64 protein-coding genes, 1 other RNA gene and 2 other annotated features (1 of these 67 cut by a window edge) are annotated in these 55,090 nt (G+C 48.6%); of the genes, 54 read left to right on the top strand and 11 right to left on the bottom strand.

Annotation, left to right across the window (positions count from 1 at the left end; genetic code table 11):
• A protein-coding gene (gene gyrA / locus FYJ51_RS07200; protein WP_205946234.1) for a DNA gyrase subunit A crosses the window boundary here: on the top strand, positions 1–88 show its 3' end. Its footprint begins 2,444 nt before the window's first position; the window shows 88 of its 2,532 coding nt (coding positions 2,445–2,532); its start codon lies beyond the left edge, outside the window; it ends in the stop codon at positions 86–88.
• A gap of 37 nt (positions 89–125) precedes the next feature.
• Here gyrA and FYJ51_RS07195 read toward each other — a convergent pair whose 3' ends face one another.
• From FYJ51_RS07195 to FYJ51_RS07185, 3 genes are all read right to left on the bottom strand, one after another.
• Positions 126–1,067, bottom strand: a complete 942-nt coding sequence (locus FYJ51_RS07195; protein WP_154504526.1) for a DUF1848 domain-containing protein — start codon at positions 1,065–1,067, stop codon at positions 126–128.
• An 11-nt stretch (positions 1,068–1,078) separates the two neighbouring features.
• Complete coding sequence (locus FYJ51_RS07190; RefSeq protein WP_154504524.1) at positions 1,079–1,315, bottom strand: hypothetical protein; 237 nt, start codon at positions 1,313–1,315, stop codon at positions 1,079–1,081.
• Between the two features lie 150 nt (positions 1,316–1,465).
• The gene (locus FYJ51_RS07185; RefSeq protein ID WP_154504522.1) at positions 1,466–2,410 is read right to left on the bottom strand and encodes a hypothetical protein; all 945 of its coding nucleotides are present in this window, start codon (positions 2,408–2,410) and stop codon (positions 1,466–1,468) included.
• Positions 2,411–2,489: 79 nt separating this feature from the next.
• Positions 2,490–2,706 (top strand) — a binding site (T-box leader).
• Positions 2,707–2,738: 32 nt separating this feature from the next.
• Between FYJ51_RS07185 and serS the strand changes: the two genes are divergently transcribed.
• The 41 genes from serS to FYJ51_RS06980 all read left to right on the top strand — a co-directional run bounded on the left by serS (position 2,739) and on the right by FYJ51_RS06980 (position 38,057).
• Positions 2,739–4,043 carry a serine--tRNA ligase gene (serS, locus tag FYJ51_RS07180; RefSeq protein WP_105302433.1) on the top strand — a complete coding sequence of 435 codons (1,305 nt, stop codon included), beginning with the start codon at positions 2,739–2,741 and terminating at the stop codon, positions 4,041–4,043.
• A 304-nt stretch (positions 4,044–4,347) separates the two neighbouring features.
• Positions 4,348–4,914: a YdcF family protein gene (locus FYJ51_RS13810; protein ID WP_205946233.1), complete on the top strand. Its 567-nt coding sequence runs from the start codon at positions 4,348–4,350 to the stop codon at positions 4,912–4,914.
• 248 nt (positions 4,915–5,162) lie between these two features.
• Positions 5,163–5,248: signal recognition particle sRNA small type (gene ffs, locus FYJ51_RS07170), an RNA gene on the top strand.
• Positions 5,249–5,254: 6 nt separating this feature from the next.
• Positions 5,255–5,755, top strand: coding sequence for a nucleoside deaminase (locus tag FYJ51_RS07165; protein WP_105302435.1), 501 nt, complete (start codon positions 5,255–5,257; stop codon positions 5,753–5,755).
• A gap of 67 nt (positions 5,756–5,822) precedes the next feature.
• Positions 5,823–7,556: a DNA polymerase III subunit gamma/tau gene (gene dnaX, locus FYJ51_RS07160; protein ID WP_154504518.1), complete on the top strand. Its 1,734-nt coding sequence runs from the start codon at positions 5,823–5,825 to the stop codon at positions 7,554–7,556.
• 2 nt (positions 7,557–7,558) lie between these two features.
• Entirely contained in the window at positions 7,559–7,858 is a 300-nt protein-coding gene (locus FYJ51_RS07155) for a YbaB/EbfC family nucleoid-associated protein (RefSeq protein WP_105302437.1), read from the top strand.
• A 3-nt stretch (positions 7,859–7,861) separates the two neighbouring features.
• Positions 7,862–8,455, top strand: coding sequence for a recombination mediator RecR (gene recR, locus FYJ51_RS07150; RefSeq protein ID WP_105302438.1), 594 nt, complete (start codon positions 7,862–7,864; stop codon positions 8,453–8,455).
• Between the two features lie 22 nt (positions 8,456–8,477).
• Positions 8,478–10,145 carry a formate--tetrahydrofolate ligase gene (locus FYJ51_RS07145; protein WP_154504516.1) on the top strand — a complete coding sequence of 556 codons (1,668 nt, stop codon included), beginning with the start codon at positions 8,478–8,480 and terminating at the stop codon, positions 10,143–10,145.
• Between the two features lie 16 nt (positions 10,146–10,161).
• Positions 10,162–11,073, top strand: coding sequence for a hypothetical protein (locus FYJ51_RS07140; protein WP_154504514.1), 912 nt, complete (start codon positions 10,162–10,164; stop codon positions 11,071–11,073).
• Entirely contained in the window at positions 11,063–12,943 is a 1,881-nt protein-coding gene (gene mnmG, locus FYJ51_RS07135) for a tRNA uridine-5-carboxymethylaminomethyl(34) synthesis enzyme MnmG (protein ID WP_154504512.1), read from the top strand. The genes FYJ51_RS07140 and mnmG overlap by 11 nt, the downstream gene beginning before the upstream one ends.
• The gene (locus FYJ51_RS07130; protein WP_154504510.1) at positions 12,940–13,557 is read left to right on the top strand and encodes a hypothetical protein; all 618 of its coding nucleotides are present in this window, start codon (positions 12,940–12,942) and stop codon (positions 13,555–13,557) included. The genes mnmG and FYJ51_RS07130 overlap by 4 nt, the downstream gene beginning before the upstream one ends.
• Positions 13,547–14,812, top strand: a complete 1,266-nt coding sequence (locus FYJ51_RS07125) for a glycoside hydrolase family 10 protein (protein WP_154504508.1) — start codon at positions 13,547–13,549, stop codon at positions 14,810–14,812. Before FYJ51_RS07130 ends, FYJ51_RS07125 begins: the two co-directional genes overlap by 11 nt.
• Before the next feature lie 55 nt (positions 14,813–14,867).
• Positions 14,868–15,566, top strand: coding sequence for a 16S rRNA (guanine(527)-N(7))-methyltransferase RsmG (gene rsmG, locus FYJ51_RS07120; RefSeq protein ID WP_154504506.1), 699 nt, complete (start codon positions 14,868–14,870; stop codon positions 15,564–15,566).
• Positions 15,567–15,578: 12 nt separating this feature from the next.
• The gene (locus FYJ51_RS07115; RefSeq protein WP_154504504.1) at positions 15,579–16,385 is read left to right on the top strand and encodes a nucleoid occlusion protein; all 807 of its coding nucleotides are present in this window, start codon (positions 15,579–15,581) and stop codon (positions 16,383–16,385) included.
• Positions 16,386–16,404: 19 nt separating this feature from the next.
• Complete coding sequence (locus tag FYJ51_RS07110; protein WP_154504502.1) at positions 16,405–17,196, top strand: ParA family protein; 792 nt, start codon at positions 16,405–16,407, stop codon at positions 17,194–17,196.
• On the top strand, positions 17,196–18,101 hold the full coding sequence (locus tag FYJ51_RS07105) for a ParB/RepB/Spo0J family partition protein (RefSeq protein ID WP_105302446.1): 906 nt from the start codon (positions 17,196–17,198) through the stop codon (positions 18,099–18,101). The genes FYJ51_RS07110 and FYJ51_RS07105 overlap by 1 nt, the downstream gene beginning before the upstream one ends.
• An 81-nt stretch (positions 18,102–18,182) precedes the next feature.
• Positions 18,183–19,073 carry a fructose bisphosphate aldolase gene (locus tag FYJ51_RS07100; RefSeq protein WP_154504500.1) on the top strand — a complete coding sequence of 297 codons (891 nt, stop codon included), beginning with the start codon at positions 18,183–18,185 and terminating at the stop codon, positions 19,071–19,073.
• An 85-nt stretch (positions 19,074–19,158) separates the two neighbouring features.
• Entirely contained in the window at positions 19,159–19,551 is a 393-nt protein-coding gene (locus tag FYJ51_RS07095) for a holo-ACP synthase (RefSeq protein ID WP_154504498.1), read from the top strand.
• Positions 19,552–19,725: 174 nt separating this feature from the next.
• Entirely contained in the window at positions 19,726–20,073 is a 348-nt protein-coding gene (locus tag FYJ51_RS07090; RefSeq protein WP_105302449.1) for a hypothetical protein, read from the top strand.
• 4 nt (positions 20,074–20,077) lie between these two features.
• Entirely contained in the window at positions 20,078–20,797 is a 720-nt protein-coding gene (locus FYJ51_RS07085) for a F0F1 ATP synthase subunit A (protein ID WP_235897246.1), read from the top strand.
• 20 nt (positions 20,798–20,817) lie between these two features.
• Entirely contained in the window at positions 20,818–21,057 is a 240-nt protein-coding gene (locus FYJ51_RS07080) for a F0F1 ATP synthase subunit C (RefSeq protein ID WP_105302450.1), read from the top strand.
• Positions 21,058–21,073: 16 nt separating this feature from the next.
• Positions 21,074–21,589 carry a F0F1 ATP synthase subunit B gene (gene atpF / locus FYJ51_RS07075; RefSeq protein WP_105302451.1) on the top strand — a complete coding sequence of 172 codons (516 nt, stop codon included), beginning with the start codon at positions 21,074–21,076 and terminating at the stop codon, positions 21,587–21,589.
• Positions 21,579–22,124: a F0F1 ATP synthase subunit delta gene (locus FYJ51_RS07070; protein WP_105302452.1), complete on the top strand. Its 546-nt coding sequence runs from the start codon at positions 21,579–21,581 to the stop codon at positions 22,122–22,124. The genes atpF and FYJ51_RS07070 overlap by 11 nt, the downstream gene beginning before the upstream one ends.
• Complete coding sequence (gene atpA, locus FYJ51_RS07065) at positions 22,121–23,647, top strand: F0F1 ATP synthase subunit alpha (RefSeq protein WP_105302453.1); 1,527 nt, start codon at positions 22,121–22,123, stop codon at positions 23,645–23,647. The genes FYJ51_RS07070 and atpA overlap by 4 nt, the downstream gene beginning before the upstream one ends.
• Before the next feature lies 1 nt (position 23,648).
• On the top strand, positions 23,649–24,503 hold the full coding sequence (atpG, locus tag FYJ51_RS07060; RefSeq protein WP_154504496.1) for an ATP synthase F1 subunit gamma: 855 nt from the start codon (positions 23,649–23,651) through the stop codon (positions 24,501–24,503).
• 12 nt (positions 24,504–24,515) lie between these two features.
• A complete protein-coding gene (gene atpD / locus FYJ51_RS07055) occupies positions 24,516–25,907 on the top strand; it encodes a F0F1 ATP synthase subunit beta (RefSeq protein ID WP_154504494.1) in 1,392 nt (463 codons plus the stop codon).
• Positions 25,904–26,305 carry an ATP synthase F1 subunit epsilon gene (atpC, locus tag FYJ51_RS07050; RefSeq protein ID WP_154504492.1) on the top strand — a complete coding sequence of 134 codons (402 nt, stop codon included), beginning with the start codon at positions 25,904–25,906 and terminating at the stop codon, positions 26,303–26,305. The genes atpD and atpC overlap by 4 nt, the downstream gene beginning before the upstream one ends.
• 390 nt (positions 26,306–26,695) lie before the next feature.
• Complete coding sequence (locus FYJ51_RS07045; RefSeq protein WP_105302457.1) at positions 26,696–27,097, top strand: Hsp20/alpha crystallin family protein; 402 nt, start codon at positions 26,696–26,698, stop codon at positions 27,095–27,097.
• A 46-nt stretch (positions 27,098–27,143) separates the two neighbouring features.
• Positions 27,144–27,566, top strand: a complete 423-nt coding sequence (locus FYJ51_RS07040; RefSeq protein ID WP_235897245.1) for an Hsp20/alpha crystallin family protein — start codon at positions 27,144–27,146, stop codon at positions 27,564–27,566.
• 195 nt (positions 27,567–27,761) lie between these two features.
• Entirely contained in the window at positions 27,762–28,307 is a 546-nt protein-coding gene (locus FYJ51_RS07035; RefSeq protein WP_154504490.1) for a hypothetical protein, read from the top strand.
• 10 nt (positions 28,308–28,317) lie between these two features.
• Positions 28,318–29,640, top strand: a complete 1,323-nt coding sequence (gene mnmE, locus FYJ51_RS07030; RefSeq protein WP_105302950.1) for a tRNA uridine-5-carboxymethylaminomethyl(34) synthesis GTPase MnmE — start codon at positions 28,318–28,320, stop codon at positions 29,638–29,640.
• Between the two features lie 2 nt (positions 29,641–29,642).
• Positions 29,643–30,425 (top strand): TatD family hydrolase, encoded by a 783-nt coding sequence (locus FYJ51_RS07025; protein WP_154504488.1) that lies wholly within the window; start codon positions 29,643–29,645, stop codon positions 30,423–30,425.
• Positions 30,412–30,945, top strand: coding sequence for a ribonuclease M5 (gene rnmV, locus FYJ51_RS07020; RefSeq protein ID WP_154504486.1), 534 nt, complete (start codon positions 30,412–30,414; stop codon positions 30,943–30,945). The genes FYJ51_RS07025 and rnmV overlap by 14 nt, the downstream gene beginning before the upstream one ends.
• On the top strand, positions 30,938–31,783 hold the full coding sequence (gene rsmA / locus FYJ51_RS07015; protein ID WP_154504484.1) for a 16S rRNA (adenine(1518)-N(6)/adenine(1519)-N(6))-dimethyltransferase RsmA: 846 nt from the start codon (positions 30,938–30,940) through the stop codon (positions 31,781–31,783). The genes rnmV and rsmA overlap by 8 nt, the downstream gene beginning before the upstream one ends.
• Complete coding sequence (locus FYJ51_RS07010; RefSeq protein ID WP_105302462.1) at positions 31,780–32,634, top strand: 4-(cytidine 5'-diphospho)-2-C-methyl-D-erythritol kinase; 855 nt, start codon at positions 31,780–31,782, stop codon at positions 32,632–32,634. The genes rsmA and FYJ51_RS07010 overlap by 4 nt, the downstream gene beginning before the upstream one ends.
• Before the next feature lie 18 nt (positions 32,635–32,652).
• On the top strand, positions 32,653–33,594 hold the full coding sequence (locus tag FYJ51_RS07005) for a bifunctional UDP-N-acetylglucosamine diphosphorylase/glucosamine-1-phosphate N-acetyltransferase GlmU (protein WP_154504482.1): 942 nt from the start codon (positions 32,653–32,655) through the stop codon (positions 33,592–33,594).
• A 79-nt stretch (positions 33,595–33,673) separates the two neighbouring features.
• Positions 33,674–34,642, top strand: a complete 969-nt coding sequence (locus FYJ51_RS07000) for a ribose-phosphate diphosphokinase (protein ID WP_154504481.1) — start codon at positions 33,674–33,676, stop codon at positions 34,640–34,642.
• Between the two features lie 251 nt (positions 34,643–34,893).
• Positions 34,894–35,046, top strand: a complete 153-nt coding sequence (locus FYJ51_RS06995; protein WP_154504479.1) for a hypothetical protein — start codon at positions 34,894–34,896, stop codon at positions 35,044–35,046.
• Entirely contained in the window at positions 35,046–35,945 is a 900-nt protein-coding gene (locus FYJ51_RS06990; protein WP_154504477.1) for a toxic anion resistance protein, read from the top strand. The genes FYJ51_RS06995 and FYJ51_RS06990 overlap by 1 nt, the downstream gene beginning before the upstream one ends.
• 62 nt (positions 35,946–36,007) lie before the next feature.
• On the top strand, positions 36,008–37,216 hold the full coding sequence (locus FYJ51_RS06985) for a MalY/PatB family protein (RefSeq protein ID WP_154504475.1): 1,209 nt from the start codon (positions 36,008–36,010) through the stop codon (positions 37,214–37,216).
• Between the two features lie 127 nt (positions 37,217–37,343).
• Positions 37,344–38,057 (top strand): CHAP domain-containing protein, encoded by a 714-nt coding sequence (locus FYJ51_RS06980; RefSeq protein WP_154504473.1) that lies wholly within the window; start codon positions 37,344–37,346, stop codon positions 38,055–38,057.
• 58 nt (positions 38,058–38,115) lie between these two features.
• Here the strand turns inward: FYJ51_RS06980 and FYJ51_RS06975 are convergent, their stop codons facing one another.
• Positions 38,116–38,511 (bottom strand): hypothetical protein, encoded by a 396-nt coding sequence (locus tag FYJ51_RS06975; RefSeq protein ID WP_154504471.1) that lies wholly within the window; start codon positions 38,509–38,511, stop codon positions 38,116–38,118.
• 72 nt (positions 38,512–38,583) lie between these two features.
• Between FYJ51_RS06975 and FYJ51_RS06970 the strand changes: the two genes are divergently transcribed.
• From FYJ51_RS06970 to FYJ51_RS06960, 3 genes are all read left to right on the top strand, one after another.
• Entirely contained in the window at positions 38,584–39,498 is a 915-nt protein-coding gene (locus FYJ51_RS06970) for an ROK family protein (protein WP_154504469.1), read from the top strand.
• 7 nt (positions 39,499–39,505) lie between these two features.
• Positions 39,506–40,510 carry a hypothetical protein gene (locus FYJ51_RS06965; protein WP_154504467.1) on the top strand — a complete coding sequence of 335 codons (1,005 nt, stop codon included), beginning with the start codon at positions 39,506–39,508 and terminating at the stop codon, positions 40,508–40,510.
• A gap of 96 nt (positions 40,511–40,606) precedes the next feature.
• Complete coding sequence (locus tag FYJ51_RS06960) at positions 40,607–41,848, top strand: coiled-coil domain-containing protein (RefSeq protein WP_205946231.1); 1,242 nt, start codon at positions 40,607–40,609, stop codon at positions 41,846–41,848.
• Between the two features lie 65 nt (positions 41,849–41,913).
• Here FYJ51_RS06960 and FYJ51_RS06955 read toward each other — a convergent pair whose 3' ends face one another.
• The gene (locus FYJ51_RS06955) at positions 41,914–42,114 is read right to left on the bottom strand and encodes a cold-shock protein (protein WP_105302475.1); all 201 of its coding nucleotides are present in this window, start codon (positions 42,112–42,114) and stop codon (positions 41,914–41,916) included.
• Positions 42,115–42,356: 242 nt separating this feature from the next.
• Positions 42,357–42,564 (top strand) — a binding site (T-box leader).
• Positions 42,565–42,605: 41 nt separating this feature from the next.
• Between FYJ51_RS06955 and metG the strand changes: the two genes are divergently transcribed.
• The 5 genes from metG (at position 42,606) to FYJ51_RS06930 (ending at position 47,728) form a co-directional block, all read left to right on the top strand.
• Entirely contained in the window at positions 42,606–44,555 is a 1,950-nt protein-coding gene (gene metG, locus FYJ51_RS06950; RefSeq protein WP_154504463.1) for a methionine--tRNA ligase, read from the top strand.
• Between the two features lie 190 nt (positions 44,556–44,745).
• Positions 44,746–45,111: a GntR family transcriptional regulator gene (locus FYJ51_RS06945; RefSeq protein ID WP_105302478.1), complete on the top strand. Its 366-nt coding sequence runs from the start codon at positions 44,746–44,748 to the stop codon at positions 45,109–45,111.
• Positions 45,098–45,982: an ABC transporter ATP-binding protein gene (locus FYJ51_RS06940; protein ID WP_167836405.1), complete on the top strand. Its 885-nt coding sequence runs from the start codon at positions 45,098–45,100 to the stop codon at positions 45,980–45,982. Before FYJ51_RS06945 ends, FYJ51_RS06940 begins: the two co-directional genes overlap by 14 nt.
• A complete protein-coding gene (locus FYJ51_RS06935; protein WP_154504461.1) occupies positions 45,975–47,441 on the top strand; it encodes a hypothetical protein in 1,467 nt (488 codons plus the stop codon). Before FYJ51_RS06940 ends, FYJ51_RS06935 begins: the two co-directional genes overlap by 8 nt.
• A 2-nt stretch (positions 47,442–47,443) precedes the next feature.
• On the top strand, positions 47,444–47,728 hold the full coding sequence (locus FYJ51_RS06930; protein ID WP_154504459.1) for a winged helix-turn-helix domain-containing protein: 285 nt from the start codon (positions 47,444–47,446) through the stop codon (positions 47,726–47,728).
• Between the two features lie 109 nt (positions 47,729–47,837).
• Here the strand turns inward: FYJ51_RS06930 and FYJ51_RS06925 are convergent, their stop codons facing one another.
• The 5 genes from FYJ51_RS06925 to FYJ51_RS13930 all read right to left on the bottom strand — a co-directional run bounded on the left by FYJ51_RS06925 (position 47,838) and on the right by FYJ51_RS13930 (position 51,098).
• Entirely contained in the window at positions 47,838–48,542 is a 705-nt protein-coding gene (locus FYJ51_RS06925; protein WP_154504457.1) for a hypothetical protein, read from the bottom strand.
• Positions 48,530–49,165, bottom strand: a complete 636-nt coding sequence (locus FYJ51_RS06920) for an ATP-binding cassette domain-containing protein (RefSeq protein WP_205946230.1) — start codon at positions 49,163–49,165, stop codon at positions 48,530–48,532. Before FYJ51_RS06920 ends, FYJ51_RS06925 begins: the two co-directional genes overlap by 13 nt.
• A gap of 24 nt (positions 49,166–49,189) precedes the next feature.
• Positions 49,190–49,756 carry a hypothetical protein gene (locus FYJ51_RS06915; protein WP_154504453.1) on the bottom strand — a complete coding sequence of 189 codons (567 nt, stop codon included), beginning with the start codon at positions 49,754–49,756 and terminating at the stop codon, positions 49,190–49,192.
• Positions 49,753–50,544 (bottom strand): hypothetical protein, encoded by a 792-nt coding sequence (locus tag FYJ51_RS06910; RefSeq protein WP_154504451.1) that lies wholly within the window; start codon positions 50,542–50,544, stop codon positions 49,753–49,755. Before FYJ51_RS06910 ends, FYJ51_RS06915 begins: the two co-directional genes overlap by 4 nt.
• Before the next feature lie 380 nt (positions 50,545–50,924).
• Positions 50,925–51,098: a cyclic lactone autoinducer peptide gene (locus tag FYJ51_RS13930; RefSeq protein WP_154504449.1), complete on the bottom strand. Its 174-nt coding sequence runs from the start codon at positions 51,096–51,098 to the stop codon at positions 50,925–50,927.
• A 100-nt stretch (positions 51,099–51,198) separates the two neighbouring features.
• Between FYJ51_RS13930 and FYJ51_RS06900 the strand changes: the two genes are divergently transcribed.
• The 4 genes from FYJ51_RS06900 to FYJ51_RS06885 all read left to right on the top strand — a co-directional run bounded on the left by FYJ51_RS06900 (position 51,199) and on the right by FYJ51_RS06885 (position 54,444).
• A complete protein-coding gene (locus FYJ51_RS06900) occupies positions 51,199–51,771 on the top strand; it encodes an accessory gene regulator B family protein (RefSeq protein WP_154504447.1) in 573 nt (190 codons plus the stop codon).
• Positions 51,759–52,451 carry a LytR/AlgR family response regulator transcription factor gene (locus tag FYJ51_RS06895; protein ID WP_154504445.1) on the top strand — a complete coding sequence of 231 codons (693 nt, stop codon included), beginning with the start codon at positions 51,759–51,761 and terminating at the stop codon, positions 52,449–52,451. The genes FYJ51_RS06900 and FYJ51_RS06895 overlap by 13 nt, the downstream gene beginning before the upstream one ends.
• A gap of 401 nt (positions 52,452–52,852) precedes the next feature.
• Positions 52,853–53,692, top strand: coding sequence for a GHKL domain-containing protein (locus tag FYJ51_RS06890; protein WP_205946228.1), 840 nt, complete (start codon positions 52,853–52,855; stop codon positions 53,690–53,692).
• 356 nt (positions 53,693–54,048) lie between these two features.
• Positions 54,049–54,444 carry a hypothetical protein gene (locus FYJ51_RS06885; protein ID WP_135358122.1) on the top strand — a complete coding sequence of 132 codons (396 nt, stop codon included), beginning with the start codon at positions 54,049–54,051 and terminating at the stop codon, positions 54,442–54,444.
• Positions 54,445–54,577: 133 nt separating this feature from the next.
• Here the strand turns inward: FYJ51_RS06885 and FYJ51_RS06880 are convergent, their stop codons facing one another.
• Entirely contained in the window at positions 54,578–54,898 is a 321-nt protein-coding gene (locus tag FYJ51_RS06880; protein WP_105305122.1) for a transposase domain-containing protein, read from the bottom strand.
• Between the last annotated feature and the right edge of the window lie 192 nt (positions 54,899–55,090).

Genomic DNA, 55,090 nt, shown 5'->3' with positions numbered 1-55,090 from the left:
ACCGGAAACAGAAGAACCCGAAACAGAGGAATCTGGTCCGGAAGCTTCCGGGAAACCTGAACCTGAGAATTCTGAAAAGACTGAATAGTCAGATGAAAAGCAGAACACTAAGTGCTCTGCTTTTTTCAGAAGAGGCGTTCCTGATATGCTCTCTTGCGATAGCTAACCTGCTTTCCTTCGACCAGCTCATCGTCTTTCTGCAGGTGTCCGATCAGCATGGATGAATAAGGATCATGCATGGAGCGGTTGCGCAGGATCGTGCTGCGTGAATGATTGGCATAGCAGTACCTGCATCCATTCGGACATGTATCATAAGCTCCGATTGCCCGCTGATCAATGCACCTACATCCGGTTCCTGGTCTTGCATTATGGCAGGGAATCTGTTTCAGAGGCATGTCTTCTGCTTCGCTCAGAATCTCTGTGCTGAGGCATCCGCTTCTTCTGATTCCGTATCCCGTATAATCATCCGGATCTCCGCAGGTAGAAATCGTCATGCCATAGGATGCTGCAATTTTCCCGAATCCTTCTGCCAGGATGAGACGATCTTTCCTCGAAACAGGCTTCAGATCCGGAAACGTGACCTTCAGCTTCCCATACATATAGACAAAAGAGAAGATGCATCTGGAAGTATAAGGAGACAAGGCAGAAGCCATTGCTTCAAACTGCTTCAGGTGAGATTCAGCGCTATAAGGACCATAGATCAGCACCGGATCATAACGCCAGGCTGTCCGTTTCTTACCGACGATGTCTGACAGTTTCCGAAAGGTATCGACCGAAGCCTGTACCGAAGGAACATTCGGTTCAATATCTCTTCCATATGCAGTAATGGTATATAAACAATAAATAGGGTACTGACCCATGATCTCAGGCAGATAAGGAAGGATCGGTTCATAGTTCTTGGAACAGAATATGATCGCGTCTACGATCTCCGGACTGATCCGATATCGGTTCACCCTTTTTGGATAAAAAGGGTTTCGTACATCTACGAAACCCTCGTGAAGCCGATTCATGAACCATGGAGTGTAGTATTGGACAATATCTGTTCTCTCTCCGGCAGTCAGAATCATATAAACTGTGATTACTTTGCTGCTTTTCTGACAGCTGCCTTTTTAGCTTTCTTGGCCTTGGCACTTTCCATGTCTGCCAGAATCAGGTCAGTGATGTAGGCCTTTACTCCCGGCTGTTTCTCAAGCCAGCTGATGATCTTCTTCTCCGAGTCCTTGCTGTAGCGGATGGAGAAAGAACGGTAGTTTTCGCGATTGTACGCATTGTTGTACTCCAGTTTCTTTTCGTAAGTGTTCTTTTTTCTTGGCATAATTGTTCTCCATCGACGCTTCCCTTAGGGCGTCTTTTTGTGCTGACATTATAGCATGCATTTCTTTTCATTCATGCATACGGGTAGAAATAAAACCATTTTTTATTATTCTATGCATTCAAAAAATGTTATTTTTAAGTCTGTTTCTGGTCAGTATACTTCCGGAAGGCGGAATCCGTCATCTATGCGTGCAAGCTGTACACGGTGGATGATTGGCTGCACTTCGCCATTCACATCTGCAAGCATGTCAAGCTTCACGGTGCCATCTGTTTCCTTCGCTGCAATGATGTAGTTCGGGTTGATGGAATAGGAAGACTTCTGTTCCGTCAGAATCGTTTCTGCACAGTACAGTTTTCCATCCTGTTCCAGAAAGGTAGAACTTTCTCGCTCGAATGCCGCTGGGTAGTAATTCTCTTTCAGGTAATCCTGCGTAAATACCTTCTCTGCCATTGCTTTGACGTCATTGATCGTCTTCGGATCATAGTCTCCCATTGCCTGAACCTCATGATATCCTTTGACAGGCCCTTCTTCTTCGGAGACTTTGACATTGATACCCATCAGCCAGCAGAGGACCTCATTTTCCTGTGCAAGCAGATCAGTCAGTGCTGAACGGTATTCCGAGTACTGCGGATCATCGGCTGTGACCAGAGAAGGATCTATTTCGAACTGAATGCCGCCATTCATCCAGAAGCTTCCGCCGGTAGGGTTATAAATCATGAAGTATACCTGGTATTTGTCATTGACCAGGTACATGCCGGTGTAATAGATATTGCTGGTAGAAGAATCTACTTCGACCTGGGTCAGATCATCCAGGGAGCTGATCTCTGGAAGGGAGATCAGTTCAAGAGGAAGACTGGGAAAATGGATTCCCTGGTTTTCCAGTCTTTTTTCTGCATCTGAAATCGTATCCGTCTGGTAATCTGCAATGCAGTTCTGGATCATTTCCAGTTCTTTTTCTTCGTCTGTTCTGGTATCTTCACTCACAACCGGGCCATAATATTCATCCTGTGTGGTGGTCTGTGAGGTACTGTTCTGTTTGGAACATGCACTCAGAAAGAGTATTCCTGTGAGCATGAATATGAGGTGTTTTTTCAAGGAATTTACCTGCTTTCTGGTACATGATAGCATCTTTCTGCAGACCTTGACAAACCTGCCTGCCGATGCTTAAATGAAGCCATAAACAGTGATGGGAACAAGTAGTTTCCTGGTATTCTTTCAGAAAGTCAGCGGATGATGCGAGCTGACAGATGCCGGAATGAAATCCTTCCCGGAGTGAAACCAATCCTTTCCGGTGGCAGCCGTTATCTGCCAGTCTTGAGTGGTCTGAATTGTTTCACGTGAAACAATTTGGGCAAATAGGGTGGCACCGCGATCAACACATCGTCCCTTATCGGATGGTGTTTTTTATTTTCAGGAGGACTATATGATTGATATCAAGCTTATTCGCGAAAATCCGGAACTCGTGAAAGAGAATATTCGCAAGAAATTCCAGGATGAAAAACTTCCGTTAGTTGATGAAGTTGCTGAATTCGACAAGCAGTTCCGTGATGCAAAGACAAAAGGCGATGCACTTCGCGGCGACCGCAATAGGATCTCCAAGGAAATCGGACTTCTGATGAGAGAAGGCAAGAAGGACGAGGCTGAAGCAGCCAAGCAGAAGGTAAAGGATCTTGAGAAGGAACTCCAGGATCTGGAAGAGAGCGAGGAAAAGCTTCAGGATGAAATCAAGAAGAGAATGATGGTGATTCCGAACATCATTGACCCTTCTGTTCCGATTGGAAAAGATGATTCTGAGAATGTTGAAATTGAGCGCTTCGGTGAACCTGTAGTGCCTGACTTCGAAATTCCATATCATACGGATATTCTGGAATCCCTGGATGGCCTGGATCTGGATAGTGCAAGAGAGACATCAGGAAATGGATTCTATTATCTGATGGGAGATGTTGCTCGTCTGCATTCTTCCATTCTGAGCTACGCACGTGACTTCATGATTGGCAGGGGATACACGTACTTCATTCCGCCGTTCATGATCCACGGAAATGTCGTCAATGGCGTCATGTCCTTCTCTGAAATGCAGAACATGATGTATAAGATTGAAGGCGAAGATCTATATCTGATCGGTACTTCCGAGCATTCCATGATCGGCCGCTTCATGAATCGTACGCTGAAGAAGGATCGTCTTCCTTATAAGCTGACCTCCTACAGCCCGTGCTTCCGGAAGGAAGTCGGTGCGCATGGCATTGAAGAGAGAGGTTTGTATCGTGTTCATCAGTTTGAAAAGCAAGAAATGGTGATTGTCTGCGAGCCGGAAGACTCCAAGAAGTACTATGATGAGCTCTGGCATAACAGTGTAGACTTCTTCCGTTCTCTGGATATTCCGGTCCGCACGCTGGAATGCTGCTCTGGAGATCTTGCAGACCTGAAAGTTAAGAGCTGCGACGTTGAAGCTTGGTCTCCGCGTCAGAAGAAATACTTCGAAGTAGGCAGCTGCTCCAACCTCGGTGATGCCCAGGCAAGAAGACTAGGCATTCGCATCAAGGGAGAGAAGGGCAACTACTTCGCTCATACTTTGAATAACACGGTTGTTGCTCCGCCGAGAATGCTGATTGCCTTCTTTGAAAACAACCTTCAGGCTGATGGGACTGTAAGAATCCCTGAACCGCTTCGTCCTTATATGGGCGGCCAGGAAATTCTTGTCCCGAAGAAAGAAAAGAAGAACACTCTGTAATCTTCAGAGTTCTTCCCTCGTAAGACAGGAGAGTCAGACTCCTGTCTTTTTTATGAAGAAAGGGAAGATATAATAAGAGAGAACAACTAAAAATGTTTCACGTGAAACAATTGCCAAGACTATGAAGATACTGGAGATAGCAGGTCTGTTCGGAACCATATGGTTTCTATGCACAGAAGGATTAGGATACTGGAATATCGGAACAAATACGGGTCTGATTGTCTCAGTACTGATATTTCTGGCGGCAAAATATCACTGCCAAATCAGAGAATGGTGCAGCAGACATAAGAGCAGATTTTATAAAGTGATTTGCTCCATCTTATATCTAGTCATTGCTGCTGTCATTTCCCTGGCAGTGATTACAACCGGTCTGATCCTGTCCGTTCATAGCAATGGTCAGAAGGAGAACAGCACGGTAATCATTCTGGGAAGCGGCGTCAATGATGATGGCAGACCATCAGATGTAATGCGTGAGAGACTGGATAAGGCACTTGAATATCTGAATGATAACCCTCATTCAGCAATTATCGTTTCAGGAGGGCTGGACGATCAGGGAGGATACACAGAAGCAGAATCCATGAAAGATTACCTGATCGAACATGGAATCAAATCCGACCGAATCTATCTGGAAAACCAATCTCATTCCACCAGAGAAAATATCGAATATTCTGAAACAGTCCTGCAGAATAATCATCTCAGTGCCTCCGTCCTGATTGTCACTTCTGACTTCCATCTGTATCGAGCAGGATACCTTGCCCGGCATTACCATCTGGACTACGAATTGCTTGGTTCCCCGACTCCGTGGTATGTTCTGCCTTCTTACTGGATTCGTGAAATGTATGGAATTCTCCATGAATGGATTGCAGACTAATTCCCTAACGTCAAGATGTGGCATCTCCGAGGGCAGAACAGGGAAAATCTGATCAGAAAAATTGTGATGCTGAAATGAACGATGAACGAAAATGAGATTGGTAATGATGTGTAAAATAAAAATTCGATTCAGGAAAACGGACGTTTCAGCATTGCATGCCAGAAAATGGCTTATTTATGCAGGTTTCAGAAGGTCCTGAAAACGCTGATTCCGGAAGTTGATGAAAGCTTCTGTTTCCGGTATAATCACATTGGTACAGCAGACATGGTATACAACCTGGTCAGGTCCGGAAGGAAGCAGCCATACCTACTTATGTCTGCGTGTACCACTTTTTATTTCTATGAAAGAGAAGACTGCAGAAGATTTCATGAGACTTGCACTCCGTGAAGCGGAAAAGGCGAGAGTGATTGATGAAGTTCCGGTCGGGGCAGTGATCGTCCGTGATGGGAAAGTCATTTCGCGTGCACATAATCTCAGAGAGAAAAATCAGAAGGCAGATGCGCATGCAGAAATGCTTGCAATCCGGAAAGCTTCGTCAAAACTCGGGACATGGTGCCTGGATGACTGCGATCTTTATGTGACCCTGGAACCATGCATGATGTGCACCGGGGTAATAGGTCTTTCAAGGATCCATGCATTATATTATGGAACTAGTGATCCGAAAGGAGGAACGGTAGATTCTCTGATCCAGATCAAGACGATCCGCCATATCGGAACATATCCGAAGGAGATCCATTCCGGTATTCTGCAGCCAGAGTGCTCTGCGATTCTCTCTGACTTCTTCCGGGAAAAGAGAAAGAAGAAAAAAAGAGACAGAAATGAGTTCAGAAAGGCTCAATAACTGTATATCCCGTGCCGTTTATGTGTACGGGATTTTGTTATAATTGAAGTAGTTTGTGAGGAATTCCATGAGTCGTTTGGCACTGTATCAGAAATATCGTTCTCAGACATTTGATGAAGTCGTCGGCCAGGAATATGTCGTTCGCTCCATCAAAAATGCACTGAAGGAAAATAAAGTAGGTCATGCATATCTGTTCTGCGGTCCTCGCGGAACCGGAAAGACCACGATGGCTCGTCTGCTTGCCAGGGCAGTGAATTGCGAGAATCCGGCAGAAGCTCCCTGCGGCCATTGTGCAAACTGCAGAGCGGCAATTGAGGGAACGCACCCTGATATTATTGAAATCAATGCGGCAAATGAAACGCATGTCGAAGATATCAGAGATCTGATTGAACGGTCCCGTCTTGCACCGATGATGGGTAAGCATAAAGTCTATATCATCGACGAGGTTCATCAGCTGAGTACGAGTGCTGCATCCGCACTGCTGAAAACTCTGGAAGAACCACCGGAACATGTGATCTTCATTCTGGCAACAACAGATCCTCAGAAGCTGATCAATACGATTATTTCAAGATGCCAGAGATTTGATTTCTCGAAGGTGGATACGACGCTGATCAAAGATCATCTGCTTTTGATTGCATCAAAGGAGAATTTCCATCTTGATCAGAATGCGGCAGAGAAGATTGCAGAACTGTCGGATGGCGGCATGCGCGATGCCTTGAGTATCCTCGAGCAGGCAGCTTCTTATTCCGCTGATAATATCACGGAAGAATCTATCGATGAGATTTACGGACTTGCATCTGCTGAAGAGAAGATCGGTCTTCTTGATGATATCTTTGCAAAGAATCTGGCTGGAGTCCTGGATCGGATCACCAACTCAGAACAGCATGGAATTGATCTGAAACGTCTGACCGCAGATCTGATCAGTGCCTTGAAAGATGGGGTGATCTGGAATTACACCTCGGATGCTTCGCTGCTTCATGTGCTGACGGAACAGCAGGCTTGTCATGTATCAGAAGGACACTCTTCAAGAGAGCTGCTGGATATGATACGCACGCTGATGGATGCGCAGAACCAGTATCGCAATGCGCAGAGCACCGCTCAGGTATTCGAGATTGCATGCATGGAGCTTATTACGCCTTCTGAAGCGGTGATACGAACTTCTGAACCTGCAGAAGAAAAACCTTATGTACCTGAAAAGAAGAAAGAACCGGAACCGGTGAGCTTCCATGCAAGCATGAAAACGGAACCGGCTGATACGATTCCTTCGATAACTCCTGCGGAAGAGAAACCAGAACCCGTTTTGAAGACGGATTCCGGAAAGAAAATTGAATTGCTGGATCTCGATCACCTGACGGCATTCCTTGTCTCCTGCACAAAGGCAGACAAGAAAGCAGATGATGAGATTCTGAAAAAGCTGACAGGCGGAATTCAGATGAATCGCTATATCGGAGTGCTTCGGCAGTGTGATCTTGGTGCTTCCGGTGCGGATCGCATTCTGTTCATCTGCAGAACTCAGGCGGTGGTCAATCAGATTTCTGAGGCGGATTTCAACCGCGGGTTCTATGAATATCTGAAATCAAATGGAATTGATAAGATGCCGTTTGCAGCATCAGCGGATCTGTATGCAGAAGTGAGAAGTCATTATGCTTCGCTGATGAAGGGCAAAGCCCTTCCGGAAGCGATGGTGGTTCATCGCTATGAAGAACCCGAGAAGAAAGTAGAAAAAGAACTGACTCCGGAAGAGAAGACTCTGAAATTATTCGGAGCAGAGAATGTGGAAATCATAGAAGGAGATAAATGAGTATGGATATGCAGAGACTGATGCAGCAGGCGCAGCAGATGCAGCGAAAGCTTGCAAAGATTGAAGAAGAGCTGGACGCAACAATCTATGAAGGAAAGAACAATGGAGTGGAAGTCAAAGTAAATGGCAAGAATGAAGTGACTGAAGTCTCCATTGATGAAGATCTTCTGGATAAGGAGAACAAGGATATGCTGCAGGATATGGTCATGCTTGCAGTCAATGATGCGCAGGCAAAAGCAAAAGCTGATCGGGAAGCGAAGATGGGCTCTGTGACACAGGGCGTCCGCATGCCGGGGATGTAAAGAATGTATCCGGCTAGTCTGGAAAAACTGATTGAATGTTTCCGGAAACTTCCAGGAGTCGGTGCTAAGACTGCGGAGCGTTATGCACTTCTGATCAGTGAGATGGAAGAGTCACAGGTCAGGGAATTTGCAGAAGCACTGATTGATGTGAAGGAAAAGCTGCATCATTGCAGCATCTGCGGAAATCTTTCTGAAGGAGAAGAGTGTTCGATCTGCAGTGATCCGGATCGGAATCATAAGCAGATCTTCGTGGTTCAGTCTCCGAAGGATGTGATTGCCATGGAGAATACGGGAGAATATCACGGAGTCTATCATGTGCTGAATGGACTGATTTCTTCCACCAAGGGAATCATGCCGGAGGATCTGAATCTTGATTTGCTTGTGGAGCGCGCCATGCATGCAGAGGAAGTGATCATCGCTACCAATGCAACAATGGACGGAGAAACAACGGCAATGTATCTGGATCGTCTGCTGAAGCAGAAGTGTCCGGGTTTATTGGTAACCAGAATTGCCCATGGCTTGCCGGCTGGGGGAATGCTTGATTACGCAGATGAGATGACGCTGAGCCATGCGCTGTCTGATCGCAGAAAAATGTAAGGAAGGAAAGGGAGCTGGAATTATGAACAATGATCTGACAATTGCACAGGCAGCAAAACTGGAAGACATCTTCACGATTGCAGATCGTGCAGGGATCGACCGGAAGTATCTGGAACCTTATGGAAATGATAAAGCGAAGGTCTCTCTGAAGATTCATGATGAAATCGGCTCCCGTCCTGATGGAAAGCTGGTCCTCGTCACAGCGATCACGCCGACGAAAGCCGGAGAAGGAAAGTCAACCACGACGATCGGTCTGGCAGATGGTCTTTCAAAGATCGGAAAGAAAGCAATGGCATGTCTGCGTGAACCGTCTCTTGGTCCGGTATTCGGTCTCAAGGGCGGTGCTGCCGGAGGCGGCTATGCGCAGGTTGTTCCGATGGAAGAGATCAACCTTCACTTCACCGGAGACATGCATGCAATCACGACGTGCAATAACCTGATTGCTGCCGTTCTCGATAACAGCATTTATCAGGGAAATGAACTGAATAGCGATCCGGAGCAGGTTGTCTGGAAGAGATGCATGGATATGAACGACCGCACGCTCCGCGATATCACGATTGCGCAGAACAAGAAGACCAACGGAGTCGAGCGCAAGGATCATTTCGTGATCACAGTTGCGTCAGAAGTCATGGCAGTTCTATGCCTGTCTGAGAATCTGAAGGATTTCCAGAACCGGATTGGTGAGTGTATCGTAGCATATACGTATGATCATAAGCCGGTGACGGTAAAAGATCTGAAGGTTGATGGTGCAGCAGCAGTGGTCATGAAAGAAGCAATCAAGCCGAATCTGGTACAGACGCTGGAACATACACCGGTTCTGATCCATGGCGGTCCGTTTGCCAATATCGCACATGGCTGCAATTCCATCATCGCAACCAAGACAGCTCTGAAGCTTGCAGACTATGTCGTGACAGAGGCAGGCTTCGGTGCGGATCTCGGAGCTGAGAAGTTCTTCGATATCAAGTGCCGCACTGCCGGTCTCAAGCCGGATGCGGTTGTGATCGTTGCGACGGTAAGAGCTCTGAAGATGCATGGCGGAGTTGCGCAGGAAGATCTGGAAAAGGAAAATGTGGAAGCCATGCTTGCAGGTGCTTCGAATCTCGAAAAGCATATCGACAGCATCAGCCAGTATCATGTTCCGTATATTGTCGCGATCAACAAATTCGCAAAAGATACTCCGGCAGAAGTGGAAGCACTTCTGAACTGGTGCAGAGAAAAGGGATACCCTGTTGAAGAGTCTGATGGCTGGGCAAAGGGCGGCGAAGGAACGAAAGAGCTTGCTTCGCATGTCGTGAAGCTCTGCGAAGAACCGAATGCATTTGCGCCGCTGTATGATGTGAATGATTCCATCGAAAACAAGATCTCTCTGATTGCACAGAAGATCTACGGTGCAGATGGAGCTGAGTTCTCTCCGGAGGCAGAAGAGAAGATTGCATTCTACAAGGAACAGGGATGGGATCGTCTTCCAATCTGCATGGCCAAGACGCAGTCTTCGCTGAGTGATAATCCGGATCTCAAGGGCAGANCGACAGGTTTTGTCATCCATGTCCGAGATCTTTCTATTTCAAAAGGTGCTGGGTTCATCGTTGCGTATACGGGCTCTATTCTGACGATGCCGGGACTGCCGAAAGATCCGGCAGCGCTGCATATGGGAATTGACGAGAACGGAAACAGCTACGGAATCTTCTGAGAATCAGGGGTAGGAAATGAGTTCCATTGCGTATGCGACTGATCAGAAAATGATTGAATATCACCGTCTTTGCGGAAGCCGCAATATCAATTTCTGGCGGCTTTCTGCACGGACCGGGTTTTCAGATTTTCATAAGGGAGATCTGCTGTTTTTCTATGCCCGCGGATTGCGGGGAAAGAAGAAGGGTCTGGTCGGGTATGCGCATTTCGACAGCATGCATACGCTGAATCTGAAGCAGATGTGGAACCGCTACGGAACGCTGAACGGATATGACAATCTGCAGGATATGCAGAGGACAATCGAGAAGGCGTCGAGAGATCATAAAGTTCCGGAGAAGATGACGGGCCTGTATCTGACGGATGTCGTGTTCTTTCTGGAACCGGTATATCCGAAGGATATCGGGATCACGATCAATGACAAGCTGGAAAGCTTCACCTATCTGGATCAGGATGATCCATCGGTTACCGTCCGGATTCTGCAGGAAGCTGAGAAGATCGGAATTGATGTATGGTCCAGTTCGCAGAGCCGGGAGCGGGAGACGATTTTCCGCAAGGATGAACTGCGTCAGCAGATGGCATTCATCCATTCCGAGATTCTGGATCCTTCGCTGACCAGATCAGAAGAATCAAAAGCCAGGAGTCTTGCAAAGAGATGTCTGGAAGAGCAGAAAGACTTTGAGCTGATCCGGGGAAGCCATACGGATCTGATCCGCATTGATGAGAAGAAGATGATCATTGCGCTGCCGTTTGTTTCGCAGGCAAAAGATCATTCTGAGCGGCTGCTCGAATTCCTGGGAAGAGTGACGTATTATAGACTGCGGATCTCAGCAGAGAAGCTGAGGATACCGAAGACGGAATTCCGGATCCTGGAAGAAGAGGCACATCCGGAACTGGAGTCTTTCCTGGAAGAGCTGAACCATGAAGAATGATTATCAGGTAATTGTGATCGGCGGGGGCCATGCGGGAATTGAAGCAGCTCTTGCCTGTGCGCGTCTGGGGCATCGGACCCTGATGCTGACACTGAGTATTGAGAATATCGGCAAGATGCCATGCAACCCTTCGGTAGGAGGTCCTGCCAAGGGCATTGTCGTGCGCGAGATTGATGCGCTGGGCGGACAGATGCCGATTACGGCAGACCGTACTGCCTTGCAGTTCAAGATGCTGAACAGTGCGAAGGGCCCTGGGGTCCGGGCATTGCGGGTGCAGTCAGACAAGCTTGCTTATAAAGCGATGATGCAGGAGGTATGCCTGCATCAGCAGAATCTGACCGTCATGGCAGGAATGGCCGTGCGGCTGAATGTGCAGGACAGCAAGGTCACGGGAGTTACGCTGAAAGACGGAAGTATCATCACTTCTGATATCGTGATTCTGACAACCGGCACCTATATGGCTGGTCTGAACATGATCAGTGCTGAAGTGACGCCGGGCGGACCGGATCGTGAAGAGACGACGAATGAGCTTTCGCAGTCTCTGCGGGACGCAGGGCTGCGCACGTTCCGTCTGAAGACCGGAACTCCGCCGAGAGTGCTGACTGCTTCGATTGATTTTTCAAAGACGAAACTGGAGCCGGGAACAGATGCGTTCCTGGCGTTCAGCGAGACGACGGAGCACATCCGCCCGTTCAGTGAGCAGGTGCCTTGCTACATGACCTGGACGACTCCGGAAACTCATGAGATCATCCTTTCAAATCTGAACCAGTCTTCGATGTATTCCGGTGTCGTGAAAGGTGTAGGCCCGAGATACTGTCCGTCCATTGAAGACAAGCTGGTGCGCTTCAAGGATAAGCCGAGGCATCTCTTGTTCCTGGAGCCGGAGAGTCTTTCTCTGGATACGACGTATGTGCAGGGATTTTCCACTTCTCTGCCGAGAGATGTACAGGAGCGCATGACGCATACGCTGCCTGGCTTTGAGCATTGCATCATCAAGAAATATGCATATGCAATTGAATATGATGCGGTGGATCCCATTCAGATGAAGCCGTCGTTTGAGAATAAGTACATTGAGAATCTGTTTACAGCCGGTCAGGTGAATGGAACTTCTGGTTATGAAGAAGCAGCCGGTCAGGGTATTCTTGCCGGCATCAATGCGGCGAGAAAGCTGGAAGGAAAAGAGCCGCTGATTCTCGGCAGACAGGAAGCTTATATTGGTGTCCTGGCAGATGATCTGACGACCAAGGGAACGCTGGAGCCTTATCGTCTGCTGACCTCCAGAGCAGAGTTCCGGCTTCTGTTACGGCATGACAATGCAGAGCAGCGTCTGATTGAGAAGGGCTATGAAACCGGTCTGATCAGTGAGGAACGGCATGATAAGTATCTGGAAAAGCAGGCAAAGCTGAAGGAACTGAAAGATCATCTCTCGAATCTGACAGTAGAACTGGATGATCCGAAGGTCATGGCATATCTGAAAGAAAAAGGATATGAACCGGAAGGCCATATCGGCGAAAATGCTGAGAAGCTCGTGAAGCGGCCTGGCGTGACCAGCAGGGAGCTGCTGGAATGCCTTGGCGAAAATCCGGATCCGCGGACTGCTGAGAAAGCAGATATCGAGATCAAGTATGAGGGCTATATTGCCAAAGCAGAGCGGGAAGCGAAGAAGCTTGCAGCGATGGATTCGCAGAAGCTCGGCGTGAATTTCCGCTATGAAGAAGTTGATAATCTTTCCATCGAGGGAAGACAGAAACTGATGAAGTACAAGCCGGAGACGATGGGCCAGGCATCCCGGATCAGCGGGGTGAATCCGGCTGACCTTGCAGTACTGGCAATTGCGATCCGGCAGGGGAAAGGAGTTGCGAAATCATGAGATATCAGGATGTTGTTTCTTCTGTGTGCATCTATGGTCTGGAAGAGTCTGTGAAGGGATTTGAAGGAGAATCCGATCTTCCGGAGAAGTGTGATGAGGTTGCTGAACGGAATCTCCGTCTGGCGGATGTGAAGGCAGGCAGAGACAGTTTTCTGAATGGCGTGATTGTTCAGTTTGATCTGACCTTGACGAATAAGGCATGGAAAGATGCGGAGCGGTACCATTTTCTGACGTTTGTCAGCAGCCAGTCTTCGCTGCATCGGATCACGAAATTCGATCTGGATTCTGCTTATATCGAATATGTGGATCCGCGCATCATCGAGATCATGAAGGAAAAGACGAAGGCCTACAATGATCTGCAGGCTGATATTCAGAAGCTGAGTAAAGAAGGCAAGGATGTTTCCACACTCAAGGATCTTGCCAATCAGCAGTATCTGGAGATCATGTATTCCAATCCGGATGGATTCAAGATGACAGCTCGCATGACGACCAGCTACCGGCAGCTGAGGACGATCTATGCACAGCGCCGCAATCATCGTCTGCCGGAATGGCGGGCATTCTGCGACTGGATCGAGACATTGCCGAGTGCGGAGCTGATTACTGATGAAGCATAAGGGAACTCTGGGAAAGCTGCTGCTGAGCAGCTTTCTTCTGCTCTCCGGGTGCGGATCAGCGGCCGTGGAAGAAACGGCGACGGCTTCGCCTTCTGCTTCTGCAGAAAGCAGGCCGACGCCTGTGCCTGCGGTCAGTGCATCCTATGAACCGGTAAATCATTCACCGGAATATGGGGTGTGGTGGTCTTATATCGAATACCGCTCGCTCTGTTCTGAGGAAGATGAAACGGCATTCCGGGCTACGGTCGAAGAAGCGGTCCGGAACATGCAGGATCTTGGCATCAATACGATATATATCCATGCGGTTGCGTTTACAGATGCGCTGTATGATTCAGAGATTTATCCGCGCAGCCGCTATATGCCGGATACGTCATATGATCCGCTGGCGATCTTCCTGGAGTATGTTCATGCGGCCGGGATGCATGCGGAGGCATGGATCAATCCGATGCGTTCCGTGGCAGTCGGAGAAGAAGATCTGCTGACGGGAAATAATCCCATCAGGGGATGGATTGATGAGAATAATGAACGGGTCCGGCCGGTATCCGGCAGATGGTATCTGAATCCTGCTTATCCGGAAGTCAGGCAGCTGATTGTCTCCGTGGTGCAGGAACTGCTGTCGAAGTATGAGCTGGATGGCATTCACATGGATGATTATTTCTATCCATCCGGAACCGAGAAGAAGTTCGATGCCTATGTATATTCGACGGCACAGAAAGAAAATCCGGATCTGACCCTGGAAGCATTCCGAGTGGCAAATGTGGATCAGCTGGTCAAGGAGATTCATGATGCGGTGAAGGCAGTGAATCCTTCGATTCGCTTCGGAATTTCTCCGGCAGGAAATAATGATAATAATCATTCTCTTTACTATGCTTATCCGGAAGACTGGGTAGCCCAGGGAACTGTGGATTATCTGATTCCTCAGATCTACTGGGGATTCCTGCATCCGGTAAAGCCTTATGAGTCCACACTTCAGGAATGGCTGAAGATCACCGAAGGCAGCGATGTGCTCCTGATGCCGGGGCTTGCGGCTTACAGCATCGGCGAGACGTATGATCTCGGCAGTAAGAAGGCAAACCGGGAGTGGGTCACGAATGATGACATGCTGGAACGTCAGACGGCAATGGCACTCGATACCTATGGCTGCAGCGGCGTGGTGTATTACAGCTATTCTTCGCTGTGGGCGCCGACGGAAGATACCAAGAAAATTGTGGAAAACGAAATTGTCCACATAAAAAATTACATTTCGTCCCGCTGATGTCTTTCACCCGGGAAATAATCGTTGTAGAATGTCTGTACTGTGAGGTGAATTCATGACTCTGGAAGAATTGCGTCAGAAGGCGGGAGAGCTCGGGATCTCTCTTACGGATGAGATGCTCAGTCAGCTCAGTCAGGATGCAGTTCTTCTGAGGGAATGGAATGAAAAAATGAATCTGACTGCCATCACGGAGCCGGAAGAGGTATATCAGAAGCATTTTCTGGACAGCCTGATTCCGTTAGGCGAGGCAGAGATTCATGGCACGGTATGCGATGTGGGGAGCGGGGCCGGATTTCCCGGGATCATCTGGGCGATTGCGCGTCCGGACCTGAAGCTGGTTCTGCTGGAACCAACCGGGAAGCGGGTAGCGTTTCTGAATGAAGTCATTTCCCAGCTGAAGCTGCAGAATGTCATTGCGGTCAATGAGCGGGCTGAAGATTATGCAAAACAGCATCGGGAGTCCTTCGATGCGGTTACGGCAAGAGCGGTTGCGCCGCTGCCTGTATTAGCGGAATTATGCATTCCGCTTCTGAAGAAGAATGGTCTCTTCATTGCGATGAAGGGAAGCCGGGGCAGAGAAGAAGCAGCAGAAGCGAGACATGCGGTTTCCGTGCTTGGTGCAGAGAATGAGAAGATGGTCGATACTTCTCTGGAATCGGGAGATCTTCGCACGAATCTGATTTACCGGAAAGTGAAGAGCACCCCGGCAGAGTATCCGCGGCCTTATGCGCGGATTCATAAGAAACCGCTTTGATGGAGAGCAGTTATGGCAAGAAAGAATCTGTTTGACTTTTTTGATAAGAGCCGGACTGGTCAGGTTGTCAGTCTGCCAGTCAGTGAGATTCATCCTTCCCGCTATCAGCCGAGAGTCCGCTTTGATGAAGGAGCAATTAAAGAGCTCAGTGCTTCGATTCAGCAGAATGGTCTGATCACGCCGATCACGGTGAGACAGACCGAAGATGGCTATGAAATCATTGCGGGAGAACGGAGATGGCGGGCATGTCAGCTTGCTGGCATGAACGAGATTCCGTGCTATATCCTGTCGCCGGATGAAAACCAGGCCGCCGAGATGGCATTGGTGGAGAATATCCAGAGAGAAGATCTGACCGCAGTGGAAGAAGCTAAGGCTTATGTGCAGATTATGCGGCAGGCAGGTTTTACACAGGAGCAGGTTGCCGAGCGGGTCGGGAAATCCCAGTCTGCTGTGGCCAACAAGATCCGTCTTCTGAATCTTCCGCAGGAAGTGCAGGATGCGGTGGCTGACCGCAAGCTTTCAGAGCGTCATGCCAGGGCATTGCTTGCTCTGCCGGCAGAGAAGCAGACGAATGCATATCACTATATAGAAGAACATGGTCTCAATGTCAGGCAGACAGAGGCTTATGTGGAAAAGGTGGCAGGTCCTTCCAGAACGCACAGGCGTCAGAAGACCAGAGGATTTACGAGAAATATTCAGATCGGGGTCAACTCGGTGAACAAGTGCGTGAGCATGATTAAGAAAATGGGAATCGATGTCGTTACGGAGACGGAAGAAACCAGTACGGACGTCCGCATCATCGTGCGGTTCCCCAGGTAATGAATAAGGGGAAAGTGTTATGGGAAAGATTATTGCGGTTGCCAACCAGAAAGGCGGTGTTGGCAAGACCACTACCAGCATCAACGTCAGTGCCGGGATGTCCTATGTGAATAAGAAAGTTCTTCTGGTGGATTTTGACCCGCAGGGCAATGCGAGCAATGGCATCGGTGCAGCCAGAGTCGGGTTTGATCGGAACCATTCCGTGTATCAGGTTCTGATGGGCGATGATTTGGTAAGCAGCGCAGTCGTTCATCTGGATATGCCGCCGCTCGATCTGCTGCCGGCGACGATTGATCTGTCCGGGGCAGATGTGGAAATGGCGAGTTCCGAGTATACGGTAGGCAGAGAGAATCTTCTGAAGAAGAAGCTGGATCAGGTGAAGGATCAGTATGATTACATCATCATCGACTGCCCGCCGAGTCTGGGCCTTCTGAATACGAATGCTCTGACGGCAGCCGATTCGGTCATGATTCCGGTGCAGTGCGAATACTTTGCTCTGGAAGGACTGACGCAGCTATTGAGCACGATCCGGCTGGTGCAGAAGCTCTGGAATCCGCATCTCTCGATTGAGGGAGTGCTGCTGACGATGTTTGATGTCCGCACGAAGCTGAGCGTGGAAGTGCAGCAGGAAGTGCGGAAGTATTTCAAGGAAAAAGTATACCGGACGTATATTCCGCGCAATGTCAGACTGAGCGAAGCTCCTTCCAGAGGCCAGAGTATCTTTGAGTATGATACGCGCTCAGAGGGTGCGAAGGCATATATCAGCCTGGTTCAGGAAGTGATTACGCAGAATGAGAAGGGAGGACACTGATGGCGAAAGACAGGAAGAAGGAGCCTGCTCTCGGAAGAGGTCTGGACTCCATATTCGGTCATGATGTGGAAAAGTTCCTGGATGATATCCAGAACAATGCGACAGAAGCTCCAGGCAGAAAAGAAGTAGAAATTCCAGTCGGAGAGATTCGTCCGAATCCGTATCAGCCTCGGAAGGAATTTGATGAGAAAGCGCTGAATGAACTGGCAGATTCCATCAGGCTCCATGGGATCTTCTCACCGTTGCTGGTGCGCAAGAGCGTGCAGGGCTATGAACTCATTGCCGGAGAACGAAGACTTCGAGCAGCGAAGATTGCGGGCTTGGAAACAGTGCCTGCGATCTCGGTAGACTTCACGGAAGATCAGATGATGGAAATTTCCCTGCTGGAGAATATCCAGAGAGAAAATCTGAATCCGATGGAAGAAGCAGCGGCATTTGATTCTCTGATCCGCAGGCTTGGCTATACACAGGAAAAGCTTGCCGAGCGGGTCGGCAAGTCGAGAGAATACTGTGCCAATATGCTGAGACTTCTGAAATTGCCGCAGCCAGTGCAGGAGATGGTGACTGCCCGCAAGCTGACGATGGGGCATGTCAGACCGTTATTGAGTCTTGGCTCGGAAGATCAGATGTATGAGGCTGCTCAGGTCATTCTGAACAAGAAGATGAGTGTCCGGGAAGCAGAAGCTTATGTCAAGCAGCTGCAGGGCGATCAGGCTAAGATACATAAGAAGAAGGAACCGGAAAAGGATCCGATGATCCTGGATCTGGAAAGCCGCATGAGCAGCAGGCTTGGCACAAAGGTTACAGTCAGCGGGAAGAATCTGAGCATCCATTTCACGGATACCGATGATCTGAACCGGATCCTGGAACAGCTTGGAATGCTGGAAGAATCGAGGCAGGAGTAGTTCCTGTCTTTTCTTATGACTTCTGCTGAATACGTTCCGGGAAAAGTGCTATAACGGCATTGACAGGAGGTAGAAGTTCATATGAATGAAAAACAGCTGAATCGTATGCACAGCGGGCTTGGATTTGTTGCCGCACTGGATCAGTCCGGAGGTTCTACGCCGAAGGCACTGAAGGCCTATGGCCTGAAGGGAGACGAATGGCATAATGACGAGGAGATGTTTGATCTGGTTCATCAGATGAGAACCAGAATCATCACCAGTCCTGCGTTTACCAGCGAGCATATCCTTGCTGCAATCCTGTTTGAGAACACCATGGATCGCAAGGTGGAAGGCAGGTATACTGGCGACTATCTCTGGGAAGAAAAGGGAATTGTCCCGATTCTGAAGATCGATAAGGGACTTGCCGAAGAAGCAGATCATGTGAAGATGATGAAGCCGATTCCGGGACTGGACGAGACGCTTGAGCGTGCCCACAGAGAACGTCATATTTTCGGCACGAAAGAGCGTTCCGTGATCTATGACTATGATGAAGCAGGAATCCGGAAGATCGTGGATCAGCAGTTTGAGATTGCAGGGAAAGTAAGCAGTCATGATATGGTTCCGTTCATCGAGCCGGAAGTGGATATCCATAATCCGCATAAGGAAGAGTCAGAGAAGCTCTTGAAGCAGTGCTTCTTCGAGCATCTCAGCAAGCTGCCGGATTCTGCAAAGGTGATCTTCAAGCTCACGATTCCGACAGTTCCGGATTTCTATCAGGATCTGATGAAAGAGAAACATGTGGTCAGAGTCGTCGCCTTGTCCGGCGGCTATACCCAGGACCATGCATGCGAGCTGCTTGCCGAGAATCACGGCATGATCGCTTCGTTCTCAAGAGCGCTTGCTCAGGATCTGCGTCTGCAGCAGACCGATGAAGAATTCAATAAGACACTGAATTCTGCCATTGAGAAGATCTACCAGGCATCGATTGCCTGAATCTGATATGGAAACTGCAGGGAGAGCTGGTCAGCCAGCTCTTTTTTCTGGTCCGGCACAATGAAGTTTCTGATAAGATGAAGCTATGCTGAAAGGAATCGGGACAGACCTGGTATATATTCCGAGAATCCAGAAGATTCTGGATCAGGGAGGAGAAGCAGATCCTTTCTTCCTGCGTACTTTCACAGAACATGAACGCATGGAGGCTTCTTCGCGGGCAAAGAAAGCAGAGTTCTATGCTTCAAGGTTTGCAGTGAAGGAAGCGGTGTTCAAGGTGCTTGCCCCGATTCTGAAGGATCAGTCACCTGATCTGAGAAAGATCGAATCCCTGCATCATGAAGATGGTTCTCCGTATGTAAATACGGATGGGTATCTGAGACCATACCTGGAACAGGCAGGAATCAGAATGATTCTGATCTCAGTATCCGCAGATCATGAATATGCGTCAGCGATTGCGGCGGGTGAAAGCGTACACTGATGCAATCCCGGAAACAAGGTGACATAATGGGAGTTATGTTGATTGATGGATTCCGGATGGCCGGCTAAACTCAGATTATTCACAGATGTGAGCAATCACACTTGTGAAAAAGAATGAAAGTTTGAAATTTCAGATTGTGTAAACGCTTTATGGCGGGTAAAATGAATTCTGGTTATGAATGACCGCAGCTGGAAACTATGCTGGATTCTGACAGGGATCGGGATTCTGACAGGACTCCTGGATCGAGCATATGCGCTCGGATTTCTTCTGGGAGAAGCAGTCTCCATCCTGCTTTATCGGCATAATGAGTCTTTCTGGACAGAAATTCTGCATCAGGGAAAGACCGGAAGATGGACGGGCATGGGAACGTTTGCGATTCACTATGCAATCATGGCTGCGGTGCTGATACTCTGTGCAAAGCTGCCTGGCATCTTCAATATCTTCGCATGTGCTTTGGGATTGCTGATCATCAAGTTCAGCATTCTGCTGGATGCAGCAATAGGCAGAAAGAAGGAGCAGTAGAAAAATGGAACTGACAGTGCAGACAGATGTATATGTCATTATTCTTGAGACCATTCTTCTTGGAATTGCATTTGTTGTGATCGGGAAGAAGATTGATAAGCTGGATCCGATGCAGAAACCGAAAGGGTTTCTGGGAGCAGTGATCCTTGGCTGCAATTCCGTGTTCCATTCGGTCGAACAGAATGTCGGCACGAAGACTTCAAAGAAACTGACTCCGTATATTCTTGTATTGTGGATTTATATCTTCTTCTCCAATATTATTTCCCTCTTCGGACTGGAGTCGCCGACTGCGAATCTGAGTGTCACGCTGCTGCTGGCATTTATCACCTGGGTGCTGATCCAGATCACGGAATTCAGATATGGCGGCGTGAAGGCTTATTTCCATTCGTTCATTGAGCCTCTGCCGGTGATGCTGCCGATGAATATTATCGGCAAGTTCTCGACGATGATTTCGATGTCGCTGCGTCTGTTCGGCAATATCACGTGCGGCGGCATCATGATGCAGCTGATTTATCTGGGTGCGCAGCTGCTCAGCAATAAGATTGCTTCGTGGTTCGGCGCAGCCGGTTCGGTGTTCAACTTCATGGCACCGGTGCTGACCCCGCTGCTGCATGCATATTTTGATCTGTTCTCTGGTTTCATTCAGACACTGGTATTTGTTACGCTTACGATGGTGCTGATCGGCAATGATATGCCGGATGAAGCAAAAACAATCGATAGATAAAACTGAAGGAGGAAAAATCTATGGATGGAAAGACAGTAGGAGATGGACTTGTTGCAATCGGTGCAGGAATCGCCGTTCTGACAGGTTTCATGACCGGCCGAGGCGAAGGTGAGGTTGCAGCGCATGCCTGCGATGCAATCGGAAAGAATCCGGAAGCGGAGTCCAAGATCCGTTCGACGATGATTCTCGGTATTGCTCTTTCTGAGACTTGTGCAATTTACGGACTGCTGGTCGCTATTCTTCTGATCTTCGTCTACTGATCGGAGTGAGTGACCGATGCTAAATGTAGACATTATCGGCAAGCTCGTGCCGAATGTCCTGACGTTGATCGTACAGTTATGCAGCACTCTGGTCCTGTTTCTGCTCGCAAAGAAATTTTTATGGAAGTCGGTATCCGGTTTTCTGGACAAGCGCCAGGAGAAGATGCAGGCAGATCTGACTGCATCTGAGACCGCGCGCAGGGAAGCGCAGAGCGACCGCGAAGCTGCGGCAAAGCAGCTCAGCGATGCTTCCGGGAAAGCGGAGGAGATCGTCAATGCGGCAGTAAAAGAAGCGCAGAGTGAGAAAGATCAGATTCTTGCTCAGGCTGCTAAGGAAGCTGATCAGGAGAAGCAGAAGGCTCATGAGCAGATTGAGCTGGAACGCTCCCGGATGTATGCAGGCATGCGCAGGGAAATGGTAGATGTGGCCATGGCTGCTGCCAGCAAGCTGATCGGTGAGAAGAGCGGTGCGGATCTGGATCGTCAGGCAATTGATGAATTTGTAAAGGAAGCTTCCGGCCATGACGAGTGAACTTGCGAATCGCTATGCCCAGGGGCTGTTCAGCCTGGCAGAGGATGAAGGAACTGTAGAGGAAAAGAAGGAAGCGTGCGAAGCGCTTCTGGAGGTTCTGGATCAGTGTCCGGATTTTCTTATGTTCCTGCAGGCGGTCCGCGTGACGGAAGAAGAGAAGAAGGCGATGATCTGCAAGGTGTTTTCGGGTCGTCTGGATCAGGATATGGTGCATTTCCTGGAGCTTCTCGTAGACCGGGGAAGAACGTATTATCTCCGGGAGATGCTGCAGGCTTATATCGTGCTTGCCAACGAAAAGCTCGGCATTGAAACCGCAGAGGTTTCTTCTGCAAGAAAGCTGAGCAAAGAAGATCTTGAGCGCATCCGAAAAGCTCTGGAGACGAAGACCGGAAAGCAGGTTGTGCTGAAGAATCAGGTGGATCCGAAGCTGATTGCTGGAATTAAAGTCCGGATCGGGAATCAGGTTACGGACGCAACTATGAAGACAAGAATTGAAGGACTCAGAGAGTCGTTGCTGAAAGGAGGACTGGCATGAAGCAGATCAGACCGGAAGAGATCAGCTCCCTGATCAAACAGCAGATCAGGGATTATGATGAAAAGCTTCATTCGGATGATGTAGGCTACGTCATCAGTGTCGGTGACGGAATTGCCATGGTCCAGGGCATTGATCAGGCAATGTCCTCAGAACTTCTGGAGTTCCCGCATGGCGTCATGGGTATGGTCATGAACCTCGAAGAAGATCATATCGGTGCCGTACTGCTTGGCAGTGATGTAGGAATCCGTGAAGGTGATGAAGTGAGACGTACCGGCCGCATTGTTGAGGTGCCGGTCGGAGATGCGATGCTGGGCCGGGTGGTGAATGCCCTCGGACAGCCGATTGATGATAAGGGAGAAATCCATACGGAGAAGACTCGCCCGATTGAGCGGGTTGCTCCGGGAGTCATGACAAGACGTTCGGTTTATCAGCCGCTGATGACTGGCCTTAAGGTCATTGACTCGATGATTCCGATCGGCAAAGGTCAGCGTGAGCTGATCATCGGAGATCGGGAAACCGGCAAGACGGCAATTGCGATTGATACGATCATCAATCAGAAGGGCAAGAATGTCTACTGCATTTATGTTGCCATCGGTCAGAAGGAATCCACGGTTGCACGTCTGGTGCAGAAGCTGAAGGAAAATGATGCGATGAGCTATACGGTGGTCGTGGATGCGAGTGCGTCTGAGACCGCGCCGCTGCAGTATATTGCGCCTTATGCAGGCTGTGCGATCGGCGAAGAGTGGATGGAGCAGGGCAAGGATGTTCTGATTGTCTATGATGATCTGTCCAAGCATGCAGTTGCTTATCGTACGATGTCGCTGCTGCTCCGCAGGCCTCCGGGACGTGAAGCATATCCTGGTGACGTATTCTATCTGCATTCCAGATTGCTGGAGCGGGCTGCCAAGCTGAATGATGAGCTGGGCGGCGGTTCTCTGACGGCTCTGCCGATCATTGAGACGCAGGCGGGTGATATCTCCGCATATATTCCGACGAATGTCATTTCCATTACCGATGGTCAGATCTTCCTGCAGACGGATCTGTTTGCAAGCGGTGTAAGACCGGCAGTAGATTCTGGTCTTTCTGTTTCCCGTGTCGGTTCGAATGCGCAGACGAAGGCGATGAAGAAGGTTTCTTCTTCGCTGAAGCTGGAGCTTGCTCAGTACAATGAAATGCTCAGCTTTGCGCAGTTCGGGTCCGATCTTGATGCAAGCACGAAGAAGATCATCGAGCATGGTGCCAGAATCACGGAGCTCCTGAAGCAGCCGCAGTATCAGCCGATGTCCATGGCGGAGCAGGTGCTTTCCCTGTTTGCAGCGAAGAATGGGTATCTTGATCAGGTAAAGACCGAAGAGGTTTCTTCGTTCGAGCGCAAGATGCATGCGTATTTCAAGGCAAATCATCCGGAAATCATCGATGAGATCGAGAAGACTGGTCAGCTCAGTGATGAATTGAGTGCAAAGATCTCAGAGGGAATGAAGGAAATCACGGAACAGTTCAATCTTGCCAGAGGAGTGAACTGATATGGCTACCTCGAAGCAGGCGCTGCGTTCCCGCATCAAATCTGTCAACAGCACGCGCAAGATCACGAAGGCAATGGAGATGATTGCCAATGCCAAACTGTTCAAGCAGCGCAATGCGATGGAAGCGAATCGGGAATATTCAGAGAGGCTTCAGGAAACCGTGAATGAGATTGTCGCAAGGAACCCGGATGTGGATGAAGTATTCATCACCCGGCGTTCAGAGAATCCGAAGAAGTTCACGATCGTATTCTGTTCTGATCTGGGGCTTTGCGGGGGCTATAACTCTGCAGTGCTGAAGATGGCAAGAGAGACGCTGAAGCCGGAGGATCCGATGATTCTGATCGGAACATCGCTTTATCGGCAGTTTCAGGAACAGGGGTTCCATTTGCTGAATGAGGAACCAATCAGTTCTGATCGCCTGGATTTTGCAAAGCTCAAGGAACAGGTGAAGATCGGCGTGCAGATGTATCTGAACGAAGAAGTCGGCACGGTTCAGGTGCTGTATACGAAGTTCATCAATACGATGAAGTTCGAGCCTGCTGAAGATGTGCTGCTTCCGTGCGAAGCGAAGCTTGATGACAAAGAGCCGGCTGGCGAGCATCAGGAGACATTGTTTGAACCGGATCCGATCACGATCCTGGATCAGCTGATTCCGATGATGATCGAAGATGCTGCATATTCGGACTGGATGGAATCCACGACGTCAGAACAGGGCAGCCGCCGGGTAGCGATGAAGAATGCGACAGACAATGCAGATGATCTCAGCGAATCGCTGATGCTGGAATACAACAAGGCAAGACAGGCTGCGATCACGCAGGAAATCACGGAGATTGTCAGTGGTTCCAATGCAGTGTAAGGAGGGAATCGAATGAGTGAAACAGGAAAAATCGTGCAGGTCATCGGACCTGTCGTAGATATCCGCTTCCGGCCGGAGAACTTGCCTTCCATCCGGAATGCAATCAAGATCGAGGCTGGAGACCACGAGATGACCGCCGAGGTTGCACAGCATATCGGAGATGACATCATCCGCTGCATCGCGATGTCTTCGACCGATGGACTCGTCCGCGGCATGACCTGCATCGATACCGGTGCTCCGATTGAAGTTCCGGTCGGCGATGAGGTGCTGGGTCGGATGTTCAATGTGCTCGGCGAACCGATTGACGGACTGGGACCGGTGAATGCGAAGAAGTATATGCCGATTCACCGCGAGGCTCCTGCCTTCGCAGATCAGACCACAGGGTCTGAGATTCTTGAGACCGGCATCAAAGTCATCGACCTGCTCTGCCCGTATTCCAAGGGCGGCAAGATCGGTCTGTTCGGCGGTGCCGGTGTCGGCAAGACTGTCCTGATGCAGGAACTGATTCATAATATTGCCATCGAGCATGGCGGCCGTTCCGTCGTTGCGGGTGTCGGAGAACGTACCCGTGAAGGCAACGACATGTATTATGAAATGAAGAATTCCGGTGTCCTGAAGAATACCGTTCTGACCTATGGCCAGATGAATGAGTCTCCTGGTGCCAGAATGCGGGTCGCGCTTTCGGCACTGACGATGGCAGAATATTTCCGTGATGAAGAACATCAGGATGTGCTGCTGTTCATTGATAACATCTTCCGTTTCACCCAGGCTGGTTCGGAAGTATCCGCACTGCTCGGACGTATGCCGAGTGCAGTCGGCTACCAGCCGACCCTGGCAACGGAAATGGGCCAGCTTCAGGAGCGCATCACGTCGACCAGACAGGGATCCATCACTTCCGTGCAGGCAATTTACGTGCCTGCTGACGACCTGACTGACCCTGCACCGGCGACAACCTTCTCTCATCTCGATGCTCGTCTGGTCCTGGATCGTTCGATTGCCGCATTAGGCATCTATCCGGCAGTTGATCCGCTTGGTTCTTCGTCCCGTATGCTGGATCCGCTTGTCATCGGTGAGGAACATTATCAGGTTGCCCGCCAGGTACAGCAGATTCTGCAGCGCTATAAGGAACTCCAGGATATCATCGCAATTCTCGGTATGGAAGAACTCGGCGAAGATGACCGCAAGGTTGTCAACCGGGCTCGCCGGATCCGCAACTTCCTGTCGCAGCCATTCTCCGTGGCAGAACAGTTCTCCGGTATCCCGGGTGTCTATGTGCCGGTCAAGGATACGGTACGTTCCTTCCGAGAGATTCTGGATGGCAAGTATGACGATCTTCCGGAGCAGGCATTCCTGTCAGTTGGAACGATCGAAGACGTTGTCAAGAAAGCAGAGACTCTGAAATGAGTACGATCCGCTGCCGCATCATGACTCCGAAGGGAGTCTATAAGGAAATGGACGCTTCGATCGTCAACATTGAGACGGAAGCGGGCCAGCAGGGTATCCTGCCGGAACATATGCCGTTAGTCACAATGCTGAAAATCGGCAGAATGACCACGGATGAAAATGGGAAACGCCAGGAATATGCCATTGCGGVCGGTCTGTTCTATTTTCGCGGCAACAAGGCGGAAATACTGACCGACGCAATTGAAGAAAAGAGCGAAATCGATGTAGACCGTGCCAAGGCCGCTAAAGAGAGAGCAGAAAAACGCCTCGCTTCCGCTGATCCGAATATTGATCAGAAGCGAGCGCAGGTTGCTCTCATGAGAGCGATCAACCGGATCTCTGTCGCGGAAAGAAAATGAGTCCGGAAAAGAAAGAACCATTTCTGACTGCCGCTGCTGCAGTGATTCTGATGACCGCAGCGGGGTGTCTTGCCGGAAAGCTGCAGAAGAATTCCGGGAAGAAAGATCAGAAATAATCAGAAATGACCGATGCGGGTAAAAAGCATCGGTTTTTCGTTTCCGGAAGCTCCGGAAATTAGCAGATAGAAATGATATCTGCTATTGCTGGTGATAGAAAAAAATATTCATGTGGTCCTTGTCACTTTTGCTTAGAATGAACAATAATGCTTTAATGAAGCCGTTATTTCATCATAAAGAAAATTTTTAAAAAATTAGCACTCAGCTATTGACACTGCTAATCAAATGACTATAACAATAGGTGTAAGGTGAAAGACCTCGGGAGGTAATGATATGAGATATTTACCAAGAAAAAATGTATTCGATGATTTCTTCGATGACAGCTTCTATGGAAATGGAAATCTGATGAAGACAGATATCCGTGAGAAGGATGGCATTTATTCCCTGGATGTCGAACTGCCGGGGTACAAGAAAGAGGATATCAAGATCTCTCTGTACAATGGTAATCTGACCATCAATGCAGAGCATAACGAGACCAAGGAAGAGAAGGATGCCAAGGGCAATATTCTCCGTCAGGAGCGTTATGCAGGCAGTCAGAGCAGAACTTTCTATGTTGGCGATGGTGTGAGGGAATCCGATATCCACGCTAGCTACAATAACGGTGTGCTGACCGTTACAGTGCCTTCTGCTGAGAAGAAGGAAGAGGAAGAAAAGAAGTATATCAGCATTCAGTAATCAGTGCATTTCATTGATTGATGCAGATTGAAAAAGGAGATGACTCATGATGATGTTTATGCCTGATGTCAGAAATGATTTTGATCTGTTCGATGATGTATTCCGTTCTCCGGTGTTTGATCTGGAGCCGGCAATGAAGACTGATATTTCCGAGAAAGACGGAAAGTACCTGATGAAGACGGATCTTCCTGGATTCAGCAAGGAAGATATCAAGGTTTCTCTGAAGAATGGTACCTTGACCATTCATGCACAGCATGATTCGAACAAGGATACCAAGGATAAGAAGGGCAGGCTGATCCGTCAGGAGCGCTACAGCGGTGCTTATACCAGAAGCTTCTATGTAGGTGGCCAGGTAAAGGATACCGATGTGCATGCGTCCTATAAAGACGGTACGCTGAGCCTTGAGTTCCCGGCTTATGATGAAACGAGAAAGCTAGAGAACAAGGCTGAACCGATCGCAATTGAGTAAGCAATGTCTGCTGCAGAGTGCAGCAGTGAAAGTCCATACGTCCTGAAAGGACCGACTTCTTCCGGAAGATTTCCGGTACCTGCGAAAAACAGGGATATAGATAGAGACAGCATCGTCTGAGATGATCAGACGCATCGTGCAAGCCAGGCAGAAAGTGTCTGGCTTTTTTTATATAATGTGTGTACCGGAGGGTTTATGACCAGACGATATATTCAGTCTTTTATCTCAATGAAATATGCCAGAGTCCTGCCGATGCTGTCGTTTGTGATCTTTGCCTGTGCCTTCATCTATTTCAGAAAGGGAACACAGAACGCGAAGACTGCAGCACTGATTGCGGCATGCATTCTGATTGTCGTGATGTTTTTCTATTACAAGGCGAAGTTCACCGTGAACCGGGAATGGAAGAAGATTCCGGATGCGAAGGAGTTTGATGATTCGATCATGCTCGGCTATGCGTTCCTCCTGGAGCAGCGGATGCTGGTATTCGACCGGAATCATCTTCATCTGTATGTCTATGAGAATCTGAAGAAGGCATCGCTGCAGGAAGAGAATCATGGGAAGCTGATGATGCATGTCACAGACGGGAATGATGATTCTGCGTTTGAACTTTCCACGAAAGAGCAAGCCGGAAGAGTTGCTGCATTTCTGAAGGCCCATCATCCGGATCTGGAACTGGAAGGAGTGAATGCTGCGGGAGAAGGGACTCTCCGCAGCATTGATCCTTACCGGAATGAGAAGTGAAGGCATGCCTATGAATGAGACCATTGCAGCAATTTCCACTGCTCCGGGTACCGGAGCAGTATCCATGATCCGGATCAGCGGACCTGATGCATTTGCGATCGCTTCTTCGTTAAGCGGGCAGGACTTCAGCAATATTCCGGGATATACGATCCGTCATGGCGATGTCAGAGAAAACGGAAAGATCGTGGATGAAGTGCTGTACAGCTTCTATCGGGCGCCGAAGTCTTATACGGGTGAGAATGTCGTCGAGATCAGCTGCCATGGCGGAGTGTATATCACCCGCAAGGTTCTCTCCTTAGTTTTCGGGGCAGGTGCGAAACCTGCACGCAGGGGAGAGTTCACGGAACGGGCTTATCTGAATGGCAAGATGGATCTGAGTGAAGCAGAGGGCATCAATGATCTGATCAATGCCAGGGATTCTGTGAATGCGGTATCGGCTGTGCATTCGATGAAGGGAAGCGTGAAGCGGATTCTTGATCCGCTGGTGGAATCGCTGACACAGATTCTGGCACAGATTGAAGTGAATATTGATTATCCGGAATATGAGGATGTGGAACAGCTGAGAGATGAAGAGATTCTTCCGAAAGCAGAGAAGTGGCTGGAACAGATCAATCAGCTGATTGATACGGCAGAGAAAGCGGTGATGATCCGTTCAGGGATTGATACGGTGATTCTCGGAAGACCGAATGTCGGCAAGTCTTCGCTGCTCAATGCCCTGCTGGAAGAAGATAAGGCAATCGTTACTGAAGTTGCCGGAACGACGAGGGATCTGGTGGAAGGATCGGTCAGAGTAGGCAATGTGACGCTGAATCTGATTGATACAGCGGGCATTCATGAAAGCAGCGACCGGATTGAGCAGATGGGAATCGAGCGTTCGCTGAAGGCACTGAAAGAAGCAGATCTCGTGATCCTGGTTCTCGACAGCAGCCAGGGCATCACGGAGGAAGATCGGAAGCTGATGGAGCTCGTGAAGGATCAGGAATATATTCAGGTATATAACAAAGCAGATCTGAATCAGATTCCAGGAACAGTTTCCATCTCGGCAAAGAATCATGAGATTCAGCCGCTGATCGAAGAGATCGAAAAGCGGTTTGCGGAAGGAATTGCGGCTGCCGGAAGCGATACGCTGAACAATGAGCGTCAGATCGGTCTGGCCATTCAGGCAGAAGAAGCCATGAGTGCTGCGATCAGCGAACTGAAGGAAGGAGCAGAGCCAGATCTTGTCACGATTGATCTTCAGAAGGCCTGGGAGTCGCTGAAGGAAATCACAGGAGAAGCAGGCAGAGAGAATTTTCTGGATGAGATCTTCAGCCGGTTCTGCCTCGGAAAATAGCTATGAGATATGTTGACAGTCATGCTCATATCATGAGCGAGGAATTTCAGGAAGACTTTGATGCCGTGATTTCTCGCATTGAGGAAAAGCATATCGACCGGGTGATGATCATCACGCTGAAGCCGGAGGAGACGGAGAAAGCAATTGCCTTTGCGAAGAAGGATCCCGTCCGCTATCAGGTGGCTGCAGGCATCTTCATGGATGATGTGCTGAATGTGAATGAAGAAGTATGGAACCGGTTTGTTTCCATTGCAGAACAGCCGGAAGTCATTGCGATCGGAGAGATCGGTCTGGATTATCACTGGGAGAAGGATCCCGGAATTCATGAATTGCAGAAGGAATTGTTCATCCGGCAGATTGATTTAGCCAACCATCTGAAGAAACCGATTCTGGTGCACAGCCGGGATGCTATGCAGGATACGTATGATCTCATGAAGGCACATCGTTCCAGAGGGCTTCTGCATTGTTTCTCGGGAACGAAGGAAATGGCGATTGAGTTCACGAAGCTCGGCTATTATATTGCGCTGGGCGGAGCGCTGACGTTCCATAACAGCAGACATGCCAAGGAAGTATGCAGGGCGGTGGATGCAAAGTATCTGCTGACGGAGACGGATTGTCCGTATATGGCACCGGAGCCGGTCAGAGGGACACGAAATGAGCCATCGAATATTCCTTATATTCTTGCATGCATGGCGGAGCAGCGGGACGTGGATAAAGAAACGATGAGCCAACAGGTCTTTGCAAATTATGAACGCTTCCTGGGAGGTCCGGATGAAGAGGATTGAACAGGTGATTGTGGTGGAAGGCAGACATGATACGGAGAATCTGAAGAAGTACTATGACTGCGAGACCATCGAGACGCATGGAACCTGCCTGTCGGAATTCACGATCCGTCTGATTCAGAGAGCTCAGAAGGCAAGGGGAGTGATCGTGTTCACGGATCCTGACAGTCCTGGCAACCGGATCCGGCATGCGGTCAATGAGGCAGTGCCGGGCTGTCTGAATGCATATATCGACAAGGAACTGGCTAAGACCGCGCATAAGGTAGGAGTGGAACATGCCGGCCAGCAAGCGCTGGAAGATGCACTCTCTCATCTCGTGAAGGAACGCCCTGATCAGGAAGAGGAGCTCACGATGCAGGATCTGTATGAGCTCGGCCTCTCTGGAAGAGAGAACAGCAGCCAGCTGAGAGAGCAGGTCGGAAGAGCGCTTCATCTGGGCAATGGCAATGCCAGGACGATGTGCTCGCGGCTGAATAGTCTTGGCATCACGAAAGAAAAGCTTCAGGAGGTTCTGAATGGCTGATCGTTATATATCTGCTCCATCCAGGACGAAGGAGATCCTGGAGAACTATCACCTGCGTGCAAAGAAAGGATTCGGCCAGAATTTTCTGGTGGATCCGGTGATCGTGGAACGCTGTGCCATGGTGAGCCATTGCGAAGGGGCAGTGATTGAGATCGGTCCCGGCATTGGTTCATTGACGGAGCAGCTGGCCAGATACAGCAGGCACGTGACGGCGTATGAAGTGGATCCGGATCTGATTCCGGTTCTGGAAGATACGCTGTCTGCGTATGACAATGTCGAGATCATTCTTCAGGATTTTATGACGGCGGATCTGGATGCCAAGGTGGCAGAACTGAAGAAGGAGTATGGCAGCGTGTCCATCTGTGCCAATCTTCCGTACTACATCACGACGCCGGTGCTGTTCAGGATCTTTGCGAACGGACAGATCCCGTATATTACCGTCATGGTGCAGAAAGAGGTCGGAGAACGGTTTGCGGCGAAGCCGAATTCTCCGGAGTATTCGGCGCTGAGTGCAGAGGGGCAGTATCTGTATGAGATCCGCAAGCTGTTCACGGTGCCGGGCAGATCGTTCAATCCTTCTCCGGCGGTGGATTCGGTGATTATCCAGTTTTCCAGAAAAGAGATCCGCGATACGCAGGAAGAACTGAATGCGTATTTCGATCTTCTGAGAGGCTGCTTCAGACAGAGAAGAAAGACCATCAGCAACAATCTGAAGGAATACCTGCAGGATGCCGGAAAGAGTGCAGAGGCATTGAAGAAAGCGGGCATTGATCCTTCAAGAAGAGCACAGTCATTAAGCGGGGAAGAGCTGCGGAGAATTTACGAGGTGCTGAAATGAAAGAACGTTGTTATGCAAAGATCAATCTCTGTCTGGATGTCGTGCGCAGAAGAGAAGATGGATATCATGATCTGAAGATGGTCATGGTACCGATTGACTTCTATGATGTGCTGGAGATGGTTCCGGCCAAGGAGACCACGATTTCCCTGAACCGGTATTATCTGCCGGTGAATGACAAGAATACCGTGATCAAGGCAATCCATGTGATGCAGGAACATTTCGGGATCACGCAGCAGTATGCATGCGTGCTTCAGAAGCACATTCCGACCCAGGCCGGGCTTGCCGGGGGCAGTGCGGATGCGGCTGCGGCAATCCGCATGATTGCACGCATGGAACATCTCTCGACGACCCGTGAAGAACTGATTGAATGTGCAAGAGAAGTCGGAGCGGATGTCCCGTTCTGCCTGATCTCGAAGCCGGCTCTGGTCGAAGGCATCGGCGAGAAGATCGAGCCGTTCCCATGCCATCCGGATTTCGGCGTTCTGCTTGTGAAGCCGAAGCGGGGCGTCAGCACGAAGACTGCATTTGAGAAGCTGGATTTCAATACGATCGTGCACCCGGATGTAGAAGCGATGAAGAAAGCGCTGGAAGAGAATGATTATGATGGCGTGATTGCTTCGCTCGGCAACAGCCTGGAAGAAGTATCTCTGAATCTTGTGAAAGAGATCCGGGAAGTGAAGGAAGCTATGGTGGATCTCGGGTTTGATGGTGTGCTGATGTCCGGAAGCGGTTCGACGGTATTCGGCATCACAAAGAGTCCGCGGCTATTGAGAGATGCTTCCGAAACCCTCAGGGCGGATAACTGGTTTGTGCGCACAACCCGGATTCTTTCATCAGGGGCAGGCGTATAATAGGTCAGGGGAATTCATATGAAGAATGCAATTATTCTGGCAGCAGGAAAAGGAACGAGGATGAAGTCCGATCTTCCGAAGGTGCTGCATCAGGTACTGAAGGTTCCGATGGTTCAGCTGATTCTGAACAGTCTGAAAGAAGCAGGGGCAGAGCGGATCATCACGGTGACCGGCTACCGGCATGAGCTGGTTGAGCAGGCACTGGCAGGGCAATGTGAGTTTGCACTGCAGGATCCGCAGCTTGGAACAGGACACGCAGTCATGCAGGCCCGCCAGCTGGAACATGAAACAGGAACGGTGCTAGTCGTCAATGGCGATGCGGCAGTCATTCAGCCGGAGACGCTGAAGCGTCTTTATGAAGCAGTAGAACACGCGGACATGGCCGTGCTGACGGTTTCTCTGGAGAATCCTTCTGCTTATGGAAGAGTGATCCGGAAAGCGGATGGAACGGTTGAGAAGATCGTGGAATTCAAGGACTGCACGGAAGCAGAGAAACAGGTTCATGAGATCAATACCGGGATCTATGCATTCCGGACTGAGAAGCTTGAGGCTGGTCTGAAAGAGATCCGCAATGACAATGCCCAGCATGAGTATTACATTACGGACCTGGTTGAGATCTTCCGCAATCATGGCTGGAAGGTGAATGCTGTCGCAGCAGAGAATCCGGAAGAAGTGCAGGGTGTCAATGACTGCGCCGAGCTGGCTGCTGCTTCGAAATGGCTCAGAAAGCAGATCAATGCGAAGTGGATGAAGGCTGGGGTTCAGATGATGGATCCGGACACCGCATACATCGGACCGGAGGTCACCTTTGGTCATGATGTGATTCTTCATCCGTGCGTGGAACTCTATGGAAAAACCACCGTCGGAAACAATGTCGAAATCGGGATGGGTACCTCGCTGACAGATGCTGAAATCCCGGATTTCACGAAGCTCGGGACGGTAGACAAGAAGGCTTTTTAAGGGTAAACTACAAGACGCAAACGAAAGGCTGTCATCTTCTGTTCGGGGCCTTTCCGATAGAGTAAAAAGGGAGACTAACATGGTTAAGGAAACGGTCATCTTCGCTCTTACATCCAGCACTGATCTGGCAGCTGCAATTGCTAAAGATCTGGGCCTGCCGCTTGGCAAAATCAAGGTCGAACATTTCGCAGATGGGGAGATCATGGTTACACCGCAGGAGACTGTGCGCGGACGCTCAGTATTCATCATTCAGAGTACCTGCCCGCCGGTGACCGAACACCTGATGGAAGTTCTTGTCTGCATTGATGCGCTGAAGCGTGCCAGTGCCGGAGAAATCAATGTCATCATGCCGTATTACGGCTATGCGCGCCAGGACCGCAAGGCTGATGCTCATCAGCCGATCACGTCCAAGCTGGTCGCAGATCTGCTGCAGACTGCTGGCGCAGACCGGATTGTAACGGTGGATCTGCATGCAGCACAGATCCAGGGATTCTTCAACATCCCGATTGATGATCTGACCGCAATGCCGCTGCTCGGAAGATATTTCCGCAACAAGAATNTTGACCCGGATAAAGTAGTCGTCGTATCTCCGGACCATGGCGGAGTAGTCAGAGCACGCAGAATGGCAAACATCCTGCATGCGCCGATTGCGATTGTCGACAAGCGCAGACCGCGTCCGAATGAAGTGGAAGCTCAGAGCATCATAGGCGATGTGAATGGCAAGGACTGCGTGATCGTGGATGATATCTGCGATACGGCTGGTTCTCTCTGTGCGGCATGCGACATGCTGAAGAGGAATGGAGCCGAGCACATCTATGTGGGCATCACTCATGGTGTCTTCTCCAGAGATGCAATCGAGAAGATAGAGCGTTCTCCGATTGACGAGCTCGCGATTTCTGATACGATTCCGCTGAGCCCTGAGAAGAAGGCTAAGACCACGAAGATTGTTCAGCTTTCCATGGCTGATGTGCTTGCTGAGACGATTGATGCGATTCAGAATCATACTTCTGTATCCCGCGTCTACGACATGTACGAAGATCAGAACTGAAACCGATTGAAGTGCGATTCCGGAATCCGGGAATGCACTTTTTTTCTGCGTGAAAAGCCTGTGAGCTGGATTCAGCAATTACTGATCGCTGGTTCCGGATCATAGAAGCTGGAATCGTGTTTCAGAAAATGTTCATGTTTTTCTTGGAAAGACTTGGTTCTCAGCATAGATCCCTGCTGAAAATGGCACAGGTGTGAATCCGCGTCCATGATATACTGAAACAGACAAGAGAAAGAAGAAGGATCGATCTGATGAGTGAGACACAGGCACAGGAACAGAAAATCACATTGACACTGACCCCTGAGGAAGTGAAGGAAGAACAGCAGACCCAGCTTCAGAATCTGGAAGAAGAAAAGCAGGAAGAACCGAAGAAGGGAAAGACCTCGGAGAGATCGGCGATCTGATGACGACACTGGTTCAGGAACTGAAGAGCACAGCTCCGGATGAAGAGAAAAACAAGGGATTCTTCGGCGGATTGTTCAAGAAGAGCGGAGATAAAGTTTCGCAGTATAAGGCGAAGTATGACAAGGCAGAAGTCAATGTCGATAAGATTGCTTCAATTCTGGAAGATCATCAGATTCAGCTGCTGAAGGACATTGCTCTGCTGGATCAGCTGTATGACAAGAATGCACAGAATACGAAAGAGCTGTCTATGTATATTCTGGCCGGCAAGAAGAAGCTTGCGGAAATCCGTCAGAATGAACTGCCGGAGTTAGTAGCCAAGGCAAATAAGAGCGGTCTCCCGGAGGATGCGCAGGCAGCGAATGATCTTGCCCAGGCATGCGATCGGTTCGAGAAGAAGCTTTATGATCTGGAACTGACCAGACAGATCAGCGTGCAGATGGCACCGCAGATCCGCCTGCTTCAGAACAATGACACGCTGATGACCGAAAAGATCCAGTCCACGCTGGTCAATACGATTCCGCTCTGGAAGAACCAGATCGTGCTGGCCCTTGGCATCGATCACAGCAAGGAAGCGATGGAGGCAGAGCGTGCGGTCACGAATATGACCAACGATCTGCTGAAGAAGAATGCCGAGACGCTGCATCAGGCAACGGTGGATGTTGCAAAGGAATCCGAGCGTGGAATTGTCGATATCGAGACGCTCCAGCATACGAATGAGGAACTGATCAAGACGCTGGATGAAGTCCTGGAGATCCAGAAGGAAGGCCACCAGAAACGGCAGGCTGCAGAAGAGGAACTTCAGCGGATCGAAGGAGAGCTCAATGCAAAGCTTCTCGAGATCAATGTGCAGAAAGATGTCACAAAAAACGGCAGCATCGAAGCCGGAAAGCAGCAGTAGCAATCGTCTGCGGAGAGAGTACTCTCCGCTTTTAAAAAAGAAAAAGGAAAGGATAGGATCATATGAAATACGATTTCACGAGCGTTATGGACCGGCATGGCAAGGACAGCATCGCTGTAGATGTTCCGGAAAAAGGAGGACCTCAGGGCGAGACCAGAGAGGGATTCGACCGGATTCCGATGTGGGTTGCCGACATGAACTTTCCGACCTGCCCGACGATTCTGGAAGAGATGCAGAAGCGGGTTGCGCATCCTGCGTTCGGGTATTTCAGCCCGACGGAGGAGTACTATCAGTCGATTATCCGCTGGCATTCTGTCCGCAATCATGTGGAAGGCATCAAGCCTGAGAACATCGGCTACGAGAATGGCGTGCTTGGCGGGGTCGTGAGTGCTCTGAATGTGCTCTGTTCCAAGGGTGATAAAGTTCTTCTGCACAGCCCTACGTATATCGGCTTCACGCATGCACTGACGAATAATGGCTATGATATGGTGCTTTCTCCGCTGGTGAAGGATGAGAATGGTGTCTGGCGCATGGATTATGAAGATATGGAAAAGAAGATTTCCGAACAGCATATCCATGCGGCAATCATCTGCAATCCTCATAATCCGTGCGGAAGAGTCTGGACGAAGGAAGAACTGGTCAAGGCTATGGAAATCTTCGAGAGACATCAGGTCTGGGTGATCTCTGATGAGATCTGGAGCGATCTGATGCTGAATGGGCATGTCCATACCCCGACCCAGTCAGTCAATGAGTATGCGAAGATGCATACGGCCGCAGAATATGCGCCGAGCAAGACGTTCAATCTTGCTGGTCTGGTGGGTTCGTATGACATCATCTACAACCCATGGCTCAGAGACCGGGTCAACAAGGAGTCTTCGCTGTGTCATTATGATTCGATGAATGTACTCTGGATGCATGCCTTGATCGGTGCGTACAAGGATGAGGGCATGGAGTGGACGGATGAACTGAAGTCCGTGCTCAGCGACAATGTCAACTTTGCTTATGACTTCATCAAGGATAAATTCCAGGGAGTCACGCTGTCCAAGCCGGAAGGAACTTATATGCTGTTCCTGCATTGCGAAGACTGGTGCAAGGAGCACAATATGACCATCGAGCAGCTGCAGCGCAAGGGCGTGGAGTATGGCGTTCTCTGGCAGGATGGCAGACCGTTCCATGATCCGTATGGGATCCGCATGAATCTGGCGCTGCCGACCAGCCGGGTAAAAGAGGCATTTAATCGTCTGGATCGATACGTATTCAACGCGAAGTAATCATCAGCAGGGTACATTCTCTCTATGAAACAAATGAAAATAACTTTGTGGAAGAGAGAATATGAAAGTATTTTCACATAATGCGATGTTGCGCGCTTACATTGCTTTATGTTAAAACTACTGGTGTATGAAAAAGCTCCTGAAGACAATTTTCGCGGCAGGAATCTCGTTATTCCTCCTGGCGGGTACGCAGCCTTCCTTCGCGTTCATCAACGCTGAAGAAGGAGATGGAATCACTACTTATACAGCAGGCAATCCTTACTACGGCGGATGGTCCAACTGCACATGGTCTGCATGGCAGCTGGTATATCAATCTACCGGATATGCACTTCCGTCTCTCGGCAATGCCGGAGAATGGTTCTACAACGCGATGATGATGGGATATGAAGTCTCTCAGACGCCGCGTGCTAACAGTGTCGGTGTCTGGACAAGCCATGTCGTCTACATCACGCAGTATGATGCGGATTCGAATATGCTCTACATGCAGGAAGGCGGATTCCTCGGCGGCTATAACGAAGGCTGGATTGCAGCGAATAGTTCGAGAAGCGGTCAGGGCTTCCTTGGGTATATCTATATCCCGACCGATGGCTATACTCCGGTTGCGATCAGCTGGGATGACCAGGCTGCGATCGCAAAGGCTTATCAGCAGGCAACGCAGCCTCAGGAGCAGTCCGCAGTTTCTGTTACCGAAGATGAAGTGACAGAGATTGAGAAGGATGTTGTCAGAGTCGATGATGCGCAGTCTGATGAGACCGCGAAGAAAGAAGATCAGCAGGCAGCTGCAGAAGTAAAGGCGGAAGATAAGCAGCAGACTTCTTCCGAAAAGCTGAAGCTGTACTGATATCAGAAAACTGAAGAACTGAAAAAGGCGGTGATAGAATCATCGCCTTTTCTGTTAGTCAGTTCTTCGGATTATGGTCCAGGACGTCCGGGATGACGTTCTTTTCAAGATCGTCGATCGTTTCCCGGAAGGCAGCAGGAATGACCACTGCGAGAGTATGATCATCAACCCGGTAAGTGATCATGATCGGGTCGCCATGGTATTCCATGATGGTCGTGATGCAGGACAGATCCAGACTGCGGTAGCGGGAGATGAAGGTGTCCCGGGAGGGCAGTACCGGTATTTCCATCGGAGTGTAGTGATTTCTCAGAAAGAGAATCACGCCATGGCTGCTGATATCATCGTCCTTCAGAATGTCCCAGACACAGCCGAGCATGTCTTCATGAGATAGGTCTGCAGCAGGGTACAGGTATGTGTAGGAGTCGTCTGCCTGTATGATAGTTGTCTCTTTCATGGATAGAAATCCTCCTGAATCTCAATCACATTGTAGCACGATGAGTTTCATGTTCCGTGGTATGATGGAACCATGAAGCAGATACTGACCCTGGATCTCGGGGGATCATCCATCAAGCATGCACTGCTCAGTGAGTCGGGCAGCTTTCTTTCAGACTATGGCAGGCATGAGACGGATACGGAAAGCGCTGACGGTCTGAAAGAGAAGCTGAAGGAGCTTCGCAATCAATATGCCGGACAGTACGATGGGCTGGCGGTTTCAATGCCCGGAAAGATCAATACCAAAGAAGGACGATGTGTGACTGCCGGAGCTTACCATCGGCTGGATGGCACGGATATGAAACGGTTTCTTGAAGAGATCTTCGAGGTTCCTGCGGTCATTGCGAATGATGGCAAATGCGCAGCATATGCCGAGGCGGAATCCGGATCATTGAAAGACGTAGCCAACGGGGCTGTCATCGTATTCGGCACCGGGATCGGCGGCGGCATCGTGCTGAATCATAAGGTCTGGATGGGGAGCGATTCCGGGGCTGGCGAGCTGAGCTGGCTGCCGACGGATTTCAGAGGAATCTTTCAGAAAAACAGAGAACTGTATACCAGTATGTGGGGCGGAAACTGCTCGGCACACGCCCTGACGGTACACTTTGCAGATAAGAAGGGCATTCCGGAAACCGAGATGGATGGGGAACGGTTTTTCCGGGATCTCAAGGCTGGAGATGCTGATGCGGCCGAGGTATTCCGGGACTTTGCACAGCAGTGTGCTGCGGGGATCTTCGCCATGCAGTCGATGCTGGAGCTGCAGCGGTTTGCGATTGGCGGCGGCATCAGTGCAGAACCGGAAGTGACAGAAACGATACGGGCAAATCTGGATGAACTCTTTGCAGAGAGTTCCTGGATTCCCTGCAGCAAGCCGGAGGTTACGGTATGCAGATATGGCAACCAGGCAAACCTGATCGGGGCGCTGAATTTCTATCTTGATCAGCAGTGAGGGGATTATGAAAACAAGACAGAGCATTATCCTGATGGCAGCGTGCATCATGCTTGCAGGCTGCGGCAGTTCGTCTTCTGAAGCAGAAGACACCACGAGCCAGCCGGCTCTGACATCGGCACCGGTCGTGACCGTCGAGAAGATTTACAGCGATCTCGGGTATGATGAGACCATCGAGCAGGGACTTGATGTCGATCATTCCAGTTCGGTCAGTGATCTGACACTGTCGGAGATCCGTTCATGGTCCATGGGCAGCGGCCAGGCATCTCAGAATGAGACTTGGTATGTGAAGACGGAAGGAAACGCCCAGACCTGGGTCAGTGAGGGAGGTTCTGTCACGAAGCTGATCTTTGATGATCAGGGAAGAATTCTTTGCTGGTACAGCCAGGTAGGGGATGAAGAGAGCGAGTCACAGTATTACTACGAAGATGATAAGCAGATTCAGGTATATACGGGGGTGACGCCGGCGGTGGTCACGCTGAGCCGGGATTATGATTATCCGATCTATTTTCCGATCAATTCCACGGATCGCACGGTGACGTATACCAAGACTTCAGATGGTCTGATCATTGAGGCGGCTTCGGAATCGAATCCGGCTTATGGCAGCTCGAAGAGCCGGAGCGTGTATGAATATTATCCGGATGGAACAGTATACCGGCAGCTGACGTATGATCGCAATGATCAGCTGGAGTCGGTAGCAGTCTATGTCTATGCGGAAGAATCCGAGGCAGAGGCAGATTTCAAGGAACATGCCGATGCGGATGCGGCGAAGAAAGCGGAAGAGCTTGGAGATAACCGCCCGGATCAGCTGCAGTATCTCGAAGTGCTTCTGAATGATACGCCGGTGCGCTATCGGGCATCGGATGATGGCAGCATCTATATGCGGTTCAATGCCGGGATCTATGTGTATGTGGCAGACACCAGGGACGTGGATGGAACAACCTGGTATTCCGATGGTACCTACTGGATCAAAGGCGATTCGCATGTCCTGCTGAGAACTGCAGAAAAATAAACACAGACAGACCTCTAGATGAGGTCTGTTTCAATCAGAGAGGTCTCGTGTGATATGATTCTTGCGTGACACATGAACAGAACAGATAAACAGAGAATGGCTGCAGAGACCATTCAGAGATACAGAGTTTCAGAAACGATCCGCAAAGCCGACGTGCTCAGCCGGCTGGCGAAACCGGATGATCTATATGATGAGAATGGCGTGATCTGTCTTGGACACTGGGGCATTATTGCGGTATTTGCCTCAAAGCCGGACCTGGAGAAGACGATGGGAGCCGAGGCAATTCCGGTTTCCGAAGAAGAGCAGATGCTTTCTCTTTGCGCGAAGATCCAGGAAGAGACTTCAGAAGTCTCGTTTTCGGATGCGAAGAAGGAATATCTCGCCGCGACACGGGTGTTTCAGAAGCGTGCCAGGGAGCAGGAAGAGAGTCATAAGCTTGTCCATCGGCTGAAGGCAGCCCGCCGCAGCGTGAAGCTGCAGAATGACTGGCTTGGCAGAGAAAATGCCCTGCGTGCCCGCCGGGCAGAGTCCAGCACGCGCATGCTGGAGGACTATGAAAAGGCTGCAAAGGAAAATGCGGCGAAGCAGAAAGAGCTGATCCGCCAGCTGACGGAGCTTGGCGAAGAAAAGTCTCGCAATGAGAAGAAGATCAGTGAATGCGGCTTTTCTTCGAAAGAATACTCGGAACAGCTGGATCAGTATAAAGAAGCGGTCCGTTTCCGCGATCATCTGTTTCACCGGGATTATGTCCGTGAAATCGAGCAGCGGCGGAAAGAACTGAAAGAAGCGATGGCGGAACAGGAACGGATTCGCCTGGAGCTAGAAGCGGAGCAGCAGAAGCTGAATCAGCAGGAAGCAGATCAGAAACAGGAACAGGAAGCACTGCAGCACGAACAGGAGAACCTGACCCAGGAGAAGAACCAGGCACAAGCTGCTCTGGAATCCGCAAAGAGCGATCTTGCGTCGGGAACATTCATGCTGCAGCAGAGTAATGTTCAGACAGACTCGATGGATCTGAAGATCGGCAGAGCACAGAAAAAAGCGGAGGCAGCTGAGAAAGCACGGAAACAGGCAGAGCAGGATCAGTATGAAAAAGCAGTGAAGCTGCTGCACGCATGGCGGGCAGAGTCGAAGGTGCTGAAGTACCAGTTCTGCGGCATGCTTGCAACGGCTGAGATGACAGAGTCTCTGTTCTTTGCTTCAGAGATGCTGTGTGCTTCCGGAACGGCTGCACTGAAGTGGCTGAGAGAGATGGATCCTCAGGCAAAGTACGGGATTCTCTGCACTTCTGACTTCAGAGATCCGGAGGAGTGTTTCCGGAAGATCATTCTGCTCTGAGAAGAAAAAAAGAGACTGCGGCATGATGCCACAGTCTCTTTTCTTCTTCTGCGCGATGTTTATCTTTACAGTTTCACAACGTTGGAAGCCTGCGGGCCGCGGTCGCTCTGCGTGATGTCGAACTGAACAGACTGTCCTTCATCAAGAGTCTTGAAGCCTTCGCCCTGGATTGCAGAATAATGAACGAATACGTCCTTGCCATCATCAGTTGTGATGAAGCCGTATCCCTTCTCTGCATTGAACCACTTTACCTTGCCTGTAGCCATTACTCTAAAAAATCTCCTTTTCAATTGTACTCGGCCTCTAAACAAAAATTCCATGCTTCAATCGAACTTCGATTTCTGCATGAAATCTTGGTTGAGCTTGAATACAGTTATTAATTTAACATTTCTTTGAAAGACATACAAGTGTTTTTTCATAGAGGGAAAGTGAAAAAAATTACATTCCTATGCGGTTTTCGGCGTCTCGTATCTTTTCAAAGGAGCGTTTCTTTACTATAATATTTTCACGAAAAGCGACGAAAAGAAGAGTAGTCCGGAAGAAGGTCTTCCAGAGAGCAGAAATCTGGTGAAAATCTGCGGCAGGAATCCGGATGAAGATGGCCTTGGAGCTGATTCTGTGAAGAGCAGAGTCCGGGGATTGCCCGTTAACGCGCATGGAGTGGTCTGAGCAATCAGGCAAGACAAAGGTGGTACCGCGTGCAAGGCGTCCTTTCGCAGGGCGTTTTTCTTTTTGAAATTCCAGGGAGGTGGAAACCATGGAGAATAAGGGACCTTATTACATTACTACTGCGATTGCCTATACTTCCGGCAAACCGCATATCGGAAATGTCTACGAAATCGTACTGGCAGATTCCATTGCCCGCTACAAGCGGCAGATCGGCTATGATGTCCGTTTCCAGACCGGAACAGATGAGCATGGTCAGAAAGTAGAAGAGAAGGCAAAGCAGGCAGGCGTATCCCCGAAAGAGTTCGTGGATAAAGTATCTGCAGAGATCCGTCAGCAGTTCGATGTCATGAATCTCTCTTATGACAAGTTCATCCGCACGACGGATGAGGATCATGAGCGGTCGGTGCAGCATATTTTCAAGAAGCTGTATGACCAGGGTGATATCTACAAAGGCAAGTACAAGGGAATGTACTGTCAGGAGTGCGAGGCATTCTATACAAAGAGCCAGCTGACGGCAGATGGAAAGTGCCCGGTCTGCGGTTCTGATGTCAAGCCGATGGAAGAAGAAGCATACTTCTTCCGCATGAGCAAATATGCGCCGAGACTGATTCAGTATATTGAAGATCATCCGGAGTTCATTCAGCCGGAGAGCCGCAAGAACGAGATGATCAACAACTTCCTGAAGCCGGGTCTGCAGGATCTCTGTGTTTCGAGAACCAGCTTCACGTGGGGCATTCCGGTTTCGTTTGATCCGAAGCATGTGATCTATGTATGGATTGATGCGCTTTCCAACTATATTACCGGTCTTGGCTATGATCCGGATGAGCCATATACTGAGCTCTACAAGAAGTACTGGCCGGCAGATCTGCATCTGGTCGGAAAGGATATCATCCGCTTCCATACCATCTACTGGCCGATCATGTTAATGGCACTTGGCGAACCGCTGTCGAAACAGGTATTCGGTCATCCGTGGCTGCTGACTGGCTCGGATAAGATGTCGAAGTCCAAGGGAAATGTCATCTATGCAGATGATCTGGTAAATCTGTTCGGTGTTGATGCGGTGAGATACATCATGCTGCATGAGATGCCGTTTGCTCAGGATGGTCATGTTTCCTATGAGCTGATGATTGACCGGATCAATTCCAATCTGGCTAATAACCTGGGCAATCTCGTCAACCGCACGATTTCCATGCAGAACAAGTATTTCAATGGCAAGGTGACGAATCCTGGTGTTTCTGAACCGGTGGATGAGGAACTGAAGCAGAAAGCAATGGAAACCGTGAAGACGGTTGATGCCAAGATGAGCGAGCTCAGGGTGGCTGATTCGATCGATGCGATTTTCGAGCTGCTGGATCGCAGCAACAAGTATATTGATGAAACCACGCCATGGAGCCTGGCTAAGGATTCCGAGAAGGTTTCCCGCCTGGCTACGGTGCTCTACAATCTGCTTGAAGCCATCCGTATTTCTGCAGTTCTTCTGAGACCGTATCTCCCGGAGACAAGCGAGAAGATTCTTGATCAGCTGAATACGCAGAAGCGTGACTATGATTCCATTCAGGAATGGGGCCGGATGGAGACTCTGATCTCCGTGACTCCGACTCCGGAAATTCTCTTCCGGAGACTGGATGAGAAAGAAGTCATGGCCAAGGTTGCGGTGATTGAAGAGAAACAGCAGGAGGCTATGCGCAAGCTGAAAGCAGAGACGGAGAAGAAGCCGGAAATCGCAATGGAAGATTTCGGCAAGCTGGATCTTCGGGTTGGCAAGGTCCTCTCCTGCGAGAAGCATCCGAAGGCTGATACCCTGCTGATCGAGAAAGTAGATCTTGGCAATGGCGATATCCGTCAGATCGTATCGGGTCTTGCCGGAAGCTATACGCCTGGCCAGATGATCGGCAAGAGCATCGTTGTGATTGCCAACCTCAAGCCTGCAGTCATCCGCGGGGTAGAAAGCCAGGGAATGCTGCTGGCAGGAAAGAACAAAGACGAGATTGCAGTCGTCGAAGTAAACGGTCTTGAGCCGGGCACAAGAATTCAGTAAAACGAATTGTTCAGAATTTCTGAACAGTGCACTTGATCAGGTGTTATCTGCGAAAAAAAAGAAGCCGGATTTGCGGGAAGTCATGATTCCTGTGAATCCGGCTTTTTCTGTTCCTGTTGACATCAGATAATACAGATGGTACAGTTCAATCAGATAGTACAGATAAGACAGATGATCGAAGGGAGGCCGCATGTTCTTATTGAATATTCAGAGCAAAGTTCCGATCTTTGAACAGATTGAGACACAGATCATGCGTTTCATAGAAACGGGTGTGCTGGCACCTGGGGATCGGCTGCCATCGGTGAGGCAGATGGCGATTGATAACGGGATTAATCCTAATACCGTTGCCAAGGCTTATGCAAAGCTCGAGCAGGATGGCTATGTCAATAACATCCCGAAGAAAGGGGTTTATGTGGCAGAAGTGAAGCAGACACGGATGATCGATGATCGGGTAATGGCTGTCATGAAACAGTGGAGAGAGGAAGGAATCGCAAAAGAGACGATTCTGACATGCGCAGATGCTGCATATGGGGAGAAGACAGATGCTGAAAATTGAAAATGTATATAAAAACTTCGGAACAACTGAAGTTCTGAAAGGATTGAATCTGGCCGTACAGGAAGGTTCCGTCTTTGGCCTCGTCGGGGTCAACGGGGCAGGCAAAAGCACGCTGCTGAGACTGATCTCCGGTGTCTATGAAGCAGATCAAGGTACCGTTTCTTTCAATGACCATGACACGTTCCGGGATCCGAATATCCGCCAATCCATCTCCTTTGTCAGTGATGAGCCTTATTATCCGATCGGGGCGACGATTACGTCGATGAAGAATTTCTATGCTTCACTCTATCAGTTCGATGAGGCGTCATTCCGGAAGTACTGTGAGATCTTCGGGCTGAATCCATCGATGCGGATTCTGAACCTGTCCAAAGGGATGAAGCGAAGAGCAGCCTTGCTGTTTGCGCTTTGCACGCATCCGAAGCTATTGCTGCTGGATGAGGCTTACGATGGTCTGGAGCCGATTGCCCGGCTGCATTTCAAGCAGATTCTTGCAGATCTGGTGGAGGATGAGAAACTGACGGTAATCATTTCGTCGCATAATCTGCGGGAACTGGAAGACATCTGCGACAGCTATGGCATTCTGGAAGATGGTGTGATGCTCACGTACGGAGACCTGATCGCTTCCCGTGAGAATATCAATAAATATCAGGCTGCCTTTGCCGGCAATGTGCCGGCAGATGTATTCAAGGATCTGGATGTGCTGCATCTGGAGATTGAAGGGCGTGTCGTCAAGGCGGTCATCCGGGGCAGTCAGAGTGAGGTTCAGAAGAAGATTGAAGCGCTGAAGCCGGTGCTGATCGATGTGCTGCCGGTGAGCTTTGAAGAACTGTTTATCTATGAAGTGGAAAAGAAGGGAGAGCATCATGAATAAAAGCTATTTCCGATTTCTTGTGCGGTATCATCGGGTGCCGCTGGTGTTCTTCTTTATCTTCTACATGACGATTGCGCTGTCTTCCTTCATGACAGGTCCGTCTCTTTATGCACCGGATCACGGAATGAATTCGATTCTGTCCAGTACGTTTACGGCATGCATGGTCATGAGCGTTCTGCTGACGTTCGGCATTCCCATTTATCTCTTCACCTGGATGCACACCAAGAAGAGCTGCGATGTCTACGGAGCTCTTCCTTATACGCGGAAAGAGATGCTGGTAACGTCAATGACTGCTGCCTTCCTTGTCTGTTTCGGATTCTTTTTCCTTGGAACAATTATTCCAGCGATCATCGGGCTGGCACACGGGGAGCTGTATCTGTCTGGCTATCTGATTGCACTAGCAGAGATGGCCCTGGGAAGTGCGGTCCTGCTATTGTTCAATACCGGGTTATATCTGGTTGCCAACAATGCACTGGATGGAGTGGTCATGCTGGGAGCGTATCATTTTCTGCCGGTGATGATCATGCTGACGGCAGGAAATGTGTTTTCGAGCCTTGTGGCAGGGCTTAGCACTCCTGACCTGGAGAAGATCAGCTGGCTGTCACCAGTCTACACGACAGGCAGTCTGGTGGGCAGTGCTATTTCAGATGCATTGCCGGTAAATCTGAATGTGCTTGGGCAGGATTCCCTGCTTCCTCGGACACTGATCCTCATCGGGTTCCTGCTGGTTTCCATTCTCCTTCTGAAGGCAAATTATCTTGACCGCAGACTTGAGCGGGCTGAACAGCTTTCAGACAATACTCTTGCATATCCGCTGGTGATCCGGATTTATACGGCACTGTGTCTTCTGATCCTGGCAGCAGGCACGTTCAGAGGCGATGTGGAATTCATGATGTTTATCCTGATCTTTGCGGCATTCCTGGTCTCGCAGTTTGTATATCGGAGAACGATCCGGCCGAACTGGAAGATGATCATCCAGTTTCTGATTCTGACGGCGAGTGCATTTGCGATCGCTGGCATCGGCTGGCGGACAAAAGGATTTTTCATGGCAGAGCGGCCGATTGATTACAGCAATGCACAGTCGATTTCCTATTATACGTGGAACGATGATGATGAAGGCAGCGTAACTTTGGAAATAGATCTGAAGGTTGATGACAGCGATACAAAGGCCGCAGAAATGTTAGATAAGCTGCGTCAGAAAAGCATCGATGAATTTTACGGCGGAAGGGAAGAACAGGAAGACGATCTGGAGAATCAGTTCTCCAGCTATGGCACGCTCTCCATTGAAACAGATGAGGGAAGCTGGACCTATGACATCAATGCGGCAGATGCGCTTTCCATCGATGATCTTTGCACACTGGCAAAGTACGGCACCCTGTCAATCGATCAGTATTCTTATTCCTCGGGTATGGAGAAAGAGCTTACGCTCGATGAATATCGTGAGCTGATCAGAAAGTAAATATGAATCTTCGCCTTAATCAACAAGACCGGATTGTCTATGCGGATGGCGAGGCATTGCATCTGACGAAAAGTGAGTGCGGCATCCTGTCGGTGCTGATGGCGCACCCGGACTGTGTCGTGAGCAGTGAGCAGATCTACCGCGAAGTCTTTGCTCAGGAACCCTATGCATGCAGAGGAACGATCTATGTCCATGTGCGTCATCTGCGTGCAAAGATTGAGCAGGATCCCGATTGTCCGCAACATATCCTGATGGCTTGGGGCAAGGGGTATCTGTATCATCCATGATCCGGAAGAAGGCAGATCATCCTGCAAACGATTTGCCAGCAGAAAAGCATCGGGCAAACTGTCTGAACTGGTCTGTCCGATGCTTTTTCTGCGTGAGATAATTCATCCATTAAGATTCTGCAAGCACCATTGCCCGGTTATAAGAAGCCTGCTGTGCGTCATTCAGCCGACTGACCACTTCCTGGGGTTCTTCATCCGGATAGATCTGCTGCAGAAATTCTTTCAGTTCGGAAGTGTCAAATTGGTAGAGAACAGGGTCATAAATAGAAGAAGAAATCTCCATCTCAAGTGAGGCTGGTTCTTCCCGATAGGCATCAGAGATCTTCCAGCAGCTGAAATCCGCAGTAGTGAAAGTATAGACACTGCTGAGCGAATTGCCTTTGATATCACCGATATATTCTGCGCCGATTTCAAGAAGCTTCTGACATCCCGAATTGCAGGTAAGAGAAAGAACATCAGAGTTCAGATCAGAAATGCTGCAATCCTGGACAATCTCAATTTCCTGCTTATTCAGAGTTCCTTCATAAATCTGTTCAACCTGAACTTTCATAAGAATCGAACGTCCGGCAGTTCTGAAGGATAGCGGACGAAATCGTATTACTGTACCATCAGAATCAAATAAGCTTGCATATTCTTCAGGGTTGCGAAGCAGAGAATCAGCTGTGCCCAGCACATTCAGAGATTCGGAAATAGGCAGATCATCTGTGATTTCTTCTTGCGGTCTGACCTCCTTTGAAAGAATCCTTCCGAACAGAAGGCTGCAGGCAGGAAACAGCAGAAGCCATGCATACTTCAGCTTTTTCAGATGCGGCATATATGATGCTCCTCGATTTCGTAGATTTCATCAGAAAGCATTTCAACTTCTGCTGCGTCATGGTTGACGTAGAGGATCAGTCTTCCTTCCTCTCTCAGCTTCATCAGAAGGCTCATCAGCAATTCTTTTGATTTTCTGTCAAGACTGTTGGAAACCTCATCCAGAAGCAGAATCTGCTGTTCTTCCATGATTGCCTGGATGATCGCAAGCTTCTGCTTCATTCCAAGGGAATACTTTCCGACCGGCATATTTCTTGCTGAATAGATTCCGAAAGTCTTCATCCACTGAAGCATCTCTTCTTTTGTGACCTTTTTGCGGAATCCTGCCAGATATTTCAGATTCTCCAATCCGGAAAATGATTCAATGAAAGAAGGCTTTTCGATACTGACGCCGATATTATTCTGATAGACGTCCGTGCGCAGAACAGGCTTTCCATTAATCATGATTCTGCCAGCATCCGGAGTCATAAGGCCGCAGATGCATTTGAGCAGAACCGACTTTCCGCTTCCGTTCGGACCAGTCAGTCCGATGATCTTTCCGCCTGTCACATGCATGTCTGCATGGTCGAATATGATAAGCCCATTGAATCCTTTGCATAGTCCGCAGATCTCAATCTCCGGCATCCTCGCTACCTCCTTTTCCGGCATTCAGAATGATTGCAATTGCAAAGCCAAGACACCCGCATAGCATTGCAAGAGACAGCGGGGTGTATTCGAATAGATTGACTCCTTCGATAAATGCAGAAACAATTCTGCTGTAAGAGTGATCAGCAGTGCATTGACGTATCTGCCAGACATGCAGAAGAGAAAATCTTTCAGCAGTGTCCAGAAACATGACCATAGCAGAATCTTCATCATGCAGAATGACCAATTGGTGATACTGCCTGCAAAAAGATCAAACACCAGCAGAGGAATGAAGCTGATCAGAAAATACAAGAAGCAGATCAGCAGATCCAGCTCCACCATGGTGAACATGGCATCACGCTTTCCATGCATGCGTACATGGACATACTGTGAGTGTGTTAAACGATAGGCAGACGTCTCATTGATGATCATCATGAGGATCGGAATCAGCGTGAAGATGCTATCGGTGTAATAGATCGAGAGCATTTCAGCAACCGGAGAACTTAACCCTGGAATCAATACGGAAGCGATCAGTACCAGATTGCATAGCAAGAGGATCCTGGTCATCCTGAATTTCAGAATCCATTTCATATCGTGATGTCCTGGTCTGACCGCTTGCGAATGACACGGCATAGCAGAATCACAAGAAGAATCGGAATCAGAAGACGAAACAGACTATCCATTGCAAATCCGAGCGAACTGTTTCGGACAAGGATCTGAGCCGAATCTGAATAATTCACCAATGTTCCGATTCCAGAAATCGAGGTGGCGATAATCGAATCGAGAATCATGATCAGAAATGGGGTACAGCGGATCAGGACACCGTTAGAAGAATAGGTCGAGATCAGAAACCCGCAAAGAGCGAATGCAATATTGAAAATGCAGATCACTGCCACATAGTAGCTGATAAAGATAAAAGGATGACTGAAATAGGCCAGAGAAAACTCGACTCTGGAAGAAGGAATTGATACCACCGCTGCCATCGATGGATCGGCGGACTTCATCGTAATAAAGAGACATCCAGCCGCACTCAGAAAAAACAGAACCACATCCAGAGCGGTATTTCTGATTACTTCATTTCTTTTCCAGAGAAGGAAAGGTTTCTGAGGAGTTCGCACAAACAGATACTGGGCAGCAGAACGATAGAACACAAACATATTCCCATTCAGAAATCCGCATAGCAGGGGAATCCCCCAGATCATGAAGTTAGGAATCAGATTCGCTGCAGAATAATTGAGGATATACCAGTCAAACATGCTGATATACTGTGTCCCATAATTCCTCTTCATGTCGAGAATCATGATCCACTGAGCAATGAATCCGGCTGAAATGATAATTGCAAGACGTAAAGCTCGTTTCTCTTTTTTTGAATGAGACATGAGTGCTCCTTTCCAGACCAGATCCTGGCAGCATGCGTTTCTGAAGTTCTAAGAACGTTTTCTGCCGCAAGTTGTTTTATATGATCAGGTGTTCTTTTCATCTGAAGGATTGAGTGCATTCATGAGAATAGGCCTCCCTCTTCAGAAAGGTGATATCGCTGCTTGCGATAGGAATGATCATGTCTGAATCAGCCGATATCCCATACCGTTCCATGAAAAGGACTATCCATGCTTGTGAGGTAAATAGATTCTCAAAGTTAATGTCATCGTGAAACTCTCAGGCTGAGATGCGTTGTAAAACCAGAGGCTAGGTGGACTTGCAAATTCTGACATGATTCATTGAATCTAATGCCTAAAAGCCAGAAGTTATATAGCCACGATCACTTGCAGTGATGTTCAAAGTTATTCAGACCTTCAGGTTTCTCAATCCTTCGATATTTCCGAAAATCTGGCTGATAAAAACCGTGGAAGGAAAGCGAGGCGGATTCAGCTTTTCCAACGAAGATCATAAAGTGAGCTATTAGTGAAAATAAATAAGCTGAAATGGATTTCATAATTTAAATAATAATTGAGAAAACTGACTTCAGTGATGGCTTGTGATGAAATGGCGAAAAACGTGATGAACGGTTTACTCTGTCTGTTAAACTGAAATCAATGATTGAAAAACTGGCAGACCATATCGCGGATCAAATCGATTCACAGCTGCAATTGAGTGATACTGATAGAGAGAATCTATTCAGAGGGATCCTAGTAGTCTTATGTGATGCGGCTGATTTTTTTCCTATCCTTGTATTGTCTTTCATTTTGAATACAACAGGTACGGTGGCGTTTTATATCCTGCTTTCTTCTGCGCTTCGGCATTATTTTGGCGGGCTGCATGCAAAAACATTGCCGAGATGTGTCTGCACAGGACTGATAATATATTATGCATGCATGGTATCTGTTCGGTTAATCAATCAGATATGCTTTATTTCAAGCTTTGGAGTTGCTTCTTTCTGCTTCCTGGCAAAAGAAAGCAGAAAGGGAAAGACATTCAGACAATCCATAAGATTGAAATTGAATGTTCCAGGTTTATCAGGAAAAACAATTCTGCTTCTGATACTTCCATTTATGATGGCGATACTATCACTTTATGACAGAATCTTTGTAAGAATTGCGGTATATCTGCTCACTATTACAGCGATTCAGGTATTATTGCAGAAAGAGGGGATTGTATGGAGCCTTTAAAAGTCGCAATCATTGATGATGAAAAGAATGATATTGAAATAATCAATGAAAAGATCAATTCGATTTCGAAAAAGGAAAATATTCCATTTAGCTGTTCCTCATTTCTGAGTTCGGATTTACTTCCGGAGATGCCGTTTGATATCTTTGTCATCGATATTGATATGCCGGAGATATCCGGATTTGAGTTATCCAGTAAGCTGTCGGCATCTTATCCGTTCAGCAAAATGATCTTCTGTACCAATCACAATGATCTCGTATTCAGTGCGTTTGAAATCAACACGTTTTATTTTGTCAGGAAAGATCATCTGGAAGAAGATCTCAGAAAAGCATTTGATAAATACTTCAGAACATGTTATCTCGGCTTTTTTCAGATGAGCGATAATCGTCGTATTCCGCTGGCAAAGATTTTATTTCTGGAAATTTCAGGAAATAATCTGACGATTGCCTTTCAGGATGGCAAAGAAATAGAGACACGGAAAACACTGAAGTCAGCATTAGAACAGGTCCCATCTGATCAGTTTATTCAGATCTCAAAATTCTGTGTGGTTAATCTCAGCTATGTGCAGGATGTCAGAGGGATGAATTGCATATTGAGTGATGGGAAAAAGCTTCAGATCTCAAGATCAAGGAAAAAAGCAGTTCTGGAGAAGTTCGATCAATTCCTGGCAAGCAGATTATGAATACTTTTAATACGGTAATCAATTTATATGAGACGTTCCTATTCGCCGCCCTGTTTTATCGTGTTTCAGATAGCTCCTCCAGGCAGAAACTGATCGCATGCGGAATATACTGGATTTTCACCTTCATTTTCGTGCAATATGCAAATCGAGTATCGATTACACTTGGATTTTATCAGCTGATTGTGGATGGGGCTGGAATCATGTGCTTGCTTGCGGCTTCAAAAAAAAGATTCAGCCAATGCCTGATTCTTGCTGTGCTGCCAGACTTGCTGGTTGCTGTTTTCAATACAACTATTACCGTGATGGGATCGATTATTCTGTTCCATGAAGTTGATGGACCAAGGCTGGTGAGTTCATATTCTGTGCAGATGACTATTCTGACAAAGATTGCTGAAACCTTTATGTTTTCAGCAATAGCAAGAGTCCTGAAGAAGAAATCGGTTATTCAGCTGAATGCACTTGAGGAGTATCTGATCGGAAGCATGCTTATTCTGTGTGTTGCAATCATTGATTCTATTGAAGCGATGCTCTTCTATAAAGCTTATAATCCTGCATGTCTTGCGGTTACTATTGTCTGCATCGGCACATTATCATTGCTGGTAATCGTGGTGCTTGTACATTTCAATCAGAGAAATACACTGCTGCAGCAACAGCAGAAAGAAAATATGATGATTTCTTCCGAGCTATTATCGGCAAAAGGCAAAGTACGTGCGCAGTCAGACTTGCTTTCTCTTCGTCATGACTTATCACATGTGATCACGCTCCTTCAGAATCAGTATGCGGACGATGAAAACATCATAGCATTATCCGAAAAGCTGAAAGAGACGGATATTCCGGTATCGACTCCAAGTTCTGCAGTCAATCTGATCTTGAATGCAGAACGTCATAAAGCAGCACAGAATCAAATCGAAGTGAGCTATGTGCTGAATATTCCGGAGAAACCATTCGTGACGGATGATGATCTTTATGTTCTACTAGTCAATCTGATGGATAATGCAATCGAACATATCGGGGCAGAACGACGCATAAAGCTGGAAATTTTCTCAAACAGAGAAAGGTTTATAGTGAAAATAGAAAATTCAGCAGAAGCAGACACTGCTGAAGTAAAGAATTCAGAAAGCCACGGATTCGGACTTTCGGCAATACGATCAATTACGTCCAGATATGGCGGAACTTGTTCATTTCAAAAAGAGAATGAGGAGTTCGTGGCATTCGCTGTTCTGCATCATAACGAAGAATAGAGATAAAACTCAGTGCTGGATTCCAGATACTATCTGAAATCCCTTGTGATAAGTTGCTGATTATCGGGATAACATGCATAAAAGAAACTGCGACAATGAAGTAAACTATGCATATGAACACGAATGAAATAGATAATGTATTTATGGAATCTGTTCCAATTCGATGCTAACAATTCAATAAAAATGCATGTTGAATATGAGATTGCACAGAATTGATATAGTCACATAGATCGAAGAAGAATGGAGGTTATGATGAGAAGAACCGGCATTCAATGAATCCCGGGATATTCTCCCGGGACAGTATTGATTCATTCAATTTCTCTGACATCAGATTCAGGATTAGGAAAGGGACGATTATGAGGAAACTCAGAAGAGTCCTCAACGTGGTATTGCTTTCGCTTTCTATCTTCTGTGTGCCGGTTCTTGCTAGAGATACAGATGTGAATCTGGTAAATTTCTATATTCCTGCACAACAGAAACTCGCGGAATATTACCTCGATGCTTATTGCCATGGAAGGTATCTCTTTGTAAACCTGGTGAAAACGGGGAGTAAAACTGACAAAGTAAATTTCCGGGCGGTTGACAGCTCTGAAACACAGCTGACTACTTGGGGAATGGCAGCAGAAGGAGGAGGAAAGGCAACTGCTGTCTTCACTGATAACAGAGTTGAAAGAACAGTCCACAAAGTATATTTCAAGAGTGCCGAATACAATTGGGGCGGATATACCATCAACGGCACGATGACATACTAGAAGTAAGCGTCTAATACAGGGTGAACTTATTTCATAAGAGCAGGACAATATAATGAGCGCGAAGGCGACCGGACTTTAAAGAACCCAGTGCTGGGTCAGTAAAGCTCGATCGCCTTTTGATGGCGAATCTGATTTACGCAGATGGCTGTATCAATTTCTTCTTTCCATCCACAACCCGGACCTTCGGAGGCTTGTCTGGACCGGTTCCCATGTAATCAACGATCTCTCGCTTCTTACCGGCTTCATATTCATGATAGGAATCGCTCCAGGGCATCAGTTCTTTCAGAAACGATTCTGTAATGCGGGCAGATCTGTTTCTGTCCATCATGCGATCGATCAGATACTGAAAGTAGATTCTCGGATTGGCATGGTTTGCCTTTGCCGTTTCTGCCAGGGATTCGATGATCGCATTATCTTCTGCTCCGGTGATGGAATAGCTGAATAGAGAGTTCATCCTGAGCTGGCAGATACTTCTGACACTTCGTTCGGCAGCTTATGTTAATGTAGGTATAATTTTCCTTATGCCCAGCTTCTATTTATCATTAGTTTCCTTGCAGAAGCCCAGTTTTACTGATTTTTATAAGAAAAATGTAGGCATAATCTTTCTTAGCGCAGTCCGAAATTCCTGGCAATTTCCTCTTCATCT

Source organism: Stecheria intestinalis, from assembly GCF_009696165.1.
Classification (GTDB): domain Bacteria; phylum Bacillota_I; class Bacilli_A; order Erysipelotrichales; family Erysipelotrichaceae; genus Bulleidia; species Bulleidia intestinalis.
This window is presented reverse-complemented; position numbering and strand designations above follow the sequence as displayed.

Excerpts from the sequence above, each read along its gene's own strand:
- atpA (WP_105302453.1), top strand. The coding sequence starts at position 22,121 with ATGAAGCAGATCAGACCGGAAGAGATCAGCTCCCTGATCAAACAGCAG.
- FYJ51_RS07025 (WP_154504488.1), top strand. The coding sequence starts at position 29,643 with ATGAGATATGTTGACAGTCATGCTCATATCATGAGCGAGGAATTTCAG.
- FYJ51_RS06910 (WP_154504451.1), bottom strand. The coding sequence starts at position 50,544 with ATGTCTCATTCAAAAAAAGAGAAACGAGCTTTACGTCTTGCAATTATC.
- FYJ51_RS06980 (WP_154504473.1), top strand. The coding sequence starts at position 37,344 with ATGAAAAAGCTCCTGAAGACAATTTTCGCGGCAGGAATCTCGTTATTC.
- mnmE (WP_105302950.1), top strand. The coding sequence starts at position 28,318 with ATGAATGAGACCATTGCAGCAATTTCCACTGCTCCGGGTACCGGAGCA.
- FYJ51_RS13930 (WP_154504449.1), bottom strand. The coding sequence starts at position 51,098 with ATGAAATCCATTTCAGCTTATTTATTTTCACTAATAGCTCACTTTATG.
- FYJ51_RS06935 (WP_154504461.1), top strand. The coding sequence starts at position 45,975 with ATGAATAAAAGCTATTTCCGATTTCTTGTGCGGTATCATCGGGTGCCG.
- FYJ51_RS07125 (WP_154504508.1), top strand. The coding sequence starts at position 13,547 with ATGAAGCATAAGGGAACTCTGGGAAAGCTGCTGCTGAGCAGCTTTCTT.
- FYJ51_RS07070 (WP_105302452.1), top strand. The coding sequence starts at position 21,579 with ATGACGAGTGAACTTGCGAATCGCTATGCCCAGGGGCTGTTCAGCCTG.
- FYJ51_RS07100 (WP_154504500.1), top strand. The coding sequence starts at position 18,183 with ATGAATGAAAAACAGCTGAATCGTATGCACAGCGGGCTTGGATTTGTT.
- FYJ51_RS07080 (WP_105302450.1), top strand. The coding sequence starts at position 20,818 with ATGGATGGAAAGACAGTAGGAGATGGACTTGTTGCAATCGGTGCAGGA.
- FYJ51_RS06915 (WP_154504453.1), bottom strand. The coding sequence starts at position 49,756 with ATGAAATGGATTCTGAAATTCAGGATGACCAGGATCCTCTTGCTATGC.
- FYJ51_RS06895 (WP_154504445.1), top strand. The coding sequence starts at position 51,759 with ATGGAGCCTTTAAAAGTCGCAATCATTGATGATGAAAAGAATGATATT.
- rsmG (WP_154504506.1), top strand. The coding sequence starts at position 14,868 with ATGACTCTGGAAGAATTGCGTCAGAAGGCGGGAGAGCTCGGGATCTCT.
- FYJ51_RS06885 (WP_135358122.1), top strand. The coding sequence starts at position 54,049 with ATGAGGAAACTCAGAAGAGTCCTCAACGTGGTATTGCTTTCGCTTTCT.
- FYJ51_RS07105 (WP_105302446.1), top strand. The coding sequence starts at position 17,196 with ATGGCGAAAGACAGGAAGAAGGAGCCTGCTCTCGGAAGAGGTCTGGAC.
- FYJ51_RS06975 (WP_154504471.1), bottom strand. The coding sequence starts at position 38,511 with ATGAAAGAGACAACTATCATACAGGCAGACGACTCCTACACATACCTG.
- FYJ51_RS06990 (WP_154504477.1), top strand. The coding sequence starts at position 35,046 with ATGACGACACTGGTTCAGGAACTGAAGAGCACAGCTCCGGATGAAGAG.
- metG (WP_154504463.1), top strand. The coding sequence starts at position 42,606 with ATGGAGAATAAGGGACCTTATTACATTACTACTGCGATTGCCTATACT.
- atpG (WP_154504496.1), top strand. The coding sequence starts at position 23,649 with ATGGCTACCTCGAAGCAGGCGCTGCGTTCCCGCATCAAATCTGTCAAC.
- atpF (WP_105302451.1), top strand. The coding sequence starts at position 21,074 with ATGCTAAATGTAGACATTATCGGCAAGCTCGTGCCGAATGTCCTGACG.
- FYJ51_RS06920 (WP_205946230.1), bottom strand. The coding sequence starts at position 49,165 with ATGCCGGAGATTGAGATCTGCGGACTATGCAAAGGATTCAATGGGCTT.
- FYJ51_RS06940 (WP_167836405.1), top strand. The coding sequence starts at position 45,098 with ATGCTGAAAATTGAAAATGTATATAAAAACTTCGGAACAACTGAAGTT.
- FYJ51_RS06955 (WP_105302475.1), bottom strand. The coding sequence starts at position 42,114 with ATGGCTACAGGCAAGGTAAAGTGGTTCAATGCAGAGAAGGGATACGGC.
- FYJ51_RS06890 (WP_205946228.1), top strand. The coding sequence starts at position 52,853 with ATGTTTTCAGCAATAGCAAGAGTCCTGAAGAAGAAATCGGTTATTCAG.
- FYJ51_RS06945 (WP_105302478.1), top strand. The coding sequence starts at position 44,746 with ATGTTCTTATTGAATATTCAGAGCAAAGTTCCGATCTTTGAACAGATT.
- FYJ51_RS07115 (WP_154504504.1), top strand. The coding sequence starts at position 15,579 with ATGGCAAGAAAGAATCTGTTTGACTTTTTTGATAAGAGCCGGACTGGT.
- FYJ51_RS06970 (WP_154504469.1), top strand. The coding sequence starts at position 38,584 with ATGAAGCAGATACTGACCCTGGATCTCGGGGGATCATCCATCAAGCAT.
- FYJ51_RS07155 (WP_105302437.1), top strand. The coding sequence starts at position 7,559 with ATGGATATGCAGAGACTGATGCAGCAGGCGCAGCAGATGCAGCGAAAG.
- FYJ51_RS07165 (WP_105302435.1), top strand. The coding sequence starts at position 5,255 with ATGAAAGAGAAGACTGCAGAAGATTTCATGAGACTTGCACTCCGTGAA.
- rsmA (WP_154504484.1), top strand. The coding sequence starts at position 30,938 with ATGGCTGATCGTTATATATCTGCTCCATCCAGGACGAAGGAGATCCTG.
- rnmV (WP_154504486.1), top strand. The coding sequence starts at position 30,412 with ATGAAGAGGATTGAACAGGTGATTGTGGTGGAAGGCAGACATGATACG.
- FYJ51_RS06960 (WP_205946231.1), top strand. The coding sequence starts at position 40,607 with ATGGCTGCAGAGACCATTCAGAGATACAGAGTTTCAGAAACGATCCGC.
- FYJ51_RS07140 (WP_154504514.1), top strand. The coding sequence starts at position 10,162 with ATGAGTTCCATTGCGTATGCGACTGATCAGAAAATGATTGAATATCAC.
- FYJ51_RS06995 (WP_154504479.1), top strand. The coding sequence starts at position 34,894 with ATGAGTGAGACACAGGCACAGGAACAGAAAATCACATTGACACTGACC.
- FYJ51_RS07005 (WP_154504482.1), top strand. The coding sequence starts at position 32,653 with ATGAAGAATGCAATTATTCTGGCAGCAGGAAAAGGAACGAGGATGAAG.
- FYJ51_RS06925 (WP_154504457.1), bottom strand. The coding sequence starts at position 48,542 with ATGCCGCATCTGAAAAAGCTGAAGTATGCATGGCTTCTGCTGTTTCCT.
- FYJ51_RS06965 (WP_154504467.1), top strand. The coding sequence starts at position 39,506 with ATGAAAACAAGACAGAGCATTATCCTGATGGCAGCGTGCATCATGCTT.
- FYJ51_RS07190 (WP_154504524.1), bottom strand. The coding sequence starts at position 1,315 with ATGCCAAGAAAAAAGAACACTTACGAAAAGAAACTGGAGTACAACAAT.
- FYJ51_RS06880 (WP_105305122.1), bottom strand. The coding sequence starts at position 54,898 with ATGAACTCTCTATTCAGCTATTCCATCACCGGAGCAGAAGATAATGCG.
- FYJ51_RS07095 (WP_154504498.1), top strand. The coding sequence starts at position 19,159 with ATGCTGAAAGGAATCGGGACAGACCTGGTATATATTCCGAGAATCCAG.
- FYJ51_RS07090 (WP_105302449.1), top strand. The coding sequence starts at position 19,726 with ATGAATGACCGCAGCTGGAAACTATGCTGGATTCTGACAGGGATCGGG.
- atpD (WP_154504494.1), top strand. The coding sequence starts at position 24,516 with ATGAGTGAAACAGGAAAAATCGTGCAGGTCATCGGACCTGTCGTAGAT.
- FYJ51_RS07040 (WP_235897245.1), top strand. The coding sequence starts at position 27,144 with ATGATGATGTTTATGCCTGATGTCAGAAATGATTTTGATCTGTTCGAT.
- dnaX (WP_154504518.1), top strand. The coding sequence starts at position 5,823 with ATGAGTCGTTTGGCACTGTATCAGAAATATCGTTCTCAGACATTTGAT.
- recR (WP_105302438.1), top strand. The coding sequence starts at position 7,862 with ATGTATCCGGCTAGTCTGGAAAAACTGATTGAATGTTTCCGGAAACTT.
- FYJ51_RS07035 (WP_154504490.1), top strand. The coding sequence starts at position 27,762 with ATGACCAGACGATATATTCAGTCTTTTATCTCAATGAAATATGCCAGA.
- FYJ51_RS07130 (WP_154504510.1), top strand. The coding sequence starts at position 12,940 with ATGAGATATCAGGATGTTGTTTCTTCTGTGTGCATCTATGGTCTGGAA.
- FYJ51_RS07010 (WP_105302462.1), top strand. The coding sequence starts at position 31,780 with ATGAAAGAACGTTGTTATGCAAAGATCAATCTCTGTCTGGATGTCGTG.
- FYJ51_RS07195 (WP_154504526.1), bottom strand. The coding sequence starts at position 1,067 with ATGATTCTGACTGCCGGAGAGAGAACAGATATTGTCCAATACTACACT.
- FYJ51_RS07045 (WP_105302457.1), top strand. The coding sequence starts at position 26,696 with ATGAGATATTTACCAAGAAAAAATGTATTCGATGATTTCTTCGATGAC.
- FYJ51_RS06930 (WP_154504459.1), top strand. The coding sequence starts at position 47,444 with ATGAATCTTCGCCTTAATCAACAAGACCGGATTGTCTATGCGGATGGC.
- FYJ51_RS06900 (WP_154504447.1), top strand. The coding sequence starts at position 51,199 with ATGATTGAAAAACTGGCAGACCATATCGCGGATCAAATCGATTCACAG.
- mnmG (WP_154504512.1), top strand. The coding sequence starts at position 11,063 with ATGAAGAATGATTATCAGGTAATTGTGATCGGCGGGGGCCATGCGGGA.
- FYJ51_RS06985 (WP_154504475.1), top strand. The coding sequence starts at position 36,008 with ATGAAATACGATTTCACGAGCGTTATGGACCGGCATGGCAAGGACAGC.
- FYJ51_RS07085 (WP_235897246.1), top strand. The coding sequence starts at position 20,078 with ATGGAACTGACAGTGCAGACAGATGTATATGTCATTATTCTTGAGACC.
- FYJ51_RS07110 (WP_154504502.1), top strand. The coding sequence starts at position 16,405 with ATGGGAAAGATTATTGCGGTTGCCAACCAGAAAGGCGGTGTTGGCAAG.
- serS (WP_105302433.1), top strand. The coding sequence starts at position 2,739 with ATGATTGATATCAAGCTTATTCGCGAAAATCCGGAACTCGTGAAAGAG.